This is a genomic window from Maribacter forsetii DSM 18668 (assembly GCF_000744105.1).
Lineage (GTDB): Bacteria > Bacteroidota > Bacteroidia > Flavobacteriales > Flavobacteriaceae > Maribacter > Maribacter forsetii.
This window is the reverse complement of the sequence record NZ_JQLH01000001.1, coordinates 519,045-576,715: the sequence shown is the minus strand read 5'-3', so window position 1 is coordinate 576,715 and position 57,671 is coordinate 519,045. Positions and strand designations below refer to the sequence as shown.

52 protein-coding genes (2 of these 52 cut by a window edge) are annotated in these 57,671 nt (G+C 35.0%); 32 read left to right on the top strand and 20 right to left on the bottom strand.

Translation table 11 applies throughout. The features are described 5' to 3' along the window. From P177_RS02440 to P177_RS02425, 4 genes are all read left to right on the top strand, one after another. Positions 1 to 30: the end of a hypothetical protein gene (locus tag P177_RS02440; RefSeq protein ID WP_036151467.1), read on the top strand. Its footprint begins 462 nt before the window's first position; only the last 30 of its 492 coding nucleotides appear in the window; its start codon lies off the left edge, out of view; the stop codon is at positions 28 to 30. Between the two features lie 43 nt (positions 31 to 73). Next, positions 74 to 775 carry a hypothetical protein gene (locus P177_RS02435; RefSeq protein ID WP_036151466.1) on the top strand — a complete coding sequence of 234 codons (702 nt, stop codon included), beginning with the start codon at positions 74 to 76 and terminating at the stop codon, positions 773 to 775. A 130-nt stretch (positions 776 to 905) separates the two neighbouring features. Beyond that, positions 906 to 2,225 (top strand): autotransporter outer membrane beta-barrel domain-containing protein, encoded by a 1,320-nt coding sequence (locus P177_RS02430; RefSeq protein ID WP_157486428.1) that lies wholly within the window; start codon positions 906 to 908, stop codon positions 2,223 to 2,225. A 1-nt stretch (position 2,226) separates the two neighbouring features. Next, on the top strand, positions 2,227 to 3,369 hold the full coding sequence (locus P177_RS02425) for a gliding motility-associated C-terminal domain-containing protein (protein WP_036151464.1): 1,143 nt from the start codon (positions 2,227 to 2,229) through the stop codon (positions 3,367 to 3,369). A 32-nt stretch (positions 3,370 to 3,401) separates the two neighbouring features. Here the strand turns inward: P177_RS02425 and recQ are convergent, their stop codons facing one another. The 3 genes from recQ to P177_RS02410 form a co-directional block, all read right to left on the bottom strand. Beyond that, positions 3,402 to 5,486 (bottom strand): DNA helicase RecQ, encoded by a 2,085-nt coding sequence (recQ, locus tag P177_RS02420; RefSeq protein WP_036151463.1) that lies wholly within the window; start codon positions 5,484 to 5,486, stop codon positions 3,402 to 3,404. 140 nt (positions 5,487 to 5,626) lie between these two features. After that, a complete protein-coding gene (locus P177_RS02415) occupies positions 5,627 to 5,959 on the bottom strand; it encodes a single-stranded DNA-binding protein (RefSeq protein ID WP_036151462.1) in 333 nt (110 codons plus the stop codon). 260 nt (positions 5,960 to 6,219) lie between these two features. Then, positions 6,220 to 6,909 (bottom strand): GNAT family N-acetyltransferase, encoded by a 690-nt coding sequence (locus P177_RS02410; RefSeq protein ID WP_036151459.1) that lies wholly within the window; start codon positions 6,907 to 6,909, stop codon positions 6,220 to 6,222. A 283-nt stretch (positions 6,910 to 7,192) separates the two neighbouring features. Between P177_RS02410 and P177_RS02405 the strand changes: the two genes are divergently transcribed. Then, on the top strand, positions 7,193 to 8,692 hold the full coding sequence (locus tag P177_RS02405) for a sensor histidine kinase (RefSeq protein WP_036151457.1): 1,500 nt from the start codon (positions 7,193 to 7,195) through the stop codon (positions 8,690 to 8,692). Positions 8,693 to 8,714: 22 nt separating this feature from the next. On the opposite strand, the gene P177_RS02400 is transcribed toward P177_RS02405, so the two are convergent. Continuing rightward, positions 8,715 to 9,350: a chloramphenicol acetyltransferase gene (locus P177_RS02400; protein ID WP_036151455.1), complete on the bottom strand. Its 636-nt coding sequence runs from the start codon at positions 9,348 to 9,350 to the stop codon at positions 8,715 to 8,717. Positions 9,351 to 9,503: 153 nt separating this feature from the next. Here P177_RS02400 and P177_RS02395 point away from each other — a divergent pair, with 153 nt between their 5' ends. The 4 genes from P177_RS02395 (at position 9,504) to P177_RS02380 (ending at position 13,167) form a co-directional block, all read left to right on the top strand. Next, entirely contained in the window at positions 9,504 to 9,707 is a 204-nt protein-coding gene (locus P177_RS02395) for a CDGSH iron-sulfur domain-containing protein (protein ID WP_051941682.1), read from the top strand. A 109-nt stretch (positions 9,708 to 9,816) separates the two neighbouring features. Beyond that, a complete protein-coding gene (locus tag P177_RS02390) occupies positions 9,817 to 11,109 on the top strand; it encodes a Zn-dependent hydrolase (protein WP_036151453.1) in 1,293 nt (430 codons plus the stop codon). A 6-nt stretch (positions 11,110 to 11,115) separates the two neighbouring features. Continuing rightward, complete coding sequence (locus P177_RS02385) at positions 11,116 to 11,559, top strand: SRPBCC family protein (RefSeq protein WP_036151451.1); 444 nt, start codon at positions 11,116 to 11,118, stop codon at positions 11,557 to 11,559. A 57-nt stretch (positions 11,560 to 11,616) separates the two neighbouring features. After that, positions 11,617 to 13,167: a M20/M25/M40 family metallo-hydrolase gene (locus P177_RS02380; RefSeq protein ID WP_036151449.1), complete on the top strand. Its 1,551-nt coding sequence runs from the start codon at positions 11,617 to 11,619 to the stop codon at positions 13,165 to 13,167. A gap of 5 nt (positions 13,168 to 13,172) precedes the next feature. Here the strand turns inward: P177_RS02380 and P177_RS02375 are convergent, their stop codons facing one another. Further along, positions 13,173 to 15,761, bottom strand: a complete 2,589-nt coding sequence (locus tag P177_RS02375; protein ID WP_036151447.1) for a cyclic nucleotide-binding domain-containing protein — start codon at positions 15,759 to 15,761, stop codon at positions 13,173 to 13,175. Positions 15,762 to 15,964: 203 nt separating this feature from the next. Between P177_RS02375 and P177_RS02370 the strand changes: the two genes are divergently transcribed. Beyond that, positions 15,965 to 19,120, top strand: a complete 3,156-nt coding sequence (locus P177_RS02370) for a WD40/YVTN/BNR-like repeat-containing protein (protein ID WP_036151445.1) — start codon at positions 15,965 to 15,967, stop codon at positions 19,118 to 19,120. Between the two features lie 7 nt (positions 19,121 to 19,127). Continuing rightward, entirely contained in the window at positions 19,128 to 19,700 is a 573-nt protein-coding gene (locus tag P177_RS02365) for a pentapeptide repeat-containing protein (RefSeq protein WP_051941681.1), read from the top strand. A gap of 64 nt (positions 19,701 to 19,764) precedes the next feature. Here the strand turns inward: P177_RS02365 and P177_RS02360 are convergent, their stop codons facing one another. After that, positions 19,765 to 21,039: a PQQ-dependent sugar dehydrogenase gene (locus P177_RS02360; RefSeq protein ID WP_036151439.1), complete on the bottom strand. Its 1,275-nt coding sequence runs from the start codon at positions 21,037 to 21,039 to the stop codon at positions 19,765 to 19,767. Positions 21,040 to 21,272: 233 nt separating this feature from the next. Here P177_RS02360 and P177_RS02355 point away from each other — a divergent pair, with 233 nt between their 5' ends. From P177_RS02355 to P177_RS02335, 5 genes are all read left to right on the top strand, one after another. Next, positions 21,273 to 21,491 carry a DUF6500 family protein gene (locus P177_RS02355; protein ID WP_036151436.1) on the top strand — a complete coding sequence of 73 codons (219 nt, stop codon included), beginning with the start codon at positions 21,273 to 21,275 and terminating at the stop codon, positions 21,489 to 21,491. Positions 21,492 to 21,498: 7 nt separating this feature from the next. Continuing rightward, the gene (locus tag P177_RS02350; RefSeq protein ID WP_036151433.1) at positions 21,499 to 22,056 is read left to right on the top strand and encodes a hypothetical protein; all 558 of its coding nucleotides are present in this window, start codon (positions 21,499 to 21,501) and stop codon (positions 22,054 to 22,056) included. Between the two features lie 289 nt (positions 22,057 to 22,345). Continuing rightward, a complete protein-coding gene (gene gloA2, locus P177_RS02345; RefSeq protein WP_036157632.1) occupies positions 22,346 to 22,726 on the top strand; it encodes an SMU1112c/YaeR family gloxylase I-like metalloprotein in 381 nt (126 codons plus the stop codon). A gap of 51 nt (positions 22,727 to 22,777) precedes the next feature. After that, positions 22,778 to 23,269 carry a DUF6265 family protein gene (locus P177_RS02340; RefSeq protein ID WP_036151431.1) on the top strand — a complete coding sequence of 164 codons (492 nt, stop codon included), beginning with the start codon at positions 22,778 to 22,780 and terminating at the stop codon, positions 23,267 to 23,269. Beyond that, positions 23,270 to 23,620 carry a hypothetical protein gene (locus tag P177_RS02335; RefSeq protein ID WP_036151430.1) on the top strand — a complete coding sequence of 117 codons (351 nt, stop codon included), beginning with the start codon at positions 23,270 to 23,272 and terminating at the stop codon, positions 23,618 to 23,620. It begins immediately after the preceding gene. Positions 23,621 to 23,905: 285 nt separating this feature from the next. On the opposite strand, the gene P177_RS02330 is transcribed toward P177_RS02335, so the two are convergent. After that, complete coding sequence (locus P177_RS02330; protein WP_036151428.1) at positions 23,906 to 24,370, bottom strand: CBS domain-containing protein; 465 nt, start codon at positions 24,368 to 24,370, stop codon at positions 23,906 to 23,908. A gap of 120 nt (positions 24,371 to 24,490) precedes the next feature. Here P177_RS02330 and P177_RS02325 point away from each other — a divergent pair, with 120 nt between their 5' ends. The 4 genes from P177_RS02325 to P177_RS02310 all read left to right on the top strand — a co-directional run bounded on the left by P177_RS02325 (position 24,491) and on the right by P177_RS02310 (position 28,913). Beyond that, a complete protein-coding gene (locus tag P177_RS02325; RefSeq protein ID WP_036151425.1) occupies positions 24,491 to 26,773 on the top strand; it encodes a M28 family peptidase in 2,283 nt (760 codons plus the stop codon). Further along, entirely contained in the window at positions 26,766 to 27,572 is an 807-nt protein-coding gene (locus P177_RS02320; RefSeq protein WP_036151423.1) for an SDR family oxidoreductase, read from the top strand. Before P177_RS02325 ends, P177_RS02320 begins: the two co-directional genes overlap by 8 nt. 125 nt (positions 27,573 to 27,697) lie before the next feature. Further along, on the top strand, positions 27,698 to 28,072 hold the full coding sequence (locus P177_RS02315; RefSeq protein ID WP_036151420.1) for a hypothetical protein: 375 nt from the start codon (positions 27,698 to 27,700) through the stop codon (positions 28,070 to 28,072). Positions 28,073 to 28,208: 136 nt separating this feature from the next. Beyond that, positions 28,209 to 28,913 carry a tetratricopeptide repeat protein gene (locus P177_RS02310; protein WP_036151418.1) on the top strand — a complete coding sequence of 235 codons (705 nt, stop codon included), beginning with the start codon at positions 28,209 to 28,211 and terminating at the stop codon, positions 28,911 to 28,913. A gap of 139 nt (positions 28,914 to 29,052) precedes the next feature. On the opposite strand, the gene P177_RS02305 is transcribed toward P177_RS02310, so the two are convergent. Continuing rightward, the gene (locus tag P177_RS02305) at positions 29,053 to 29,553 is read right to left on the bottom strand and encodes a hypothetical protein (protein WP_036151416.1); all 501 of its coding nucleotides are present in this window, start codon (positions 29,551 to 29,553) and stop codon (positions 29,053 to 29,055) included. A gap of 63 nt (positions 29,554 to 29,616) precedes the next feature. Between P177_RS02305 and P177_RS02300 the strand changes: the two genes are divergently transcribed. Then, positions 29,617 to 30,564, top strand: a complete 948-nt coding sequence (locus P177_RS02300) for an NAD-dependent epimerase/dehydratase family protein (protein ID WP_036151414.1) — start codon at positions 29,617 to 29,619, stop codon at positions 30,562 to 30,564. Between the two features lie 18 nt (positions 30,565 to 30,582). On the opposite strand, the gene rimK is transcribed toward P177_RS02300, so the two are convergent. From rimK to P177_RS02270, 6 genes are all read right to left on the bottom strand, one after another. Continuing rightward, positions 30,583 to 31,953 (bottom strand): 30S ribosomal protein S6--L-glutamate ligase, encoded by a 1,371-nt coding sequence (gene rimK, locus P177_RS02295; protein ID WP_036151413.1) that lies wholly within the window; start codon positions 31,951 to 31,953, stop codon positions 30,583 to 30,585. 37 nt (positions 31,954 to 31,990) lie between these two features. Next, a complete protein-coding gene (locus tag P177_RS02290) occupies positions 31,991 to 33,517 on the bottom strand; it encodes a bifunctional GNAT family N-acetyltransferase/carbon-nitrogen hydrolase family protein (protein ID WP_036151411.1) in 1,527 nt (508 codons plus the stop codon). Positions 33,518 to 33,629: 112 nt separating this feature from the next. Next, complete coding sequence (locus tag P177_RS02285) at positions 33,630 to 33,953, bottom strand: hypothetical protein (RefSeq protein ID WP_036151408.1); 324 nt, start codon at positions 33,951 to 33,953, stop codon at positions 33,630 to 33,632. A 2-nt stretch (positions 33,954 to 33,955) separates the two neighbouring features. Continuing rightward, positions 33,956 to 34,933 (bottom strand): deoxyhypusine synthase family protein, encoded by a 978-nt coding sequence (locus P177_RS02280; protein WP_036151406.1) that lies wholly within the window; start codon positions 34,931 to 34,933, stop codon positions 33,956 to 33,958. Then, on the bottom strand, positions 34,920 to 35,858 hold the full coding sequence (gene speB, locus P177_RS02275) for an agmatinase (RefSeq protein WP_036151404.1): 939 nt from the start codon (positions 35,856 to 35,858) through the stop codon (positions 34,920 to 34,922). The genes P177_RS02280 and speB overlap by 14 nt, the downstream gene beginning before the upstream one ends. 57 nt (positions 35,859 to 35,915) lie before the next feature. Then, a complete protein-coding gene (locus P177_RS02270) occupies positions 35,916 to 37,328 on the bottom strand; it encodes a type III PLP-dependent enzyme domain-containing protein (RefSeq protein WP_036151403.1) in 1,413 nt (470 codons plus the stop codon). A 483-nt stretch (positions 37,329 to 37,811) separates the two neighbouring features. Here P177_RS02270 and P177_RS02265 point away from each other — a divergent pair, with 483 nt between their 5' ends. The 9 genes from P177_RS02265 to P177_RS02225 all read left to right on the top strand — a co-directional run bounded on the left by P177_RS02265 (position 37,812) and on the right by P177_RS02225 (position 49,536). Then, positions 37,812 to 38,561, top strand: coding sequence for a hypothetical protein (locus P177_RS02265; RefSeq protein WP_245232992.1), 750 nt, complete (start codon positions 37,812 to 37,814; stop codon positions 38,559 to 38,561). Between the two features lie 716 nt (positions 38,562 to 39,277). After that, positions 39,278 to 40,096 (top strand): DUF4412 domain-containing protein, encoded by an 819-nt coding sequence (locus tag P177_RS02260; protein WP_036151401.1) that lies wholly within the window; start codon positions 39,278 to 39,280, stop codon positions 40,094 to 40,096. Between the two features lie 10 nt (positions 40,097 to 40,106). After that, on the top strand, positions 40,107 to 40,727 hold the full coding sequence (locus tag P177_RS02255; protein ID WP_157486425.1) for a hypothetical protein: 621 nt from the start codon (positions 40,107 to 40,109) through the stop codon (positions 40,725 to 40,727). Between the two features lie 7 nt (positions 40,728 to 40,734). Then, the gene (locus tag P177_RS02250) at positions 40,735 to 42,783 is read left to right on the top strand and encodes a hypothetical protein (RefSeq protein WP_036151397.1); all 2,049 of its coding nucleotides are present in this window, start codon (positions 40,735 to 40,737) and stop codon (positions 42,781 to 42,783) included. 2 nt (positions 42,784 to 42,785) lie between these two features. Continuing rightward, positions 42,786 to 44,567, top strand: a complete 1,782-nt coding sequence (locus tag P177_RS19280; RefSeq protein WP_051941680.1) for an OmpA family protein — start codon at positions 42,786 to 42,788, stop codon at positions 44,565 to 44,567. 13 nt (positions 44,568 to 44,580) lie between these two features. Beyond that, positions 44,581 to 45,021: a hypothetical protein gene (locus P177_RS02240; protein WP_036151396.1), complete on the top strand. Its 441-nt coding sequence runs from the start codon at positions 44,581 to 44,583 to the stop codon at positions 45,019 to 45,021. 12 nt (positions 45,022 to 45,033) lie between these two features. Next, the gene (locus tag P177_RS02235) at positions 45,034 to 45,744 is read left to right on the top strand and encodes a hypothetical protein (protein ID WP_036151395.1); all 711 of its coding nucleotides are present in this window, start codon (positions 45,034 to 45,036) and stop codon (positions 45,742 to 45,744) included. A gap of 355 nt (positions 45,745 to 46,099) precedes the next feature. Next, positions 46,100 to 46,705 (top strand): hypothetical protein, encoded by a 606-nt coding sequence (locus P177_RS02230; RefSeq protein ID WP_036151394.1) that lies wholly within the window; start codon positions 46,100 to 46,102, stop codon positions 46,703 to 46,705. A gap of 53 nt (positions 46,706 to 46,758) precedes the next feature. Then, positions 46,759 to 49,536: a CHAT domain-containing protein gene (locus P177_RS02225; protein WP_036151393.1), complete on the top strand. Its 2,778-nt coding sequence runs from the start codon at positions 46,759 to 46,761 to the stop codon at positions 49,534 to 49,536. Here the strand turns inward: P177_RS02225 and P177_RS02220 are convergent. Together P177_RS02220 and P177_RS02215 are read right to left on the bottom strand one after the other, a co-directional pair. Then, positions 49,516 to 50,253: a tol-pal system YbgF family protein gene (locus tag P177_RS02220; protein WP_051941679.1), complete on the bottom strand. Its 738-nt coding sequence runs from the start codon at positions 50,251 to 50,253 to the stop codon at positions 49,516 to 49,518. The two genes, P177_RS02225 and P177_RS02220, sit on opposite strands and share 21 nt — an antisense overlap. Next, entirely contained in the window at positions 50,250 to 50,822 is a 573-nt protein-coding gene (locus P177_RS02215) for an RNA polymerase sigma factor (RefSeq protein WP_036151391.1), read from the bottom strand. The genes P177_RS02220 and P177_RS02215 overlap by 4 nt, the downstream gene beginning before the upstream one ends. A 109-nt stretch (positions 50,823 to 50,931) precedes the next feature. Here P177_RS02215 and P177_RS02210 point away from each other — a divergent pair, with 109 nt between their 5' ends. Then, entirely contained in the window at positions 50,932 to 51,528 is a 597-nt protein-coding gene (locus tag P177_RS02210) for a hypothetical protein (RefSeq protein ID WP_157486423.1), read from the top strand. A 95-nt stretch (positions 51,529 to 51,623) separates the two neighbouring features. Here the strand turns inward: P177_RS02210 and P177_RS02205 are convergent, their stop codons facing one another. Beyond that, a complete protein-coding gene (locus P177_RS02205) occupies positions 51,624 to 52,193 on the bottom strand; it encodes a RidA family protein (RefSeq protein WP_036151387.1) in 570 nt (189 codons plus the stop codon). Between the two features lie 237 nt (positions 52,194 to 52,430). Between P177_RS02205 and P177_RS02200 the strand changes: the two genes are divergently transcribed. Further along, positions 52,431 to 53,675: an MFS transporter gene (locus tag P177_RS02200; RefSeq protein ID WP_036151386.1), complete on the top strand. Its 1,245-nt coding sequence runs from the start codon at positions 52,431 to 52,433 to the stop codon at positions 53,673 to 53,675. Between the two features lie 75 nt (positions 53,676 to 53,750). Here P177_RS02200 and scpA read toward each other — a convergent pair whose 3' ends face one another. From scpA to P177_RS02185, 3 genes are all read right to left on the bottom strand, one after another. Next, positions 53,751 to 55,913 (bottom strand): methylmalonyl-CoA mutase, encoded by a 2,163-nt coding sequence (gene scpA, locus P177_RS02195; RefSeq protein WP_036151383.1) that lies wholly within the window; start codon positions 55,911 to 55,913, stop codon positions 53,751 to 53,753. Continuing rightward, positions 55,906 to 57,279, bottom strand: a complete 1,374-nt coding sequence (locus P177_RS02190; RefSeq protein WP_036151380.1) for a methylmalonyl-CoA mutase subunit beta — start codon at positions 57,277 to 57,279, stop codon at positions 55,906 to 55,908. Before P177_RS02190 ends, scpA begins: the two co-directional genes overlap by 8 nt. A gap of 109 nt (positions 57,280 to 57,388) precedes the next feature. Then, positions 57,389 to 57,671: the end of a DUF6503 family protein gene (locus tag P177_RS02185; protein WP_157486422.1), read on the bottom strand. 575 nt of this gene lie beyond the right edge of the window; only the last 283 of its 858 coding nucleotides appear in the window; the start codon falls outside the window, past its right edge; the stop codon is at positions 57,389 to 57,391.

Genomic DNA, 57,671 nt, shown 5'->3' with positions numbered 1-57,671 from the left:
GATACGATAAGAATCGTACAAATATTCTAATAATTCAATATAAATAAATTAGCTAAATTTTAAATTAAATATTATGAACTCAAAAAAAAATTATCAGAACTATAGAAAAATACTTGTAGTCTTTACATTGTTATTAGGCATAACACTTAGTGCTCAACAGACCACGGGAGACGTTACCAAACAAAGCGATATTAATCCGGGTACTACAACCACTGCAGGAGCAGTTAGAGTAGTAGATAATAAAGGAACCATTAAATATCTACAATCGCAAAATGGTATTACCATGCTTTCGAACACAACCGATAATGTAACTACTACAACTTGGCAACTAGGTGGCGTACTAACTGACTCTACGTTTATTGATATAGATGGAAAATTATTTGGATTAAACGGTCTAGAATTAATAGATAACACAACTGAAAATGCATCTGTAGACGCTACTACGGAATCTGATGCAGGTACAGGAACCGGTTATACCATATTAGTTAGAGATGAAGCTACAGGTGCAACCAAAAAATTGTTGGCTACGGATTTAATACAAAGTGGACAAGAGGCTTTTACGGCAACTGCTAGTCAAACTACCTATGCCCTTACAGGCTCACCTGTATTACCGGTATTTAGCCAAGTATGGGTGTATAGAAATGGAGCAAAATTAATTGCAAATTTAGATTATACTATTGCTGCCTCAACAGTTACTTTGGTTCCAAATACCACTGTACCAAATGATTGGTCCGTGTATGCAGGAGATGTTATTGAGGTTCAATACGTAAAATAATTTTCATATGGACTCATACATAAACATTAAAACATAGAGCCCATAATTACTATGTTAAACTTTACATTTCATCTAAACTTACTTGACCATTATAACTATAAATACCAAATATTGTCTAACAAGCTTTTTAATGACTTTTATTCTACAGATGAGCATATTTGCTCAAGTAGAAGAGGTTATTGATTTAAAGGGTACGCGTGTAAAAGTCAGAAACACGATTGTAACAACTGCGGCAAATGCACCTGGCACTCCTTTACAGAACGATATCTGGTTTGACACTAGTACAGAACTTACTAAGATTTATGATGGTAGTAATTGGTTAACGATAAACCTAGATGCACTTTCCAATAAAGAAGATAGCGCAAATAAATCTACGGATACCAGTTTAGCAGATGCGACAAACACAAAATTTCCAACAGAGCTTGCCGTTAAAACTTATGTAGACAACCAATTGACTATCGCAAGCGATGATGATATTACAGATGTTAGTTTTAACGGTACAGATTTGACAGTAGAAGAAGGCTCAACAAATTTTTCTGCCGATCTTTCAGATTTAGAAGAATCTGACGATATAGCCGCAAATACAATCTTAATTAACAACCATATAACCGCAGATGAAGATTTAAGTTCCACAAATGAAATACAGGACGCCGAAGAAGTGAATATCGATGATACCGGTAGTAATTTCACGGCTACAAACGTAGAAGGCGCATTAACTGAACTAGCCAATCGTAATGATCTTAATCTATACTCAGATGACGGTACTTTAAGTGACAACAGGGCAATTACACAAAATAATTTTGACCTTAATTTTGATACCAATACCCTAGTCATAAGTGGAGACGACAATAGGGTAGGAATTGGAACGGATAGTCCTGATTCCAATTTAGATGTAAATGGAAATGTCAAAATAAGAACCCTTGCCACAGGTGCAAATACTGATAATATTGTGACTGCCGACACTGATGGAAATTTAAGGGAGCTACCTATTACCAGCCTAGAAACTAAAACTACAATTTCACAAAATACGACTACAGGCGCAATTACACATCATAGTGAAGATGGAAGTATGCAAACCGTAAATGTAGTAAGTACAAATGCAAACAACAGTATCACAACTGGTACTGATGGTGGAGCATATTTTAATAATCCAATAAAAGCATACGGTACATTAATTCCTTCATCTAACTCCTACACGGCCATTGGCATTAGTAATGCTGTTAAAAATGGTACTGGCAGATATACATTTACCATGACATCTACAAGATCAACTACCACCTACCCTATACAATTAAGTGTATTAGAGTCTAGCCAAGGAAACATTAATATTTATGTTACATCACAAACCTTAACCACATTCAGTATTGCTATTATAGAAGAATTTGGTGGTACAATACCTTTAGACAATTACGTTGACCGAACATGTTATTTTACCATACTAGACTTCTAAAATGAATAAACAATTTATATTTATTATAATTCTTAGCATTACATATGTACCAACGATACAAGCTCAAAATATTAGAAATTTTGGTGACCTAAAAATACATGAATCTGGCAAATTAGGTTTTTTCTCCTCTCTTGTTAATGATGGGACCTTTAATAACACTGTCGGACTAGCAGGTTTTTATGGTGATGTTCAAAACTCTATTTCTGGTTCTATTCAACCTAATTTTTATGATTTAGAAATAAACAATGATAAAGGCATTTTTCTTCAACGAACTATCGAGGTCAGTAATAATACCAATCTCATATTCGGTAATTTTATAACCGAAAAATATAGCCACAACTCGTATTTGAATTTTAGGGCTACCTCATTTTATAATGGAGAATCTGATTTTTCAAAAGTAGACGGATTCGCAGCAATTTCAGATGTTCAAAGCTTTATATTCCCAATAGGTGATGAAACGTATTTAAGACCTCTTGGTATAAGTACCGTAGTGACACTATCAAATTTTAAAAGTGCATATCTCTTTAAAGATGCTACTTCAGACTATAACAATATAATATCAAAAGACTCTAAATTATCCAGAATTAGTGATTTAGAATATTGGGTCTTAGAAGGAGAATCACCTACAGAGGTAACTATAGGGTGGAACGACAGAAGTGCACTACACAGTATGATTACTGATATTGATTCTGTAACCGTAGTAGGCTTCGACAAAGAATTGAGAGAGTGGACAAATTTAGGTGCTATTGATATTACCGGAAATCTAGAAGAAGGATTTATTACTTCAATGACATTTATACCCAATCTATACAGTGCCCTGACCTTTGGCGTTCTAGAGGATAAATCTCCTGTTTCCCACAAAGGGTATCATTATTTAGTGACGCCAAACGGTGATGGTATAAATGATTTCTTATTAATACCAGAACTTAGTGATTATGATTATAATCGAATGTTAATTTTCGACAGAAATGGAGTTAAGGTTTTTGAACAAGAAAACTATACAAATGAATTTAATGGTGAAGTAAGTTCCAACATCCAAGCAATTAACAGAAAAACAGGATTAGCCGAAGGCATTTATTTCTATCAAATTGAATTAGGCAAAGAAAATTTAAATCTTCAAGGTTTTCTTTATTTAGATAGGTAACTCATCTTTATAAAAACACTTAATTAAGCATATTATATATCTAACATATACAAAGCAAACTTAATTTTCCAATACGGCATTTTCTCCTCAAAGAATTCAAAATAGTCTTTTAGACCTGTAGCTTCTGTTAGTTCGGATTTTGCTTTTTCTATTTCTGCTATTTCCTTTGCGTCTACAAACTGATTTAAATCGAGGTCTTCACCTTCAGCGTGCTTTTTCATTAAATGTCCGTATATCGTATTCTCGGACAAATTTCTTGACGTAGCTATTTCAGAAACGGTTAACCCTTGACTGAACAATTCAAAAGTCTGATCGTGAGTTGCTTTTTTTGATTTCTTAGCTGGAGCATTTTTAGTTATTTCAGCAATAAACACATCTGCATACTTTTCTAATTTCGCCTGACCTACTCCAGAGACTTGCATAAACTCTCCCCTATTTTTTGGGAGTTTAGCCTCCATATCTTTTAAACTTGCATCGCCAAAAACAACATAAGCAGGTACATTCTGTTCTGTTGCAATTTGTTGTCTAAGTAAACGAAGCTTTTCGAATAGATTAGTTTTCTTGGTTCGTGATTTTGCAACAGCCTTTGTCTTTTCTGTTTCCTTTTGCAATACTGCTAACTGAACTTTTTTACCTGAAAACAAAATCTCTTTCGCCTGATCAGTTAACCCGAGTCTTGCTCCTTCCCTAAAATTAATATCTAGTACCCCTTGGTTCAATAACTGAATAACATATTGTTGCAGGTCTAACCAAGAGACATCTTTTACAGCACCATATGTTTTAATATTCTGGTAGCCTTTTTCTAGAACTTGAGCATTCTGTGCACCTCTTAAAACATCGATAACCATACCCATGGGTTCGCGTTCTTTTAAACGAGCAACACCAGAGCAAACTTTTTGCGCCAACAGTGTAGCGTCAAAATAAGCAGGTGGAGCATTACAGATATCACAATTGCCACAACCTTCTGTTACCTGTTCTCCAAAATAATTTAGTAGAGCGATTCTACGACAACTTAATGCCTCTGCAAATTGCTGCATACGCTCTAACTTAGCATATTCAACATCTGCATTTTCACTTTGTGTAATAAACCTACGTAACTGAGCGACATCGGCAAAACTGTAAAATAATAAGGCGTGAGCTGGTAATCCGTCACGACCGCCACGACCAATTTCTTGGTAATACCCTTCTATGTTCTTTGGCAGGTTATAATGAATGACCCAACGCACATTACTTTTATCGATACCCATACCAAAAGCAATGGTTGCGGCTATAATAGGTACCTTGTCGGTAATGAATTCCTCTTGAACAGTAGAACGTTCATCTGAAGACATACCCGCATGATATGCCTTTGCATTAAAACCCGCATTGCGCAATTTCTCCGCAATAGACTCCGTACTTTTTCGACTAAGGCAATAGATGATTCCGCTTTCGTTAGGTCTGTCATCCAAGAAATCGAGAATATGCTTAATTCTATCTTGAGCAGGTTTTACATCCAAATATAAATTAGGTCTATTAAAAGAAGCCAAGTGACGTTCGGCGTTACCAATTTGCAATTGCTCTGCAATATCATCTTGAGTAGTTTTATCGGCAGTAGCCGTAAGAGCCATTACTGGAATATTCGGAAACCTTCTTTTTAATCCACCCAACTGAGTATATGCAGGTCTAAAATCATGACCCCATGAGGAAATACAATGCGCTTCATCAACCGCAAATAGACTTATTTTTAGATTCCCAAGAATGTTATTAAAAAAGCCCAAACTTTCTGGAGCTACATAAAATAATTTTAATTCCCCTCTTTCCAGTTTCCCAAGAATTTCTTGTTGTGTTTCTACTGATTGAGAACTGTTATAATACTCAGCCGCAATTCCGTTAGCCTTCAGCACATCTACTTGATCCTTCATTAAGGCTATTAGCGGAGAAATCACAATTGCAGTTCCCTCTAAAGCTAATGCCGTCAGCTGATAACAAAGAGACTTCCCACCACCAGTTGGCATAATCGCCAACACATCTTTTTTACTAAGTGCATCTTCAATTATTGATAATTGATTTGGCTTAAATGAATCGTAACCAAAATGCTTTTTTAATAATGGAATTAAGTCTTTTTCTGTTGCAGTCATGTTTTGCAAAAATAGTGTTTGAAAATGTCTTTAGCAGGTCTTTTCACAGGATTAGATTTTTATGAGGCACGAAGCAATCTGTAAAATTCGTTTGCCCAACTTACAGATTACTTCGTCGTACTTCCTCGTGAAGATTTCATCTACTTCGCCAACATCAACAATTCATTACATCTAACTTCTGTGATGTATCTTTTCTCACCTTCTTTTGTTTCATAGGAACGATGGGTAAGTTTACCTTCCACGGCAACTTGTTTTCCTTTGGTTAAATAATTCTCTACAATCTCAGCTGTTTTCCCCCAGGCTACAATATTATGCCACTGGGTATCATCTACTTTTTCACCTTTCGCGTTTTTGTAACTATCGGTTGTGGCTATAGAAAACTTTGCCAATTTAGTACCACCTTCTAAGTTTACGATTTCTGGGTCTTGCCCTAAATTTCCAATCAACTGTACTTTGTTTTTTAATGCGTTCATCTTACTAATTTTTATGGTTTAACAGTTCATACAATCAAGCCCTTTTGACTCGACACTGCAAAACTAGAACAGCATTGAAAGTTTAATCGGTATGTAAACACTTACTATCGTTTGTTATCGTTTACAGTCGTTTATAAACTTTTATAATGCTTATATACAGGTATTTAAAAATTATTTAAAATGAAATATATAGGAATTAAATTATTGAATCATAATAGAATGTAGAATAAAACCAAAAATATTAAACGTAAAAAGTGGGATTAATCAATTCTACGATACGTCCACCAATTCATATCTCTGGTTAATTTGTATCCTAATTTCTGATAAAGAGGTATAGCCAGGTTTCCTTTATTGGTATGTAGAATAGGTGTTTTATTTACTTTTAAAATCTCTTTTGTAGTATGAGCGATAAGTTGTTTTGCTAATCCTTTTCTGGTATAATCTGGATGTGTTACAACCGCACTTACTTCTATAAAAAGATTCGTTTGCATTCGCTGACCAGTTATTGAAACTAATTTCCCGTCTTTAAAAATTCCGTAATAATTACCCATTTCAAAAGTCCTTCTACGATAATAACCAGGCATTACTAACCAGATTAAGTTATACACTTCATCAATATGCTCATCGGTCAGTAAGACAATATTTTCTGTTATTGAAACTTGTGGCAGTTGATTTAATACCATTTGGCAACCATCAATTTTCTTCTCTAAAGCAATTTTAGTTTCATCTATTAACGGAGTCTGATTCTCTGAAACGAAGAAGAAACTATCTGTCGTTTTTATATATTGACTAGAAGCTTTTTCGGTTTTAGATTCATCGAAAAAAGACCCAAAAGTGCATACCTCTTGATCATAAAATTGCACTCCTTCAAATTCAACCACAAACTTTTTATGTGTTTCACTTAATGAATACCAAACGGGGTTTTTAAGTTGCTCTTCTAAGTTTGCCATAGTATAAATATAATCTGTAAAATGTAAAGTTGAATATCATCTAAAATACATTTTCATCATATCACAAATAGAACTTTTAAAAATTTTAAACAATCTATTATTCCCATATCTAGTTAAATGGACTTTTTTTTCTATCTTAAAAACAGAAAATTAGGCTCTTACATATCCCGTTTCAATTATATTAATCTATAATCTGATTTATCCATGACATAGTTATGGTCTAGTATTGAAAAAAGTCATCTTAATGACTGCTTGAAAATCAATTAATATACCGTTTGTAATTATGAATATTATCGATTATAAATATCTAGAAACTTTTATTTTTACGGCAATATTCGGTTTTTTCGCTATTTATCACCTATTACTTTTTCTGGTTCTTAGATTCAAAGTTATACTGTATTACTGCATTATATTAGTTGGTTTAACCGCGCATTTCACACTTTACATATTATTATTCGATGCAGATGATAACTTTTCTCAGCTGATTCAGAACACTTCGTTGATCACAGCTATGATAACTACTTTCGGGTTTTTAATCTTTACTAAAAATTACCTCAATATAACTGAGAACAACAAACCTCAATTACACAAAGCTTATAAAATACTAATGTACATTACCATTACATTACCTATAATACACGTTCTTTATTTAATTCTTATTGGGAACAATTCTTTCAGTAAAATATTAGAATTAATAGCCGCAATTACTTCTTTAACCACCATGGTCTTAAATATCATTTCTGGAATTAAATTATTTCATGCAGAAAAATTCAATAAATATTATCTCTATTCCTACACGCCTTATCTTTTAGCCTCTATTTTATATATAGGAACTTGGTTGTTAGGTTATTTTTTTAATATCAAAACAGACAATATATTATTGATAACATCAACTCTTATAACCTTACAGATACTTCTTTTCTCCATTTTGATCGGGTTTAAGTTTAAATCAATTGAAGATGATAATAAAAGAATACAGCTTGATGCCAACAATAGACTAGCATATGAAGTTGATCGCCAGACCAAACAATTACAGCTGGCAAAAAATGAACTTGAGTTTCAAAACAAGGAACTGGAAACAGTTAACGAACTAAAAAACAAAATCTTCTCGCTACTAACGCATGATGTCAGAGGACCTTTAAATAATGTTAGTGTATTAATTGGATTAATAGAAAACGAACTGGTTGACACCCCTTTAAAACAAATTACCGCAAAATTGAAAAGCGATGTAAACGATAGAGTATCTATGGTAAATACTTTGTTAGATTGGTCATATAAACAAATGGAAGGAGTTAAGGTCAATAAAGAGCAATGCGATTTAAATGATATATTCAATACGGTAATCAAAGAATTTGAGTGGGCAGTAAAAGATAAAAATATTACTGTAGAACAAGAGATTCTGTGCCAAAGTATATTCATTGATCCGAACATGTTAAAGGTTATTTTACGAAACCTATTATCAAATGCCATTAAATTCAGTGAAAATGGTAAAAGAATAATTCTATCATCTCAATGCACCCCAACTATAGTAGAAATTAGAGTAAAAGATTTTGGATTAGGTATGAATACCGACTGGCAAAACAGTACGGAAAATAATAGCGGTCCTACCGTTAGAAAAGGAACAATTGGTGAAAAAGGAACCGGATTCGGTTTAATGATAACAAAAGATTTTGTAGAAATGAACGGTGGAGAAATCATTTGTAAGAGTGAAATTAATAAGGGTACCGAGTTTATTTTAAGCTTTAAAAACTCAACAAATGAACCAGTAAAACCTCACATCTAATTTACTAACATGCTATTTAAATCTAAACATCACCGGCGATAGACATTAATCGTTGAAATTCGGCAACGAACAAACCAACTTCATACCCATCCATCAACGCATGGTGCACATGTATTGATATTGGCATAGACCTATGTTCACCCTCACCCGTCATTTTACCAAATGAAATCTTGGGGCAGCTATCTGCAAATTCAAAATGTCGTGCATGAGAAACCGAAGTAAAATCGAGCCACGGCATGCTAGAGCAATGTAATACGTTAATACCGCATTCTGGCAATTCTAATCCTGTTGATTTTTTCACCTCTTCGATTACCTTATTGGCAGCGTCTCTAAATTCATTGAACGACTCCTTATATTCAATATAAGAAAAACCGAATGTACCATTATCTCTACCAATGGTTGGGGATGCATGCACATGATCATACTCGAACACCTTACCATCTTCAATTCGGTATTTAAATGGAGTTATGGCATTAGCCGCCTTTAATGTTCTATGTAAATAAACCAAGAAAAATGAGTTACCAGATTGTTTTGCATAATCATAAGCTTTAGAACAATTTACTTTTACGGTTACCCCATGAAAAGGCTCACTGAACTGTGAAAAAAATTTGAAATGACCTGCCCTATTCCAATCCGCTATATTTAATTCTTTTTTCATCTATTTATTGACCTTGATTTTAGCTTAAAATCAGTTTTATTCAGCAATAAATATACAACCTCAAATTTCAATTTAAAATTGTGATAACTTGTACTTTTCAAATAAAGGGTGTTATTTCACTTCTTATAAATCATTATAATACATTAAAAAACTATGGAAGAAAACAAAGACCAATGCACTACAGATATTATCGTTGCTAATAACGGACCGCTAAAGATAAAAGGGAATCTAAAAATTCAATTAGCATCGGGCGAAATTGTCACAAAAGAAGGAACTACGGGTTTTTGCCGTTGCGGAGTTTCAGAAAACAAACCATTTTGCGATGGATCGCACAGAAAAATAGAATGGATAGGATAACTAATCAAAATTCTAATACATAAATTATTAGGTGTATACTACATCTCAATGGTATACACCATTTTTGAAATATTGATAGAGAGATATAAACGCTTTACCATAAAGGATCATGAAAAAATATAAGAATATATTTACTTTACTTTTAATTATTAGTCCTTTATTAGGTATTGCTCAAATCTCGGTGAATCAAGACCGATTAGAAAAGCGTATTCTAGATCTTGCTCAGTTTGGCATTCAAGAAAATGGCGAAACCGAACGTGTTGCTTTTAGTGATGCCGATGTTGCTGCCCAGCAATGGGTTATTGAGCAATTAAAAGCTATGGGCATTCAAACCCATATCGATTTTGCTGGCAACGTAATTGGGATACGAAAAGGGACAAAACCAAATATGAAACCTATTTCATTTGGTTCACATATAGACCGTGTTCCGCATGGTGGTAATTATGATGGCTGTGTTGGCAGTATGGCTTCTTTGGAAGTTCTTAAAGTGCTTGATGAAAATAAGGTCAAAACCAAACATCCTTTAGAAATTATCATATTTTCTAATGAAGAAGGTGGTGTTGTAGGTAGCAGAGCAATCGCCGGGCATTTGAACAAAAGTGCTTTTGGGGTTATAAATTCAACAGGGTACACCATTGGCGAAGGTATGATGAGATTAGGTGGAGACACCACTAGGCTTGCAGAAGTGGCTCGTAAAAAAGGAGACGTTGCTGCCTTTATAGAACTACACATTGAACAAGGTGGTACTCTTGAAAAAGAAAATTTAGAGATTGGTATCGTAAAAGGTATTGTGGGGTTAAAATGGTGGGATGTTGAATTCAACGGTTTTGCCAATCATGCAGGTACAACACCAATGAATGCCAGAAAAGATGCATTATTAGCAGCCTCAAAATTCATTATAGCAGTCAATGAAGTTGCCACAAGTTTTGATGGTTCACAAGTTGCAACTGTTGGTAGAATAAAGTCAGAACCAGGAGCACCTAATGTAATTCCAGGTCATGTAGTTACGAGTCTTGAAATTAGAGATTTATCTTCTGAGGTTATTGAAAAGGTATATACTGCTATCGAAAAAAGAGCAGAAGAAATTAGTACTGAATCGGGAGTGGAAATTTCCTTTAAAAAATTAGATACCACAGCAGACCCAGCCATCATGGATTCAACCATACAATCTGAAATTAAAAAAAGTGTTCAATCTCTTGAATTGAGTTACAAATCAATGCCAAGTGGCGCGGGTCATGATGCCCAAGACATGGCACTTATTGCACCCACCGGAATGATATTCGTACCGAGTAAAAACGGAATAAGTCATTCTCCAAAAGAATTTACTTCAGCGGTTGACATGGCAAATGGTGCTAATGTACTATTGCAAACTATTTTGGCTTTGGACGATAAGCTTAAATAACATTTTATGAGAGACCATCAATCCATACATATAGAACAACTTCTAAATGCATCAATTGAGCAGGTATGGAAAGCATTGACCAATGTGGATGATATGCGGCAATGGTATTTTAATGCTATTCCTGATTTTAAGCCAGAGATGTCTTTTAAAACTAGCTTTTTAATTACGAATGATGGTCGAAACTTCACTCATAATTGGATTGTAACGACCGCTATTCCAAAATCTAGAATAAGTTACACTTGGACCTTCAATGAATACCCAGGAGAAAGCATCTCTACATTTAAGCTATATGAGAAGGAGCATCAAACACTTCTTACGGTCACAAGCGAAATCACAAAAGATTTTCCAACACATATTCCGGAATTTAAAAGAGAAAGCGGCGAGGCAGGATGGTCGTATTTAATTAAGGAAAGCTTACCTCTCTTCCTTCAAAAATCAGACAAATTTTAACAGCAATCTTCTACCCTTAAATTAGTACCTTAGTTCAACTAACAAACTATCTTGAACATGAAAAAAGGACTACTCATTTGTGCATACTTTCTATGCACTACCATCGCAATTTCGCAAACTACAGAAGACATTGTCAATGCCATTGAAAAAGAAGGCGTTGAAAACTCGCAATTAGAGCAATTAGCTTACGAATTAATGGACCTCAACGGACCACGTTTGGTTGGAACACCAGAAATGAAAACCGCACATGACTGGGCAATAAATACCTATAAAAAATGGGGTATTGCTGCCGAAAACCAACAATGGGGAACTTGGAAAGGTTGGCAGAGAGGCATCACGCACGTAGATTTGGTATCGCCACGTGTAGCTTCGCTTCATGCCACACAATTGGCATGGAACCCAGGCACAAGCGCTAAAGGTGTTACCGCATCTTTAATTACATTACCTAGTTTCAAAGACTCCTTATCTTTTGTAAAATGGCTTCCTAATGTGAAAGGAAAAATAGTTATGGTGAGCATGCTACAACCTACAGGTAGACCAGATGAAAACTGGGAAGAATACGCAACAAAAGCATCCTTCGAGAAAATGAAAACGGAGCGCGATTCTATCGAAAAAATATGGAGACAGAATATTAACAATACAGGCTACACGAGTAGAAATATCAATGCTGCATTTGAAAAAGCAGGCGCAGTTGGTATTGCACAATCCAGATGGTCTGAAGGTTTTGGCGCTAACAAAATATTTAGTGCAGGTACTGATAAAATTCCTGCAGTGGATATTTCTTTAGAGGATTATGGAATGCTGTACAGAATGGTTGAACATGGTGCCGATACTAAGATTAAAATAGTAGCCGAATCTAAAGACCTAGGCGTGGTACCAACATTCAATACCATAGCCACCATACCTGGCACTGAATTCCCAGAGGAATATGTAATTCTTTCTGCCCATTTCGATTCTTGGGATGGTGGAACGGGAGCAACTGATAACGGTACTGGCACAATTACCATGTTAGAAGCTGCTCGAATTCTTAAAAAAGTATATCCGAATCCAAAAAGAACGATATTGATTGGACATTGGGGTAGTGAAGAACAAGGTTTAAACGGTTCTCGTTCATTTGTTGAAGACCACCCGGAAATTGTAGCTGGCGTACAAGCTGTTTTCAATCAAGATAATGGTACCGGTCGTGTTGTTCGTTTATCGGGACAAGGTTTTCTACATGCCTATGACTATTTAGGGCGTTGGTTAGAAGCCGTACCAGAAACGTATAAAAATGAAATAGAAACTACCTTCCCGGGTTCACCTGGTCGTGGTGGTTCTGACTACGCTTCTTTTGTTGCTGCTGGTGCACCTGCTTTTTCTTTAAGCTCTCTTAGTTGGGATTATTGGAATTACACATGGCACACCAATCTAGATACGTATGACAAGATAGTATTCGACGACGTACGTAACAATGCTATTCTAACGGCTATTCTTACGTATATGGCTTGTGAAGATCCAGAGAAAACATCACGTGAAAAAGCAGTGTTAGGTATTAACCCTAGATCTGGTGAAAAAGGAGAATGGCCAACACCAAGATCACCACAACGCAAAGGTGGACAAGACGAATAATTAATCTATAATTGATTTTCAAGCTCAAGGCTATCCGCTGCTTGTAGTGCTTTCTTAATTGCAGTACTCCACAGTGCATAGCCTTGTTTGTTTAAATGCAATCCGTCAGAAAGGTATAATTCCGGTATCGGTCTATTATCGGTAGTAATCATTTGCGCGAATACATTGATGTATTGTGCATTTAGTTCAGTAATAAAATACTTGGACAGCATTAAATTAGTTTCCATAATTAACGGAATTAAAGCTTCACGCTCTACACTAGGTTTAAGACTGATCAATGCCAATTCTACATCAGGATATTTATCTTGAATCAATCCTACTAATTCCATACAACCAGAAAGTACCTCTTGCGGAGTTTTACCGCTATTTAAATCATTCTCTCCTGCATACAGTACTATTTTAGACGGATTAGCTTCTGTAAATATCTCATCAAAATAATGAATACACCAAGCGAATGTAGATCCTCCAAAACCAAGATTCACCACATTGAATGGACTAAGGTCTCGCTTCATATTTACCCATAAACGTACCGAAGAACTTCCGTAGAAAGCTATCAGATTCTCTTGGGTCGGTAATTTAGCAACTCGTCTTTTAAGTCGTTTTATTTCATTGCACCAAATAGCAGGTGGCTCCTCCAAATTGTCCGCACCCGAACTAGATACGTTCAACTGTTCAGCTCTTTCGATCGCTTCTTGTACATAGCCTTGATATTCCGCTTGGTATTGCTCCATAAAAGCATATAAATCTTCATTGCTTTTAGAAGGTACTTTTTCACTCAGTAAAAATGGTTCCTTAATGGCACAGTAGTATAAAGATTTACCAATTCTATGGTCAAAATTTACCATGACTACAGGTATTATATACGGCTCTGGCTCAGTGTGCAATGCCAATTTAAAAGCGCCCATTTTAAAAGGACCGGGAGATTCGTCTGTTCTGTAAGAGGTGCCTTCAGGGCTTATAATTAAATTGTATTTCTGTTTTAAATGTTTAGATGCTTCACTGTAAAATATACTTCTTGCCTCTTCTTTTCTATTATTAGAAGTTTCATCAGATTCTTTGGTATACACATTTATATAACCAAGGTTGTCGTAGTAATTCTGATGACCATATTCTTGTCCCTGCCCTATTCTAACTGTTCTAATACCAGGTTCCTCGTATTTTTTATACAAAACCATGGCACTTAGAAAATGAGAATCTAGGGTAATCTGAAAATTATTATTTAGTGTATAATGTGGGTCATTGATTAAGTGGTTATAAATAAAAATATTACCGGTATCATTAGGCAAATTATCCCATCCTTCAATAATATAGGGTACGTTTTTAAACACCTTCATGGTCAACTCAGCGCAAACCTTTCTATTTTGCTCAGCATCTTTACTGTTCTTTTCTGCTACATTCTCATAAATCTGCTGTAAACCACTTATAAACTCATGCTCTTTTTGATCTTCACCCAGCAGTTCTAAACTTAATGAGGCAATATGGCGTTCTAGTGCAGTACCATTTTTAACCAAACCTGTTAAGGCATCATAGGCAAACTGCTTGGTGGTATTACTTTTTAATAGATGTGGCACTTGGTGCAATGGTGATGATAATAATAGTCGCGATTTATTATTCTTTATCAATTGATACACGGCCTGCAGATTGTGCTTGCCCAACAAGCCAACATAACGTACAAAAGCAGCATTTAGCTGATTGCCCATAAGCCACAATAATCGCTGATAAAATTGACCTTCGAAAGCATCATCAATTTGAAACAATTTCATTAAATCTCCTTCAGGAATAAAATAAGCAGAGGTCTTCGTGTTTGTAATAGCAGAGCAAATATCTTTCTCCTTCAATAGGCATGACCATCCAAATACAAATCCTGAGTTCTTAATAGATCGCTGCTTAATTTCAATTGTATTCTCTATTCGCTTAATGGTAACTTCTCCGTGAATGAGAATAAACAGCCCATTACTAGAACCGTCTTGAACATATAAAACTTCATCTGGCTCATATTCCCTACGTTCTGCCAATGCCGCTAAAGCCATTAAATTTTTCTCTTCAAAATAATCTAGAAATGGTGATCGTCGCATTAAAGAAACAATCTCTTCTTGCTCAGAAACGGGAGAGACAAAAAACTGTCGGTCTTCAACAAAAGGCTGAAACCTTACGGGACTCAATAATTCGGTTTGCTTCGTTAGGGCAGTATGCAATACACGGTACAATTTTGAACCAATATTTTTCAATAAAATATTCTGATGTCCTTTTTTTAAATACGTGTCTAGCTCGTGAAATGGAATTTCAAAAAAAGATGCTTTTGGTGATGCAACCGTAGCTTTATAGGTAAATCTTTTGGGTGTATTGAATCCGTTTAAACCAATAGTAGAAAAAGGTTCTGAGTTTTGACAAACTAGAATATCACTTTCAGGATTATCAAGTGAAATGTAATAGTTGACACTACCTTCTATAAGCCATCTAAACGTTCTTACTTTTTTATGAATATAACTGATAGCATATCCTTTGGCGTATGTTTTTAACGCTCCGTTCGGGAAATATTCTTTTAATTTTTCAGTAGTTATTTCTTGCTTTAAAACTCTATTTTGGTGTATCATACTCCTCCTAACTTAACCAGATAAAAGCGAAAAAAAAAGCACTGCCAACATTAAAACCAATTTGTCATTTTAACAAATTGATATTGGTTAAAACCATAAAATTCACCCCCTTAAACTTAGAATAACCAAATTCAATTTATAGACTATCATTTTACACAGCCTTTTATTATCTTCCCTATTCAACAACTAATACAGACCACACCATGAAAATCATCAGACTTTTGCTCGTGCTCGTCATTATGGCACCGTTAGCATTACAATCTCAACGAAGAAAAAGTAAAATCACCCAACCCACCGTTAAACTAGAAGACTCTCTTTTTACAGGATTAAAATGGCGGAATATTGGTCCGTTTAGAGGTGGTAGAAGTGTAGCTTCAACCGGTGTCTTAGGTCAGCCCATGATTTATTACATGGGAACTGTTGGTGGCGGAATCTGGAAAACCACGGATGACGGAATTACATGGAAGAATATTTCTGACGGATTCTTAAAAACCGCTACTGTAGGTGCAATCTCCGTTTCTGAAAGTAACCCAAATATCGTAATCGCAGGGATGGGCGAACATGCAGCCCGTGGTGTAATGACCTCAATGGGCGACGGCGTATACAAATCTACCGATGCCGGTAAAACCTGGAAACATATGGGACTTGATGAAACTAGACATATATCTGATATTATTATAGACCCTACCAACCCCGATATCATTTTTGTATCCGCACAAGGTGCCCAATACGGACCTTCTTCTCAACGAGGCATTTATAAGTCTACAGATGGCGGTGATACTTGGAAAAATGTACTGTTCGTTGATACCATAACCGGGGCTTCTGCTTTATCTATGGATATGAACAACCCAACCATTTTATATGCAGCTATGTGGCAGCACAGACGTTTTCCTTGGACGATGGAATCTGGCGGTAAGAACTCAGGTATTTACAAATCGACCGATAGTGGAGAAACATGGGAACAATTAAAAGAAGGCTTACCTAAAGAAATGGGTAAAGCAGGTATTTCTGTTTCTAGAGCCAACCCAGAGCGTGTATTTGCTGTAATAGAAGCGGAGGGAGAAAAAGGCGGCGTATACCGCTCTGATAATGCCGGTAAAAAATGGACTCTAATAAACAAAGACCGTATCAATATTACACGCTCTTGGTATTACATGGAGATTTTTGCCGACACCCAAAACGAAGATATTGTTTACGTATTAAATGCACCCGTAACCAAGTCAATAGATGGTGGTAAAACATTTTCGCCATTACCAACACCACATGGCGATAATCATGATTTATGGATAGACCCTTTGAACAACAAACGTATGATCAACTCTAATGATGGAGGATCGAATGTTTCTAATAACGGTGGAAAAAGTTGGAGCACACAAGAGAACCAAAATACAGCACAATTCTACAGGGTTATTACAGATAATCTAGTACCCTATAATGTATACGGTGGTCAACAAGATAATTCTACCGTAGCGATAGCCTCTAGAACAAATGATCGTGGTATCGACTGGAAAGATTGGTATGCCGTTGCTGGTGGAGAAAGTGCATTTTTAGCTTTTGATCCAGATAATCCTGAATTGATATATGGTGGAACTTACCAGGGGAATATTGATAAGTGGGATGCAAATACTAAAGAATCTAAACCTATTAAAGAATACCCTGAATTAGGCTTGAGTATATCACCAGAAAATGCAAAGTACCGTTACAATTGGAATGCCCCGATTATCACCTCGCCCCATGACAGAAAAACCATTTATCATGGTGGTAACGTTGTTTTCAAATCTACGGATGAAGGTCAAAGTTGGTCGGTTATAAGTCCCGATCTAACGAGAGACGAAAAAGACAAACACGGTCTTGGCGGTGGTCCATTTACCAATGAAGCTGCTGGTGGTGAAATATACAACACCCTAACTTACTTGACAGAATCTCCACATGAAGAGGGTGTAATTTGGTCTGGTAGTGATGATGGACTAGTTCATGTAACCAAAGACGGTGGTGCCAATTGGGCAAATGTTACTCCCGCAGGTGCAAAGGAAGGTATCATAAACAGTATTGAAGTGTCTCCTCATGACCCAGCGACAGCTTACATTGTTTTGATGCGTTATAAGTCAATGGATTTTGCCAACTACATCTACAAAACAACAGATTACGGAACCACTTGGACAAAAATTACCAATGGTATAACAGGCGATAATACATTCACTAGAGTTGTACGTGCAGATAAAAAAGTAAAAGGATTGCTTTACGCAGGTACAGAAACTGGCTTATATATTTCCATAGATGATGGTTTACACTGGCAGCCATTGCAATTAAATTTACCCTTAACTCCTATTAATGATTTAGTTATTCAAGACAATGATTTGGTTGCTGCAACTGCTGGTCGTGCATTTTGGATTTTAGATGACTTAGCAGCTATACAGAATAGTATTACCCCAAAACAAGAGCTACATATTTTTAAACCAAAAGACACGTATTTGTTCACTGGAGGTTCTAGTGAAAAACCAGTTCCTGGTTTGGGCAGCAATCCAAAAAGCGGAGTAACTTTCGATTATTATTTAAGCGAAGCACAAGACAGTACCGAATTAAAATTAGAAGTACTGAAAGACGGTGAGGTAATTAGAACCATAACCAACCAAAAAGACAAAAAATTTAAATCTTGGCCAGGCGGACCATCAAAGCCAGCTATTCTAGCTTCTAAAAAAGGATATAACCGTTTTACTTGGGATTTTAAAAGAGAGCCTTTACCTGCAGTGGATAAGGTTTTTGTTCTTGGCGGATTAAACGGGTCTACTGTTGGTCCTGGTGATTATAAGTTAAAATTGACCTTAGGAGAGCAAACAGCAGAAACAACCGTAACCATTTTACCTCACCCAAAAGTAAAAGCAAGCATGGCAGACTATGCAGAACAACAAAAAATGATGAAAACCATTGAAGCTACCGTAGTAGAAATGCACAATGCGGTAAACGATATGCAGTCGGCAAAATCGCAATTAAAACAATATGGTAAATTACTTGCAGATAATGAAAAAGCAGAAGCGTTATTAACACAGGGCGACTCCTTAACAAAACGCATTACTGCTTGGGAAGAAAACCTGATTCAGCCAAACCAAAAAACCTTTCAAGATGTGATTAATTTTGAAAACAAACTGAATTCACAATTATTGAATTTAAGAGGTTATATTGATGCTGCCGAGCCAAAAGTTACTGCAGGCGCTAAAGAAAGATTACAAGATTTATTGGTAACATGGAACACTTTCAAGACAGAGCATAATGCGATTATCAATACGGAAATGAAAGCGTATAACACGATGTTTCAGAGCTTAGAAATACCAGCAATCATTTTACCACAGGCACAAAACTAAAATAGAATTGGAAAAATTAATACTAGATCAAACTTTCAAAGGTCAAAACTATACAGCCACCCGACTACCCAGAGCGGAGTATGAGAATTGCATTTTTGAAAGTTGCAATTTTTCTAAGGGATATGTAGACAACCAAACCTTCTTAGAGTGTGAGTTTATAGATTGTAATTTGAGCAATGCAAATGTTGTAAATACCACGTTCAAAGATGTGAAATTTTCGCACTGTAAACTTATGGGGTTAGCTTTTAATACCTGCAATACTTTTTTAATGGACTTTTCCTTTTTTGACTGCAATTTGAGTTTCGCCCTTTTTACAGATTTAAAACTGGTGAGTCAGGTTTTTGTCTCTTGTAAAATGGAAGAAGTAGATTTTGGAGATTGCGATTTAAGCAAATCAAAATTTGATGAATGCCATCTAGAACGTGCTATTTTCTCAAGAACCAATCTTGAAAAAGCGGATTTTAGTTCGGCAGTAAATTTCAGTATCGACCCTGATAATAATTCTATGTCAGGAGCCATATTCTCTAAAGATAATTTAGCGGGGTTGTTACAAAAACACAAATTGAAGATTTTAAAATAAAAAGGTAATACCGGCAGAATAATATCTACCGGTATTATCTTTTTACAAACAATGGGTTTTAAAACTATTTAATCGCAGAAACTCTCCAAATTACGCCACCATCATCATCATTTACTAACAAAGACCCATCTGGTGCCACGGTTACACCAACTGGGCGACCGTAAACTTCGCCTGCTTCTTCATCTGCGATAAAATCGGTTAAAAAATCAACGGGTTTTTGGGGCTTCCCGTCTTGGAAAGGAACGAACACAACTTTATATCCTGAAAAAACAGCTCGGTTCCATGATCCATGTTGACCTACAAAAGCACCATTTTTATATTCCTCTGGAAATTGAGAATCGGTATAAAAAGTTAGACCAAGAGATGCAGTATGGCTCCCTAAAGGAACATCGGGAATAATGGTCATATCAACAAGATTCTGATGAGGATCATCTTCCCACCTTGGATCATTTATACTTCCATAATAGCTATAAGGCCATCCGTACCAACCACCTTTTTTAACACTGGTCAGGTAATCTGGCACTAAATTATTTCCAATCTTGTCACGTTCATTAACCGCTGTCCACAACTCACCAGTAACCGGGTTCCAGTCCATACCCACCGGATTTCGAATTCCGCTTGCGTAAATAACCTCACCCGACCCATCTACATTTACCTCTAAAATAGCTGCCCGTCTTTTTTCTTTCTCCATACCTTGCTCACCAACATTACTTGCAGATCCCACCGATATATATAGTTTATTTTCTTCTTTATTCGTAATCACATTACGCGTCCAATGATTATTATAACCACTTGCAGACAATGCTACGATTTTTTCACCTTCTCCTTCTAAGGTAGTTTGACCTTCCTCATAGGCATAACGATAAAGACCATCTGTATTGGCTATATAAAAGAAATCGTTTAATACCAGCATACCTAAGTTTTGGTTGAGTCCCTCTTTGAACACATGCCGCTCATCTACTTCACCATCCATATCAGTATCTCTTAACAAAGTAATTCTATTGGCACTATTTTTAGTGTTAGATTCCGCTACAAAAATATCATTGTTAGGTGCTACGTATGTCCACCTAGGGTGCTCTAATCTTTCAGCAAATCGCTGTACTTCAAATCCCTCTGGAGCCTTAGGTAGTTTATTAGACGGCCAAGAAATCACCTTGCTGTTTTTCGTAACAGATTCAGAAGAATAAGGAGCTACCAATTCTAAAGGACCAATTGCAGTTTCAACAATCGATGAGCCCGTATTGCGCCATTTTTCTTTAGAATTTTCAGATACACTTTTTTTGCTTTTACAACTAACAAACAAAGTGGTTGACACAAGTAGATATAGTATTGTTTTCATAGTAAAGCTTTATCTCAAAGTTATACTATCAAGCAACAAAAAATTATCACAACATACTGTTTATAAATACTTTAACAGAATTATAAATTGAATTGAAAAAATAGGACTTTTTATACCTAAACAGATAAAATTCAAATTTTTATGATTAATCAAACTAGATTAAAATGAGTATAAAATGAACCAAATTTGTATCTAGATTTTAAATAAGTACCTTCATTTTTTAACTCAGTTTGATGGAAAAAGCAATTAAAGCAAAAATCATTGAAGTCTGTAATGCTAAAATCGCAGCTAAAGGAGAAAATGTAGGACTATCTTTCTATGCATTTTTTAAGAACAAAAACGACAATCCTGAGCTTTTGATGGAAGTGGCTCAATGGTGGATTTTAGAACACAAATTAGACCATTTTGAAAAAGCGGTGAAGATCAAAGAGATGGTAGAATCGTTAAACTAAAGAAATAATGAAAAACACATTTCTTGTGCTATTCGTAATAGGATTATTGTTCGGTTGCGGCAATAAGGAGTTAAGTCGTAAAGAAACTGTTACTACATATTATAAAGCTTTTGATTCTGGCGATTTCGAAAAGCTAAAAACAGTAATTCATGATAGTATTACATTAATCCCCGGTGATTTTGTTATGCCATTTGACAAGAATAGTTTTAATGAGTTTTATAAATGGGATTCCATTTTTAATCCGTCATATGAAATACTTGAAACTGAAGAAAAGAACAATGACGTTATAGCCACTATTACTCAGAATAATACTCGTAATGCTTTTTTAAAAAACAATCCGCTTAAGCTGAAAGTCAAAGTATCCTTTACATCTGGAAGAATTTCTAAGATTGAAGAACTAGAGTATTTTGATGTGAATTGGGATACATGGTCGCAACGTCGAGATTCCTTAATAAATTGGATACAATTGAATCATAACGAATTAGATGGTTTTGTGAATGACATGACATTGGAGGGAGCTCAAAATTATTTGAAATCGATGAAGTTATATGAAGCTCAGGAATAGCTGAAAGTTAGGAGTTAGGAGTTAGGAGTTAGGAGTTAGGAGTTAGGAGTTAGGAGTTAGGAGTTAGGAGTTAGGAGTTAGGAGTTAGGAGTTAGGAAAAATAAAATTTTATGAATTAAATTTTAAAATTATCAGAAGAATGACAAACAATTCTCACTAAAAATGCATGATTTCTTTGGATTTACTAAAAGCAAAAACAATCTTAGATATTATTATAAAATTTGTTTTGCTGATTTTATATGGCGTCCACAATACAATTTACATTCTAATAAAACTACCACACAAACTAATGAACAAAGTACACCATACCGCAATCATTTGCTCTAATTATGAAATTTCTAAACAATTCTATATAGATGTTTTAGGTTTAGAAATTATACGTGAAGTCTATCGTGAAGAACGACAGTCGTACAAGTTAGATTTAGCTTTGAATGGGGAGTATATTATTGAACTTTTCTCATTTCCAAATCCGCCACAACGCCCTTCTAGACCAGAAGCATGTGGTTTACGACATGTTGCCTTTGAAGTTGATGATTTAGAACTGATCATTGCCCATTGTAAAAACAACAATGTAATAGCAGAACCTATAAGAGTAGATGAGTTTACTAATAAACGTTTTACATTCATTTCCGATCCGGATGATTTACCCATTGAATTTTACGAAAAGTAGGTGCAATCGTTTGTAAACGTTTAAATTGTATCTTGTTACAAATATTAACTTATGAAACTTATACTTCTCTTTTTTCTTTCTGCATCATGTTTAACACAAGCGCAAAACACCATATCTTTTGAAGAAGGTATGATGAGTCCTCCTGCAACGCTAAGCGATATAACATGGCTTTCGGGACATTGGAAGGGAGAAGCCTTTGGCGGAATAGCCGAGGAAATATGGAGTCCCGCTACAAGTAAATCCATGATGTTCTCTTTTCGCCTCATAGACAAAGGCGAAATCAGCTTTTATGAATTTGGTCATCTTATAGAAGTTGACGGAACATTATTACTTCAATTAAAACATTTTGATGGCAACCTAAGTGGATGGGAAGAAAAAGATGAAAACATAGATTTTAAACTTGTAAAAGTCGAAGGGGACAAATTTTACTTTGACGATTTCACCATAGAAAAAGTGTCTGACAACGAAGTTAATATGTATGTAGAGGTTAGTGAAGAAGAAGGAAAATCAAATGAAGTGACATTTAATTACCACAGACAATAGATGGAAAGAGCATGTTTAGAATGTGGGAATAAGGTTATGGGACGTATAGACAAAAAGTTCTGTAATGATCAGTGTCGTAATGCTTATAACAACAAAGTAAATCCTGCCAGTAAAAACCTTATTAGAAATATAAATAATAAGCTTCGCAAAAACTACCGTATTCTTGATAGTTATAAATTAAAAGACGGCAAAACGAAAACCACACGTATGCGGTTAATAGATAAAGGTTTCGATTTCGACTTTATTACCAACCTATACACCACAAAAAAAGGTACTACATATTATTTTCTATATGATTTAGGCTACCTACCATTAGACAATGATTTTTATATGATCGTGAAAAGAGAGTAGTTCGTTGTTGGTTGTTGGTTGTTGGTTGTTGGTTGTTGGTTGTTGGTTGTTGGTTGTTGGTTGTTGGTTGTTGGTTGTTGGTTGAGAATATTATATAAAAAAGTCTCCTTTTAGGAGACTTTTTTATAAGTTTACTTCTTACTTCTTACTTCTTACTTCTTACTTCTTACTTCTTACTTCTTACTTCTTACTTCTTACTTCTTACTTCTTACTTCTTACTTCTTACTTCTTACTTCTTACTTTTTACTTTTTACTTTGTACTTTAAACTCTGTACTTAATAAATCCTATTTCCAATTATGCCCACTTAATTTAAGTGCGGCCACAACGATATCTTTTCTACTTATTTGCCCTACCAATATTCCATTTTTCATTACTGGCAGTCTTCTTCTATTGTGTTGGGCAAAAATACCTGCTGCATCAAAAATTGAAATATCATGAGGAATTGTTTCAACTGACTTGGTCATAAAATTTTCTACACTCTTATCTAAAATAGGTTGATTAAAGTAGCGACTTTCAGAAATCTGCTTCATACAATCGGCTTCAGAAATGATACCGACAAGAAATCCGTTATTATCTAAAACAGGTCCACCAGATATATGATGCTTGGCAAATTTCTCCATTACCGCTAAAATTGAATCATCTGGCGAAAAAGTGATTAACTTAGTAGTCATATAATCAGCGACCAATATTGGGGCTTCAAATTCTTTTTTAAATACTTTTCTAACGCCTTGAAAGCTTTTGATTCCCATGATAGTTTGTTTAAAGGTTGATTACTAAAGATAATAAATTAAATGAGAATTACTAATAATATTCGATATAAACCAATTAATACTCAGTATTTTAGGACTTTTTAAAAGAATATCATAATTATGAAAAAAACACCAACCCTACTGACATTACTTCTTGTTATTCTAGCAACATACTGGAGCTTTAGAGTACTACTACCCCAATATACCGCCAATGAAGTAGTCGCAGAAACTGAATTTTCTACTGACAGAGCATTAGAACATGTTAAAGAAATGTCTAAGGAACCACATGGTGTTGGGTTTCCTGCACATACGACTGTCCGTAATTATATTACTGCAGAACTTCAAAAATTAGGTTTGGAAACTTCTTTACAAGAAGGGTATACCGCCGGTGATTGGGGTAATTTAAGTAAAGCAGAAAATGTATTGGCTAGAATTAAAGGAAGCGAATCTGGTAAGGCCTTATTACTGCTAAGTCATTATGATAGTAATCCGCATTCTTCATTAGGCGCTAGTGATGCAGGTAGTGGTGTTGCTACAATTCTAGAGGGCGTAAGGACTTTTTTAAAAACAAATACTACACCTAAAAACGATATCATCATTCTCATATCCGATGCTGAAGAATTAGGTCTTAACGGTGCCGATCTATTTGTAGATAGACATGAATGGCTGAAAGATGTTGGCTTGGTTTTAAATTTTGAAGCTCGTGGTAGTGGTGGACCTAGTTATATGTTAATGGAGACCAATAGAGGAAACAGTAAATTGATTACTGAATTTATAGCTGCAAATCCTGAGTTTCCAGTAGCAAATTCACTTGCCTATAGTATTTATAAGATGTTACCCAATGATACAGATTTAACCGTATTTAGAGAAGATGGTGATATAGAGGGTTACAATTTTGCGTTTATTGATGATCACTTCGATTACCATACCCAAATAGACAATTATGAAAGATTAGATAGAAACACGCTGGCTCACCAAGGTAGTTATCTAATGCCATTATTAACCTATTTCAGTAATGCTGACATCAGCAACTTAAAAAGCCTTGATGATAACGTATATTTCAATGTACCTTTCTTTAAAATGGTTTCTTATCCGTTTAGTTGGATTATGCCCATGCTAGTCATTGCCATTCTCTTTTTCATCCTATTATTAGTATCTGGGTTTCGAAAAAAAGTCCTAAATGGAAAAGATATTTTAAAAGGGTTTATTCCCGTACTCTTTACCTTAATAGTTAACGGAGTTGTAGGGTACTTCAGTTGGCAGTTTTTAAAATGGCTATACCCAAGCTATAAAGATATTCTACATGGTTTCACTTATAACGGCCATGCTTATATCTTTGCGTTTACCCTATTTTCATTAGGCACTTGTTTTTATGCATACTATAAATTCAAGGTAATTAAAACCGCAAATTTATTGGTAGCCCCGTTCATGATTTGGATTATCATTTGTGGACTAGTAGCTGTGTATTTACAAGGAGCCGCATTTTTCATTATACCTTTATATAGCTTTTTAGTTGCCTTTTACGTGCATATAAATCAAAAGAATCCGAATCCGTTTTTACTGGTATTTCTCGGTATTCCGGCATTATTCATATTCGCACCCTTCGTAAAAATGTTTCCGGTTGGCTTAGGTCTTAAAATGTTGGTAGCTACTACCCTATTGACGACATTAATCTTCTTTTTATTACTTCCTTTGGTTACCAAATACAGAAAAAAAGGTGCATTGGCATTTCTAAGTTTCTTGTTGTTTGCAGGCTTTATGGCATCTGCGCATATGAACTCTGGCTTTACCAATGATAGACCGAAACCGACTAGCTTATTATATGTTTTAGATACCGATGAAAATAAAGCAAAGTGGGCAACTTATGAGCACCGACCATCTGACTGGACTTCAAAATACATCACTAAAAAAGTTGCAGATACCCTTCTTTCAAAAAAGACTATAAGTAGCAAATACGGCTCTAATTTTACATTTACAAATGAAGCTCCATTAAAAAATGTACCAAAACCAACTATTGAGGTACAACAGGATACTATAGTAAATAATATGCGCACAGTTCGTATATGCATTACTCCGAATAGACCTATAAACCGTTTGGAAGTTTTTACCAATGCTGTTGATATATTAAAGGCAGATGTAAATGGAATAGAATTGTCCGAGCATTTTCTTAAAAATAGATATGGAGGTAGACTGATTACCCATTACATCAGTGATAAAAATTACACCGACATTATGCTAAAAGTACCAGTGGAACAAGAATTGGAACTTACCATATATGAAGCTTCTAATGATTTACTTACAAATGGATTATTCACGATACCAAAGCGAAAAGAAAATGAAATACCTATGCCTTTTGTATTGAACGACGCCATATTAACTATACAAAAAGTGAAATTTGAATAAGAAAATAGGCGTAATTGGTTGTGGATGGATGGGTTTACCATTGGCTGAAAGTTTAATAGCAAGTGGTTATAAAGTCAATGGAACTTCTACATCTGATGAGAAAATATCGATCTTAAAAGAAAAGGGCATTACACCGTTTAAAATAGCTTTATCCGAGAATGATATCAAAGGCGATATTGATTCATTTCTTGATTCGGTATCAGTGCTTGTAATAAATATTCCGCCCAAGTTAAGAGGAAAAGGTCCTAAAGAAAGTTACATTGCAAAGATTACATTATTGCATCAGGCTATTAAAAAATCAACAGTAAAGAATATCATATTTGCTAGTAGCACGGCAGTTTATGGTGATACAGAAGGTATAGTTACCGAGAAAACGGCACCTAACCCCACTACGGTATCTGGCATACAATTGGTACAATGCGAAAACCTTTTAAAAAACGATAATGATTTAAATACAACCATTATCCGTTTTGGAGGATTAATTGGTCCGAACAGACATCCAGTAACTATGTTATCGGGCAGAGAAAACCTTAAAGGTGGTGATGCTCCCGTTAACCTAATTCATTTGAATGATTGTATCGGAATTATAAAAAGAATTATTGAATGCGACCATTACAATGATGTGATGAATGCCGTTTATCCTGAGCATCCAACGAAAAAAGAATATTATACCAAACAAGCTGCTAAAAGAAGTATACCAGCACCACAATACGATGTTACTGGCAAAAATCAAAAAATAGTATCATTTTGTAGTATTTTTCTTATTAATAACTATATCTTTCTTACACCCATAAACTAACCCTACACAACACTTAGCTTCCCTTTCACAACAAATACGCAAAAACAGCGTTAATATATTGTTGGTTTTCAGCTACTTATCGACGTATGACATACCTTTATATAACAATATAAAACCATAATATTATGAAGAAAGATAAATTACGGGAGAGGGTTTTAGTTGAATTAGAGAAGCTCATCTCCCTAAGTTGCAAGAACCCAAACGGTTCTAAAAAGTACGAAGAATTACATATTGCGTTATTGAAAAAATACTATAATGCAACAAGCGTAACTATAGACTATCATCGCCATAGAATTAAAATGGAAGTAATAGAAGACGATAGCCTTTATGATCCTAAAACGGTAAATACTTATTTACCAACATTTTACACGAACTTACTATTTAACAACTTATGTAAGTTTCTAATTTCATGTGTTGAAAAAGACAACAAGAGTATTGGCTTTTATACACAGCTTTTAAATTCTTTTAAAAAATCTAATAATAGATTGGAATTAGCTTAAGAAGCTAAAAACTATTGAAGTTTAAAAAAGGTGATCTGTAGGTCACCTTTTTTCATTTCTAACATTTAAACCTTTCCTTAACAAGATCATACAGATTATTTTAATAGTTTAGCGCACTTTAAAAAGAACAAGAAAGATGAAAAAATCAGTTTTAATAGTTGTAGCTGCCGTATTATTCTCAGGTAGTTATGGATATTCACAGACCAAATCAGAATTACTAAAACATTACGAAGCATTTTACGACCAAATGCGATTACAAGGCGATGTTGATGGCGTCATCAATGCCTTAACGCATTTAAATATATTATCCCCTTCTCAGCAACGTAATGATACCCTTGCTTATATTTATGCAAATGACAATCAACACTTACAAGCTTTAAACATTATAGGAATTGAGAAAGTAGATTCTGATTCTAATTTAGCCATTCAAGTAAAAGCGGTTTCTTTAAAAGCTTTAAACCAGCCAAAAAGAGCTTTAGAACAATTTGAAGCTTTGTATGCCAGAGAACCAAATGCATACCTTGCCTATGAACTAGCAGATCTTAAAGTACAAACAGGTGATAACGTTGGTGCAATGAAACATGTTGAATATGGTATTACAAACGCTACAGATGATATGAAATATGCTTTTTATGAACGTCAGCAACCTTACGAGGTTCCTTTAAAAGCGGCTTTTATTCACGTAAAGGCTCTTATTCAGTATAACATGGATAAAGGTAATATTGACCAAGCAATAGCTACTTTAGACGAAGCCTTGGCTATTGACCCTAATTTTAACTTGGCAAGTTTGAGCAAGCAAGCATTAACATCAAGAAAAGATGCTCCTGAGGAGAAGAAATAATAGCGAAATGTTATTGAAAATAGAAAAGGCGAATCATATGATTCGCCTTTCTTATTTCTTTATTTTAAATTCCTTATATCAGGTTTATCTTCGTAGTTCACTTGTTCACTAGTAAAGAGTTTAATAATATATAAATACCCTAATTATCTTCATTTTTTATTAATTCATCTGGTAAGGTATTATTCACTACCACATTAAATTGATTTCTTAAATCATTGTAAGCGGTAATCATTTGAAGGATGGATTCCCTAGGGTTTTGTTGGTATTCCAAATCTCCCTTAGTTTTTAAAATATAGGTCTTAAATAGCTTTTGACGTCCTTTTACTTGTGGGATATTGAATTTTTCTGGATAAGTACCTTCTTCCATTTTTTTCTGATTCTCTATCAACTCATCTACTAAGAATTGAAAATCCTCTATATGTTCTGAAGTGTAAATTTTATCAAAACTCTTATCTAAAGCATTGTATTCCAGCCAATCATTTAAAATGGTTTGCGCCTTGGCATCGACACGAGATTTCTGTGGCAAGCTATCCGTGGTTTCTTCCCAACGAATTTCACGAATACTGGATTTATCTTGGGCCGCATCTTTACAAGAAACAGCCAACACAACTATTGATAAAAAAAAGATAATTTTGGACATAAGCGAATGTACAAATTTTAAGAAAAGGTATCTTTATCTCAAATTCATTTAACGCAAATTTTAATGCCAAAATATATATTGATTATTGGAGCCTGTGGCCAAATAGGAACGGAATTGACCTTAACTCTAAGGGAAAAACACGGTGGTGACCACATTATTGCCAGTGATATTAGAGAAGGTAATGATGAATTAATGGCCTCTGGACCTTTTGAAATTTTAGATGCTACCAATTATGATGCCTTAGAAGAAGTTATTGCATACTACGAAATTTCTGAGGTGTATTTAATGGCGGCCATGTTAAGTGCTACGGCAGAAAAATTCCCCATGCGTGCTTGGAATTTGAACATGAACACGCTTTTCAATGTATTGAATTTGGCAAAAGAGAAAAAAATAGATAAAATTTTCTGGCCATCCAGTATTGCAGTTTTTGGACCGAATACACCCAAAGACGATACACCACAAAATACCATTATGGAACCAAGTACGGTTTACGGCATAAGCAAACAAAGTGGAGAACGCTGGTGCGAATATTATTTCAATAAATTTAATGTGGATGTGCGCAGCATTCGTTACCCAGGACTAATCAGCTGGAAAACCATGCCAGGTGGCGGGACTACGGACTATGCAGTGGAAATCTACCATAAAGCACTTTCTGAAGGTTCATATACTTGCTTTCTAGAAGAAGACACAAACTTGCCTATGATGTTCATGGACGATGCCATACATGCCACTTTACAGATCATGGAAGCACCTGAAGAGAACATTAAAGAACGTTCTGCCTACAATTTAGCTGCTATGAGTTTTACACCAAAGGAAATGGCGAAAAGTATTAAAGCTGTAATTCCTGAATTCAATATAGCCTACGAGCCAGACTTTAGACAAGAGATCGCTAACTCATGGCCAAGCAGTATTGATGATAGCAATGCGCAACAAGATTGGAATTGGAAAGCAGAATTTGACTTAGAAAAAACAACAAAAGCAATGTTAGAAAATTTGAAGAACAGGGTTTAGCCTGTTCTTCAAATTTTTTTACCCTACAAACTTCAATCGTTTTTCAATTGCCATGATCATAGCATTGGCGATATCTTTACCTGTAGCATTTTCTATACCTTCTAAACCTGGTGAAGAGTTTACCTCTAACAATAAAGGTCCTTTATTGGAACGTATAATATCTACACCTGCCACGGCAAGGTTTAATACCTTGGCTGCCTTCAAAGCCAGTTTCTTTTCGTCTGCAGTGATTTTAATGATAGACGCTTTGCCACCTTGGTGAATATTAGCCCTAAACTCTCCTTTTTGAGCTTGGCGCTGCATGCTTGCCACTACTCTACCATTTACTACGAAACAACGAATATCCTGTCCGTTTGCTTCTTTAATAAACTCTTGTACCAAAATGTTGGTATTAACACTTTTAAAAGCGTTAATAACACTTTCTGCTGCCTTATTGGTTTCTGCTAGAACAACACCTTTACCTTGCGTACTTTCCAGAAGTTTAATAATTAATGGTGCACCGTTCACCATTTTGATCAGGTCTTTGGTATCCATCGGTGATTTTGCAAATCCGGTTATGGGTATATGAATATCATGATTAGAAAATAACTGAGAGGCGAACAATTTATCTCTTGACTGTGTAATTGCCTCTGCCGAGTTCTGGCAGTAAACTCCCAAATTATTAAACTGACGAATTAACGCACAACCATAAAACGTAACGGACGGCTTAATTCTAGGAATAACGGCATCATAATCTTTCAAAATAATACCACCACGATATCTAATTTCAGGCGAATGAGCATCGAGCTTCATATAGGCTTGCTCTACATTTAAAAAATGTATTTCGTGTCCTCTTGCCTCTGCAGCTTCTACTATTCTTTTATTACTGTATAAGTTTGGATTACTTGCTAAGAGTGCAATTTTTAAACCTGTTTTCTCCTTGAAATAGGGAGCATATAGTTTATTGACTTCGCTGTCTTCAAATTCTTGTAGTTGATAATTTACGGCAGGGTTTACAACAAAGCGCTCGTTTAAAGCTTCTCTACCCAACAGCATACGAAACTCCATTGTATCTCTATTCGCCAGCGTTAGTTCAATATCAAAAGTATCTTCACCAATAGTCACCGGTGTTTTAATGACCAATCGCTCTTCAGAAATACCCGATGAACTTTTTACCATACGTCGCGCAACTAATCGTGCTTGGCATTCAATGGCAATACTGCGATTTTCTTGTAGCGGACTCACCTCAAACTTTACCCATTCTTGTCCGTTTCTAGTAACAATCTTTAAATTGGTAGCTTGTATGGAAGATGTTTTTGCTCCGGAATCAACCCTAGCCTTAATGGCTGGGATACCCAAATCATTAAACACACACCACTCTTCACTACCTACTATCTTTAAATTATCCAATTTTGTTTGTTTTTGACCCCTAAATATAGGAGCTTTCTTATTTCTTTTTTAACTCAAATAAATCTGTTCTTCTATCGCGAAGATTACGTACTGCCCCAAACTGATTCAATTCTCGAAGCAAACTAATATCAACATCGGCAATTAAAATCATTTCGGTATTTGGTGTTGCCTCTGCTTTAATTCCGTTGGTCGGAAAAGAGAAATCACACGGAGTAAAGACCATGGATTGTGCAAACTGAATATCCATATTTTGCACATTGGGCAAGTTACCAACACTACCGGCAATAGCCACATAACATTCATTTTCAATTGCACGAGCCTGAGCGCAATTACGCACTCTAGAATAACCATTTTGTGTATCGGTCAAGAACGGAACGAACAAGATATCCATACCTTCATCTGCCAATAATCGGCTTAACTCCGGAAATTCTGAATCATAGCAAACCAACACGCCTATTTTACCACAATCGGTATCAAAAGCCTTTAATTGATTACCACCTTGCATACCCCAGACCTTAGCCTCATCTGGTGTTACATGCAGTTTCTCATAACGCTCCATACTACCATCTCGTCTACACAAATACCCCACATTATACAATCGACCATCAATCATTTCTGGCATACTGCCTGTTATAATATTGATGTTATACGATATGGAAAACTCAGAGAATTTCTGAGCGATTGCCTGTGTATGTTTTGCCAGCTCTCTAATAGCATCTGGCGTAGACATATGATTGTTCACCGCCATTAAGGGCGCATTAAAAAACTCTGGAAACAGCGCAAAATCGGAACGATAGCCAGAAACCGCATCTATAAAATATTCTGCCTGCTCTAAAAGCTCATCCAAATCTTTATAAGGTCTCATTTGCCACTGAATCAACCCTAAACGAATTACGGTTTTCTTAGTTGCAGCTTTCTTAGAGGGTTTTTGGTAATAAATATTATCCCACTCCATCAAAATAGCGAAATCTTGAGAAGCCTTATCCCCATCTAAATAGCCTTTCATCACTTTTGCAGGATGAAAATCATTACTAATCTGAAAATTAAGCACAGGATCTTGAATCTCTTTTCTACGCACCTTATCTATATATTCCTTTGGTGACAATTCTGATGCATGTGAATGATAATTAGGCATACGACCACCAAATACAATACTCTTTAAGTTCAACTTCTCACAAAGTTCTTTTCGGTAATCATACAAACGACGACCTAAGCGAAGACCTCTAAAGCTCGGTTTTATAAACACTTCAATACCGTAAAGCACATCGCCTTCATCATTATGAGTATCAAAACTGTACTTACCGGTAATTTGTTCGTATGTGTGGGTATCATCAAAAGCATCATAATCTACCACAATGGACAAGGCTACACCTGCCAATTGCCCATTGATCTTGATAACGACCTGACCTTCTGGAAATTTATCGATCAAAGATTTTATATGTTCCTCTTTCCAATATGAACCAGGCATGTTGGTGTAAGCAGAAATCATAGCGGTTTTCAGTTCTTGATAATCATCAAAATCTAAAAACTTTAATTCAATATTTTCAATTTCGTCGATTTTCATTTATCTGTTGTAAGTACAACGATATTATTTTAATTTTTATGTGATTCATTTTCCGGTTTACAAGAAGCAAACCGGTATTTTAAAATGTACTATTTATTAGAAACTAGGTAAACTAGTCTTCATCCTCACCATCAACCATATCCTCAGGGTCTGGTTCAACTACTGCTGTTGGATCATCATCATCAAAATCCTCATAATCATCCTCATCATAATTCTCCATCGTATACTCAAGTTTGGCACTGATTTTCACTAAGTACTTAGTGTCTTCGGTCAATACCTCAACAGCTTCTATACGTTCTCCCTGTCCGTTTCTGAAAGAGATAATGTTACGGTCATCATACCCATCTGGGTATCTTTCTACCAAAAGTTTTAATACCTCGGGCGTCAACTTTTTAAAGTCCACGATTACTCTTTTTAAATGTGCGTTCTTATCCATAATTACATATCTAATAGGTAAGCAAAAATTAAGGGCGCAACAATTGTCGCATCACTTTCAATAATATATTTAGGTGTATTAATATCTAATTTTCCCCATGTAATTTTTTCATTGGGCACTGCACCTGAATACGAACCATAACTGGTTGTACTATCACTAATTTGACAGAAATAGCTCCAGAAAGGCGTATCTGTACGCTCCATATCTTGGTAAAGCATTGGCACCACACAGATAGGGAAATCACCAGCGATACCACCACCGATTTGAAAGAATCCGATTCCGTTTTCTGAATTTTGAGTATACCAATCTGCCAAGAAGGTCATGTACTCGATACCAGATTTCATGGTACTCGCTTTCAATTCGCCCTTCATTACATAGGATGCAAAAATGTTCCCCATTGTACTATCTTCCCAACCTGGGCAAATGATAGGCAGGTTTTTTTCTGCAGCGGCATACATCCAAGAATCTTTAAGGTCTATTTCATAATATTTCTCTAGCACTCCAGAAAGCAACATTTTGTACATGAATTCATGAGGTAGAAAACGTTCTCCCTTATCATCGGCATCTTTCCAAATTTTGAAAATATGTTCTTGTAATCTTCTAAAAGCTTCTTCTTCTGGAATACAAGTATCCGTAACTCTGTTCAAGCCTTTTTCCAATAGATCCCACTCGTCTTGCGGAGTCAAATCTCTGTAATTTGGAACACGCTTGTAATGCGAATGTGCTACCAAGTTCATGATATCTTCTTCTAGGTTTGCACCTGTACAAGAAATGATCTGCACCTTATCTTGGCGTATAACCTCTGCAAAGATTTTACCTAATTCTGCAGTAGACATAGCACCTGCCAATGAAACCAACATTTTGGCACCATTTTCCAACTGCTCTTCGTAGCCTTTTGCAGCATCTACCAAAGCAGCTGCATTAAAATGTAAATAGTATTTTTCTATAAAATTGGTGATCGCACCTTTAGTCTTCGTCATCTTCGAATCTTGAATTTGTGTTAGCTTTATAATCAACATCAAAAGTATTGTCATACTCTTGATCAATATCTTGCCCTGCAAACTTATAGCTGAGCATTTTGTAATATAATTTAGCCGCCAAAAAGTCTGACGATTTATCATTTTTGTTAGGACATAGTTCTACGATGTCAAAACCTACTACGTTCTTATCTTCAAAAACCTGTTTTAAGAATTCTAATGTCTCGTACCATAGCAATCCGCCTGGCTCTGGAGTTCCTGTAGATGGCATAATAGAAGGATCAAAAGCATCTAGATCTAATGTGATAAATACATTTTCAGTCATTGCTTCGATTACCTTATCCGACCAATATTCATCCGTTACCATTTCGTGAGCGAAGAATGTTTTTTCTTCATCCATTACGGTTTTTTCAATAACATCCATAGAACGAATACCAACTTGCACCAAATTGGTGGTCTGGCTAGCTTCATAAACGGCACAGGCATGATTATACTTTGTACCTTCATAAGACTCCCTAAGATCTGCATGTGCATCTATTTGCAACACGGTTAAGTTGTCAAAACATTCATTAAAGGCTCGAATAGAACCTATGGAAATAGAATGTTCCCCTCCAAATAAGGTTACGAACTTATTACGCTTAATAAAGTCTTTGGTTATAGCATGTACTTCATTGACCATTGCCTCTGGCGAACTGTTTTCGGATATAGGCTCGGTTAAATGAATACCTTGTTTGTAAACCTCAGAATCGGTTTCAATGTCATACAATTCCATGTTTTCAGAAGCTTCCAAGAAAGCTTCCGGGCCTTTGTCCGCTCCTTTACCCCAAGTACTTGTTCCGTCATAGGGAACAGGTATCAAGATAATTTTGGACTTCTCTAGTTGTGCGAATTCATCGGAAATACCGGCATAATTCTTAGATGTACTCATGATATATTAGCTATTATAAAGTGGTTTTTTGTATAAGTCTTTGTAATCAAATTAATTTTATTCAGTATCAGAAGCTACATCATAGCCCAAAATACCCAATAAATCTTCTGCTTTTTGTTGGGCTCTAAATTGCTTATAAGTGAAATTACCGTTCTCGTCTTTATCGATCAATATATGTTTTGGCTGCGGAATTAAACAGTGCTGCAAACCGCCATAGCCACCAATTGATTCTTGATAAGCACCGGTATTAAAAAAGCCGATATACAATGGCTTTTCTCGCTTATATTTTGGTAAATAAATAGCGTTCATATTCTGCTCGCTATTATAGTAATCATCACTATCACAAGTCAATCCGCCTAACAGCACACGCTCGTACTCATCACTCCAACGGTTAATTGGTAACATGATAAATCTTTTATTGATTGCCCATGTATCTGGTAACGTGGTAATGAAAGACGAATCTATCATATTCCATTTCTCACGATCGTTCTGTTGTTTTTGATATAAAATTTCATAAATAGCACCGCCACTTTCGCCTACCGTAAAGCTGCCAAATTCGGTAAAAATATGTGGTACGGGAACATCTGCTTCTGAACACGTAATATTGATCTGGTTTAAAATCTCATTGATCATGTATTGGTAATCATAGTCGAATGCCAATGTGTTTTTTATAGGGAAGCCACCACCAATATTTAAACTATCTAATGAAGGGCACATTTTCTTTAAACGCACGTATACCTTTAAACACTTTACAAGCTCGTTCCAGTAGTACGCATTGTCACGAATACCAGTGTTAATAAAGAAGTGAAGCATTTTAAGTTCTACCTTATCATTATCCTTTATTTGGTTCTCATAAAACGGAACAATATTCTTGTAACCAATGCCTAAACGAGAAGTATAGAACTCAAATTTTGGTTCTTCTTCAGATGCTATACGAATACCCACTTTAAAAGTATCATTGATGGCATCTGAAAGTAAATCTATCTCCTCATAATTATCGATAATGGGCACGCAGTTTTGGTGACCGTTATTGATTAACCGAGCAATATTATCAATGTATTTCTCACGTTTGAATCCGTTACAGATAACATACGTTTGATCCGTTAATTTACCATCTGCTTTTAGTTTTTCAATAATATTAATATCAAAAGCAGAAGAGGTTTCCATATGAATCTCATTCTTAAGAGCTTCATGCATTACATGTTGAAAATGCGAACTCTTTGTACAATAACAATAATGGTATTTACCTTTATAGTTATTCTTTTCTATAGCATTTGCGAACCAGTTTTTGGCTCTCAAAATATTCTCTGATATTTTGGGTAGGTATGTAAATTTCAACGGACTACCATATTGCTGAACTAAATCGTTCAACGGAATGCCGTGAAATTGTAAGTGCTCACCATCTAAATTAAACTCTTCTTGAGGGAAATAGTAAGTTTGATCAATAAGATCAATGTATTTGGTATTCATGAAATTGAATATTAAATAATAATGAAATATGATTATGATAAATGTAGTAACTAGCCTATAGACTTAAAGTTAAGAAAACGTAACTATTTTAAGTAGGGCATCACACCAGAATTTGCTTCTGAGTAGTAGGAATAAAGAAGTAATCATGCTGACTTTGCATGATAGTAGAATATAAGTTGGAAGTTTGCTTAACTAATCGGCAACCTATCTTATAAGCCATTTGAGAAAAATACTTCCAATTTCCCTCAAACCCGAACATAGAATAACGATACATAATGTTCAGCTAAAAGCCTGAAATATCCAACATACAAAGTTGTATCTTAGGACAGGACAAATGAAATCAAAAAAAATGAAAAAACAAGCATTTTTATTTTTTTTACGATAATTAACATTTTTTAAGAAAATCAACCCTAAAATAGTATAAAATAAAATATAAATAACTTATTTTCAATTAATTATAAAATTCACTAGCAACTCATAAAAATGAAAAAATCTTACTTAAAACTTCTACAATCGTCTCTATTTTTATTTTTCGGCGTTAGTTTAGTTTCATACGGTCAAATACCGTCCGGAGTCTATGTAGATACCATTCAAAATAATGGTTCAAAAACGGTGCATCAGGTAAAGGTAAACGATGATTATTTCATCTATAATGCATATGAAATTGAACCCGCAAAATTCATAAAAACCGTTGGCGGATTTTTTCAAGTTGAAAATACGGCTTCGAACACCCAATTGGTTATATTGTTAGAATTCAATTCTAATTTTAAGAATGATACTTTAAGACAATTATCTATCCCCGTAGAAATGGACGGTGAAAATCTAAAAATGAATTGGAATCAAAAACTGACATTAACACCACTTGATGCTACAACACAAGATTTAGAAGGTGCTTGGCTTTTTGCAACTAGAGGACCGGATACCGGGCAAGAAAGAAGAGGTGAAGAAAATTCAAGAAAAACAATGAAGCTTTTAATGGATAATACATTTCAATGGATAGCCTATGACACCGAATCTTTTCGATTTTCAGGAACTGGCGGCGGCACCTACTCATCCGTAAATGGCATCTATAAAGAAGACATAGCATTTTTCTCTAAAGACAATACTAGAGTTGGAGCACAATTAGAATTTAATTATAAGCTAGAAGGAGATGACTGGCATCATACAGGTAAAAACAGCAAAGGAGAACCTATGCATGAAATTTGGAGTAAAAGAATAATGACTGGATTATAAAATGGACACCGTTTATCGAAAATAACTTTAGATAAAGGTAGCCCTGCCATTCTTTTTATAGATTAGCTGAAAATTCCTACTTATGTCTAACTACATTAATCTTTTCGGTTTTTTTGCAATATGTTTAGTAGTTGCCTTTTTATTGGTATTCTTTTTTAGTGAAAACAAAAACTAAATCAGTCAAAAAACTAAGTATTTAAAGTCCTTGGTTATCATTACATAACAAAAGAAAAGCCGATTATAAAAACCGGCTTTATCAAACTAACTCAAACTATGAACGTATCCTCTTTAGAGGCACCGCAAAATTATAGTTCTAAGTCTGCTAAAAAGTAATGTAAACATCAACCCTTAGTTATTAAATTGATGTTACTATATACAAAAGCAAAATAATTCATTTTTATTCTTGGTATAATGTTATAACGAAGTTTGTCATTATACATTCTCAGAATTCATTTCTTCGTTCAAATCCATCCTATAATAAACTATTACAAAACATATAGTTACACAACTAATTGTTCACTATTTGTACACGTCTTCATTTCGTAATTAATCATACTCAAGTATTTCTAAACTCAACGTCAATCTGACCACAATGGTCATAAAGGCTCAATGGACGATTTCAAGTAAAAGCATTAAAAAATATTGTTCAGAAAAAGATTGATGTTAACCTTTTTTAAATCGTGTCATTAAAAGGCAAACGACTAAAAAGGAACATTATGAAAACCATTAAACTAATAGCAGTCTTATTTGTATTCATTGGCACCACTAATGTAAATGCACAATTTTTCAAGAAACTAACAGAACGTGCGCAAGAAGCTGCAGCACAAACTATAGAGAGAAAGGTCGCTGAAAAAACAGAACGTGAAACAGAAAAATCTTTCGACACTGTCTTTAACAATAAAGGTAGAATGTTTAAAAACAAAAAAGCCGAAAAGCTAGAGCTTTATTCATTTAGCCACGAGTATGTAATGGAAATTGAGAGTGATGGAAGCACGACCGACATCACCTACTATTTAACCAATGATGATGAATATATAGGCAGCTCTTTTAATATGAAAGATGCTTCTGAATTCGTAACAGTAATGGATTTACCCAATGAGGCTATACACACCTTTATGAACATGGGCGGACAGCGAACAACAAATTCGGTACAGTTAGATTTAGAAGATGCGCCTGAATTGGACATGGATAGCGATGATTATTCGGTATCGAACACAGGCCAAACCAAAGATATTTTAGGATATGAGTGTGAGGAATACCAAGTAACCGGTCCGCAATTATCTGGGTCTGTTTGGATAACACAAGATGCAGATATTTCATTTCATACCGCATATTCAAGTTTACGAATAAAGAAATTTAAAAACATTAAAAAGGGAATTGACCCATCGTGGTTAAGCATTATAGACGGTTTGGTACTTGAAATGGATATGATAGATTATTCGCAGAAAAATGCGAAACCGGTTCATATGATATGCACACAACTTAAAGAGAAAGACTTTAGCATTAACACTTTAGATTATGAAAAATCATTTTAAAACATTCAGCATGAGACACACATTAGCCCTTTTTTTTATTTCACTTTTGATAGCCTGTAACGATTCCCCTAAAAAACAAGATACAAGCGAACCTGATTCTAAACAGGTTTTATCAGAAAAAGTAGAAAGTAGTTCAAATACTTCAGGCGATTACAGTTCTCTATATAATAATGACGATTGTGATATGAGCATTGCTGAATTGGCAGAAGTCCTCAAAGTACCGGAATCTAACCTTGAAATGCTTGACAAAATCGGTGAAAACAAATGTTCTTTTGATTTGAAAGGGTTTGGTACAAATACTTTAGATGGAGACTCAAGAATTTCATGGAGGTCTACCCCTAGTTCAAAAAAACAGAACAAAAAAGAAATTGCCAGCTATTTGGAACGAAAAGAAGCTGGGCTAAAGATAATGGGAATGGATATAGAGTTAGCTGAAACCGGCGATTGTTATATAGCCCAACAACCCGCTCATGGAAGAATAATCATTTACAATGAAAATTATGACCAAGCATTATTAATGCACTACGGAATTAAAAGCGCAAATACAGATCGAACCAAAGAGCAGCATGAAGAATTACGGCTTAAAATGACTGATTTGGCGAACTATTTATTGCAAAAACATAGAAAATAATAAGGTTATGAAAAAACTACTACTCCATATTATTCTATTATTCAGTTTTGTTGCATTCGCACAAGATGAAATAAAAATGCCCGAACTAGATACGGGCAACCAAGTCTATACCTTAGAGTTTAGTCCAGATTCACAGAATAAAGAAGTGATTTCAGCTTACATGCAAGGTGAAACTGAAAAAGACTCACTACGTTTTTGGGCAGAAGGTACTACGCTATTACAAAAAGTAATGGTTACGGTAATTACCGATAAAAATTCTGATATTAAAGTAGATATCGTTAAAGATAACTGGACAGACAGTAAAATCAATGGGCTGACCAACAACGGTATATTTCAGGAAGCTTTTGAAACAGCAGGCAAATTTGGAATTGTAGTAACCGGTCCAAAACTTAATGTTCCATTTCAACTAGCCGTTTGGACTACAGGAGAAAAGATACCTTTCATGGGTAATTTGTATTATCCTGCCAATGAAGCAGCTGCTGAGAGAAGTGGTCAAGTACTTAATACCTCAAACCCTAATTCTCCTGCACAAAATAGTATAGTACCAAATAGCACGAATACAATACTTTACGTTGTAATAGGGTTTTTCAGCATTATCACTATTTTATTGGTACTACTATTGGTTAAAAAGAAATCTGCAAAAACGCTTCTCATTTTAATTTGCTTTGTTCTAGGTCAACAAATTAGTTCTGCTGGTGCTCGACCATCCCTTTCTGAAGTATTTACTGGAGCATTGAAATTTGTTCATGAAAATCATGACGGAATTCAAGATTTTTTTGAAGGAGCAAATAATGTTGCGAACGAAATCATGAGACGGTTAAGTGCCGACGACGACGACGCTCAAGCAAACGCAGATCCTAGAGGAGGCCCAAGGTTACCCTCTTCATGTATACCACCGCAATTTGGAACTAACAGAAATGGTGACGACAACACTTCTGACCCAGGTATGAGAGGCTCTAGTAACTCATCAAGCTCAGATTCATCTTATGAACCTCTTACTACATCATCAAATTCCAATTCTGATGGTAGTGATAATATTAACTATGATGAATATAACTCTTCAGGACTTCCAGTATATGACAGCAACAACGAACGGATAGATTACCCTATAACCACGGATGCAGGTCGCCCAAAATATGACATTAACGGTAATCCCATACAGTATCGTGAACCAGTTCATAATGATGAAGTTGGTCCTTATGGAAGACCCGTTTATGACAGAAACAACAAACCTATAGAGTACCCTGTTTTTGGCGACGATAAGCGTCCTAAATATGATATTAATGGCGACCCCATCCAATATGCAGAAGGTGAAACAGAGTCTAGACCAGCTTTAGATGCAAATAAGAAGCCTATTCAATATGATAATTATGACCGCCCTAAATATGACAACAATGGCAATCCTATAGACTATCATAAAGATGATATTTCAAATCCTCCAAAACAAAATAAGGATAGTGGTTTCCCTGTTGATGAGAATGATAATCCGGAAAAACCTAAAATTAAAACCAATAAATCTAATGATATGCCTTTCGTTTTGTCAAAAAGTATCAACCTCATTGACGCTATTGATGGTAACCCTAATTCTTTAAAATTAAAGAATGCTGACTACGAAGTTATGTATGCAGAAGCCAATATTATAGGTGCATTTTCAACATTCATTCCAAATGAAAACGACAATGAAGCAGGTTGTGCTTGTTTAGAAAAAGAATATGCCAATTTAAATAACAGACGATTGAACTTAGAACGACTGCGTGTAATATACTCCCATGCCATGAAAAAAATAAATGCGGGTATAGCATTTGGCGATAACGTATCTGGTGTTCATGGCGTATCTGGCTTAGCTTGGCAAAGTCAAAAAATGATTATACTAACAGAATCCATTCCTACACTGAACAAAGCCTACGATGACAAATATGCTGAAATGATTCATGCTTTAGAAGAAAATTTAAGGGCAATTGAGAGTTGTGAATCTATGTTGGGTTATGACAATTGGTACAACCACGCAGGCTTCATCTACTTTCAATTTATGGCGGATAAATACAAAAGACAATAATCATGAGGAATTATTTAATATATCTGACATCGTTCGTACTTATACTATCATGCGGTGAGACCAAAAAAGATAGAGAAATTTCTGAAGAACAGTTAGAACTACAAGCAGACCGCGATGTAGAAGCCAATATATCATCTGATGATTTAGAAAAATCAATGGAGCAATTGGGCGGTCTGTTTAATATGGGCGGTGATGAAGATATTACAGATGAAGATTCACCAGAAACAAATGCTTTAAAGAAGCTATTAGAAATGAGCGGGACAGATAGTCAAGGCTCAGAAGACCTAGGTTCTTTTGGTGATATGCTAAAATCAGATGCTATACTTGATTTGTTAGAAGCAAGCGGAGTGTCTAGAGAAGAAATGCAAAAACTGATAAACAACCCCGATAGTCTAAAGATTCTAGCTCAAGAAGCAATGAAGAATAGAGCGTTAGAGCTTAAAAACGAACCAGAATTAAAAGGTAAGCTATCAAAAGAACAGTTGACTTCTAAAAACACCCCTACTGGAGTTTCACTTGAAGAAGCCATTTTAATTGTACAAGCTGAATCGGGGCCAGAGGCAACAATGGCAAAACTTAAAACAATCGATTCGTTGGCGGGCACCAATGTCATGGAAAAATTGGACTTGAACGAAGCGGGCTATGTCATGAGAGATATAGAGCGAAAACACGAAACTCCGCCCACTGCGAAGGAAGAAAAAGAAATGGAGTTGCTTAACAAGCTATCAGGGCAACTACATAGTGACAAAGAAGCGAAACAATTACTGGTAGATCTTAAAAAAACCGAAAGTGATATTGCTTCCGGCCGCCTTAAAGCAAGTCCAGCATATAAGCGGACCATAGAAGGCAAAGCAAAAATCGTTCGGATATATAAAAATGATCTAGAAAGAAAGGCTAAAGCCGCAAAGCTCAAATTTCAAAAACTGAACCCAGACCTTTATTTTGGGGAGGAGTCGGAAGCAACTTATGTGGGCCATAGGAGAAAGGCGGTATATCTGCCCTTGGGCAAACTCTCGTTTGCAGATGCCGTTGTAAAAGCAAATCATCCCTTGTTAAAAACACAAGAAGTGAAAAATGTACTGGGCGAACCAGATGTATGGCAAGGTTTTGACATGGAAGATATTACAGGAATTCATAGTCTTGGACTGGGTGGTACCATTACTGTACAATTTACAGATAATGCATTGACCGATGTCAATGGACCTGACCTTTATATTTTTGAAATAGGACAAATAGAACCAACAGATTTGGAAATATCAAAAGATGGAAAAAATTGGATTCATGTAGGTAAAATCGATGGTGGTGTTGCCGAAGTAGATATTTCACCATTTGTAAAACAGGGCGAACTATTTTACTATGTACGCCTAACCGATTTAAAAATGAAAAGTGGCTTACCAGGTGCAGATGTAGATGCTATAGCTGCAATTGGCGCTGCAATGCGCTTAAATCTTGATAGTAAAGTATTATTTGAAACAGGAAAATCAAATTTAAAACCAGAAGGAATAGTTGCTCTAAAAGAGCTTGCCGAAAATATCGTCGTACTTAAAAAAGGTAATGTAATAGTAGAAGGTCATACCGATGATGTAGGAAGCGCAGAAACCAACCAAAAACTATCATTAGCTAGAGCCAAAAGTGTCTCTAATGAACTAAAAAAAATGATTTCAGGTAGTAGTTTTCAATGGAAAGAAAAAGGAATGGGGGAATCAAATCCTTTAGTTGAAAATGACACCGATGAAAATAGGGCTAAAAATAGACGTGTGGAAGTTTTAGTACTCCCAAATTAAAAAATCATTTTCGATGAAAAAAACTATACTAGCTTCCTACCTACTTATTAGCCTTTGTTTTTTAAACAACATATTATCACAATCAACGCCAGACAGTTTATTTGGTGGATGGAAACTTATTAGGATAAATGGGGGAATTGCAGGATATGGTCATTCTAATTATAATCACGATGCCATTGTATTATCATCGGATTGCAAGTTCAGGGCCTATTTAAAAGACTCCTTAAAATCTTTTTCAAATTTTCATATTAGGAAATCTAAATCGGTTTATAGTAGTACAGATAGTGTGTACAATATCCATATAGAAGATAAATTCCCTTTATGGGGTTCATTTACTGTTAGCAACAAAAAATTATATATAAGAGATAACATGATTGATGGTTTCACTCATGTATACCAAAGAATATATACTAAACAGCAAATTGATGACCATTTTAAAAATACTACGTATTAAACTTAGAAAATCATGAAAACACGAAATATAGTGGCATACCTAATCTCATTATTAATGACAACCGTAAGTTACAGTCAAACAATGACACAAAATGAAGTTCTAGATCTTGTTGAAATTTTAAATAATGAGGTGACAAACAACATTCAAGTGACTTTTACAGATAATAAGGCCGAACTAAAATGGCACCAAGAAACTACTGTACTTTTTATTAAAAATAAGCTAGATATTTCACCAGAAATTGACTCTACCACAATAAAAAAACCAATACAACAAACGAAAAATAGACAAGCTGGTCCAATATACTTCAAATACAATTTTGAGCCTACCACAAGTATTGAAACTAATTTTAGAGCTAATAAATACGGTAATGTTTTTTTAACTTTAAAATTTAGTACGCAAGACACTATAAATATTAGAAGTCAACTAAATGATTACTCATGTGTTCACAGAACTTCAGATTCCGCACCACATATAGTACAATGGTCTGGAGACACCTATATCAGTTTTTTACTCAACCCTATAAAAATTGCCGATTATATTCAATTTAAGGTACAGGGTATAACCATAAGTGGAAAATTTGCAAGAAAAGACCAAATACCGATTCACAAAGAGTACTCCAAAAACTTAAGAAAAGATCTAAGACAAGCGTTTGAAAATTTTTTCAGTCAAGCCTCTTTTAAACTAAAAGATAATAATAGTCTTGTCCTCGAAAAAACAATGTAGCGTCAACAGGCTCCTGATTTTTTTCTGAACATTGTTAACCTTTTTCACCTATCTGCATTAATTGTAAATAACAATTAAAACAAAGAAGATGAAAACAATTTTACGCACAATTCAGATTACCATAATGGTATTTCAGTTACAGCTAAAACAAAAAAGGCTAACAGTACTTTTTCTTGATGCTGAAAAAACTTAAACAATATCAACCATACCGTAAAACATACCAGTGTTACATTCCAAACGGCACTTGTTACATGTTTTATAGGTTTTAACTGGTAAATCACATATTTTTAAGTGTAACCAACTGATTTTTAAACTATAACTAAATCTATTTATTAAAATTTAAAATTACTACATCATGAAATCTAAACTATTATTAATTGTAATGTGCAGTGTGGTTATATGCGCCTGTGATAAAGATTTTACCGGAACCCTTACAAACAAAGAGAAAATAGAAATCACTAGTGAGAATTATCTTTATGAAGGAGATTTATATAGAGAATATCTTACTGTTGAAATTCAAAATAATAATAACATTATTAAGGCATTAGAAAAACTTTCTTTAACTAGGCAGCTAGATGAAAAAGAAAAAGCTGAATTAAACAAGGCCAAGAATAATATTCTTACACTAAAAGATGATTTTGACAATATATTAGATATTGTAGGGCTAAGAATACCAAAGCCAAAACCTCCATGCCCTAATCCTACGAATTGTGATTATTTCAATTTTCAACAATTATTTACTACTGATAATATAAAGAAGATAAATTTTGAGGCTTATAACACTTCTGGAAAATTAGTACCTATAGAAATTGGCGAGTTCACTCCCTATCCAGATTCAGGTATTCCTGTTCAGATAAGTAGTTTCAAAATTGAATCCTATAAGCAAACAGGTCTATTAATTAAAGTTAACGTTATAAATACAGATGGTACGGAACGTAGTTATTTTGTGGAAGGCAGATAATTTGATCTAAATATTTTTAAATTGTCCTTCAGAATACTGAAGGTCTTTCCATTATGCGCCATGTAAAAATTATCATATTCTTTTTCATAATTAACAACATAGCGTATACCCAAGAAGTTTCTTATGAAAAAGAACTAGAAAGTCTTTACAACAAAGCATATGAGCATTTATATGTTCACAGAGATTCTTGTTACTACTATTTTAGTCAGATTGAAAAAATTGCAACACAAAAAAAAGACTGGGTAAATGTTCTTGAGGCGCTTATAAGTTCTAATCGAAATGCAGGCGAGTTTTATGACCTCAATACGATGAAAAGTAATCTTGCAATATTAGATTCATTATTTAAAACCAAAAAATATTACATAGATAGTTTGCCTGATAAACGATTGATTGTCAATTCATATCTATATGATAAAGGCAACTACCATTTTAAATCCAATGATTTTGAAAATGCCCGTGTTGCATTTAACACTATTAAAGATTCGCTTGAAATATTACCTATTACTAATATGAATAGTGATTTAGTGGATTTGCTTTCTGCAGCTTATAGCTTTCTGGCAAAAATGAATACTGAAGAAGGACAGTACGATTTAGCAAAACAATTCTATGAAAAAAATATTCGTTTTCTACAAAAAGAAAGTCCAGATGATTTAGGAACTTTAAATACAAACTATGGTTTATTAGCAGAAGTTTATGGCAAAGAACAACAGTATCAAAAATCAATTGTATTATTCAAAAAAGCCTTAGAAAAATATTTAATACATAATACAAGTATCAATGGCATTATTTCTACCTCCCATAGTATTGCAGCAAATTACATAACACTTTCCAAAATTGATAGCGCACAGAAATACACTAAACTTGCTGAAAATTATTTGGGCAAAGCACCGCATTTCTGGTCACAGCATCATAGAATAAAAGCTAAATTATTTGCTACTAAATTAGAAATGAACGAAGCCCTCAATGAGTTGAATTCAGCTCTTATTCTAGACCAAATTAAACGTAATCATAAACAGAATAGTAGTACCGCAATTATTTACAATGAAATAGGAAACTTAAATAGTGACTTTGAGAATTATGCAAATGCTTTGGAAAATTATGAATTAGGTCTTACGCAACTACAAGATAATAGTACAAATGGCTCGCTTCGCCTTAAAATATTAAAAAACAAATCAATTGCTTTGAATAAAGTCGAGACCTTAGATTACTATGTTTTGTCTTTAGAAACTGTTGACACAGGTTTAGCTGTATTAGATAAGTTAAAACCGTCAATTAGTAGCATAAGAGACAAACTTGAAACTTTTGAAGATGCCTTTCCACTTTTTGAATCAGGAATGCAAGCAACCTATAATTTATTTACAACTTCTGAAAATGACCATTATATTGATGAAGCGTTTCGGATTGCTGAAAAAAGCAAATCTGTTCTTCTTTTAGAAGCTATCCTTACTTCAAAAGCAACGAAATTCGGAAATATTCCTAAAGATATTTTGGAACGTGAAAACAATTTAAAATCAGAAATCACATACTTAGAAAAACAAATTGCCGTTTCAGAAAATTTAGAAGAAGGTATAGAAGATCAGCTATTTAGCCTAAAACAAGAACTTCGTAATTTGGTAGTTGATATAGAAACCAACTACCCTGCTTACTATGACTTAAAGTACAACAATAAAATACAGACATTACCAGAAGTACAAAGTAAACTAACAGAAAATGAACTCTTCATTTCCTACTTCTACGGTAACCAAAATATTTATACGATTGCTATTTCTAAGGATGATAAGTTCTTTCATAGTATTAAAATAACCGATGAACTTGAAAATCATATTAGTGAACTTCATGCTATGCTCTCGAATTCTAAATCGAACATAGATTCACTTACCAAACTGAGTCATCAACTGTATAAAAAACTATTAGGTTCGATTTTAGAATTACATCCGCAAGAAAAAATTATACTTGCCCCAGATGGCTTGTTAAACTATATTCCTTTTGGTAGTCTGGTTTCTAATGAGACAGAGCGTCGATACTTGATAGAAGATAGAACCATCAGTTATGTGAACTCAGCTACATTATGGTCTCAATTAAATAACAAAGAGCAAAACAGTGCTAACCTACTAGCATTTGCGCCTAGTTTCGATACTAATATACCTTCAGACGGCACTCGTTCTCAAGTATTGGGCAATTTACCTCACAACAGAAATGAAGTTCAGCAGATATTGACATCTTTTACCGGTAAGTCCTTTATCAATGACCAAGCTACGCTTCAAAATTTTACTGCTACATTGCCTGATTATTCAGTCTTACATTTGGCAACACATGCCGTTTTTGATGATAAAAATCCCGAATATTCTTATTTAGCTTTTACTCCAAAATCAGAATCTGACGACTTGCTTTTTGTAAAAGACCTATATAACTTAACCTTAAATGCCAGTCTCGTTACCTTAAGTGGGTGCGAAAGTGGCATTGGTGAACTTAAACGTGGCGAAGGCTTTTTAAGCCTTGCCAGAGGTTTTTTCTATAGTGGCGCAGCAAGTATATCAAGTACATTATGGAAAGTGAACGACAATTCATCTTCTGAGCTTATGGGCGAGTTTTATGAGAATTTAGCTAATGGAAAACCAAAAGATGCATCTTTAAGGGACGCTAAACTATCCTTCTTACAAAAGAACAAAGAGAACGGACTTGCACACCCATACTATTGGTCAGGTTATATCATTCAAGGAAACACCGAGCCCTTAATTACCTCTTCGCATTGGCAATGGTATGCGTTTGCTGTAATCGCGGTTCTTCTTATTTTCTTGAGCAGAAAAAGACTAGTTCAACTTTTCAAGTAATGCTGTTGCTTCATTCTTCTTATATGTTCCCATTTTTATAAGTTGCTCCAATAATTTTTCAGCTTCTTCTTCCTGTTCTAATTTTAGGTTTGCAAGCGCTGAATACCAATAACCTTCATCTTTAAACTCGCTATTTATTGATATAATTTCTTGAAATTTATCTGTCGCTTTTAAGTAATCTCCATTAGCAAGATAAGCTTGACCTAAATAAAAATCTACATAATCTAATCTAGTCCTTTCCTTTAACTCAGTGAGGTAAGCAATAGCAGTTTCAAAATCATCAGTTTCATAAGCTTCAAAAGCTAAACGCTCCAATGACTCATCAGTTGCATCGCCACGTGTAATTGTATATACCGTATTAGGGTATTTCTCATAATTGGAAGCATACAATTCTTCTGTTCCATTAAACACATCAGAATTAAATGCAAACCAGCTTACACCTATTAATAAGGCAATACTAGCAGCTATACTTAATGGTTTCCAGAAATTTTGTTTCTTCTGACTAGGTGCACCACTTAATTCAGATTCAAAACCTTGTAACTTTTTCTTAAGACTGTTATTTTCAGTTTTGCGTACAACAGTTTTTACATCCTTTTCAAATTCAAACTGCGCTTTAAATTCTGCATCACTTTCTAAAAACTGGTTAAAATTGACCTTCTCATCTGGGGTCAATGAACCATCAAAATATTTTAATAATAATTGTTCTTTATCCATCATAATTGGGGGGCATTTTTAATGGCTTCCTTTAATGTTTTTAAACATCTGGATTTCTGACTTTTTACCACATTTTCACTGTTATAATTTCCATCTGCCATAATTTCCTTAATGTTATACTGTTGGTAATAGAATAGCTTTAATATTTTTTGACATTTTTCTCCTAAAGTATCAAAGTACTTTTTCAATAATTTTTGTTCAGTTGATAAAGCATCGTTATCAATATCAAACGCTTCGATCTCGTCATCTATTTCCTCTACATTGTTCAACAACAATTCATTGTTCGTATGCTTATTTCTCTTTCGTAATCGCTCCATAATCTTATACTTACCTATACTAATTAGATACGTACTTAAGGTGCTTTTTAACGTTGTTAATTTTCCATTTTGGATATTCTCATACAGTGCCACATAAGCATCTTGATAAGCATCTAACACCTCTTCATCTGCCAGGGAATACCTTCTTGCAAAATTCAAGAATAGCTCACGATTCTCTTCATATACCTTTTTAAAAGCAGATTCAGAACCTTCTTTAAGTGCTTGAAATAAAGTTTCATCTGAATGATTTTCCATTTAATGCATTTACGGATAAATAGTTAACACTTAAAAGTAAAAAATTAAAGTGAATGTTAACCTTTTCTTTCAATAAGCATCAATAGTTGCAACCAAAAACCAAAACAAAATGAAAATAGCGATCCTTCTATTTATATGTACGGCATCAGTTGCCATGAATGCCCAACTAGTACTTGATGATTTTACTACTGGTGAAATCAGCCATTTGACATTTACCGATATGAATGAAAATAGAAAACTACAAACAGGCAATCACATCATAGGTCAGCACCGGCAGGTTTTTGCAAAGCTCAATCAAAACCCTTTTGAACACAACATGCAATTAAGTATAAAAAAAGGGCTACTCGTTATGAGCTACGGTTATGATACTAGGGGAACAACTTATTTAAACTACGGAGTCAATAAAAATGGAAATGCGCCATTAAATATAGATGCCAGCAAATACAAGTCTTTAAAAGTAGAATTTGAGGCTAAAAGTACGGTAAACGGCATCAACTTGAATCTTTTTACAAATACAACTTATGCCGCATACGGCAAACATGTGCCGGCTCGTGAAGGTAAGTTCGTCTTTACCATTCCGTTTTCAGAAATAAAGCCGACCGGCGATGATTTTACATTTTCTGATATTGATTTTATAAGGTTACAATTCGACTCTAGAAGTAAAACCGGTTGTAACATGGCAATATCAAAAATTTGGTTCGAATAAATATTTAATAACCTAAAAACAGACGTTATGAAAATTTACAGGAGAACATATTTAACACATCTATATTCTGTAATAAAATCAATGTCCAATTAAACTTACTCATAAACCTCAACAACCATTTCTACCTCTACAGCCATGTTTCCTGGCAAAGAACCCATACCAACAGCAGCTCGCGCATGCTTTCCATTATCACCAAAGACTTCTACCATAAGGTCTGAATAACCATTAATAACTTTTGAATGATCTTTGAAATCTGGCGAAGCGTTCACCATACCATGCACACTTACTATCCTTTTTACTTTATTAAGATTGCCTAATTCAGCTTTTAACACTGATAACTGGTTAATACCTACTTCGCGTGCAGCTTGGTAACCTTGTTCTACTGTTAAACTATCGCCCAACTTACCAACAATATTTTCTCCATTCGCTTGTTTTGGACCTTTGCCTGCCAAGAATAACAAATTTCCCGTTCTTGCCGCATGTACGTAATTTGCAACAGGAGTTCCTTGATCCCTAAGCTTTATATCTAAACTATCCAGTATAGCCTCAGGGTTATAATCTTCATTGGCAATTACAATAGAGCTTTTTTCATTTTCAGTTCTTGTATTTACATCGGCACAACTTGTGAAAATAAAAGCAAAAAGAACATAAATAGCGTATTTCATAATTTATAATTAAAGGTGGTTATTTAGACTACAAGTTAGCTAATAGTTCATAATCAACACTATACTGTTCAAATCTATATACAGCTCATTGCATAAAAAACATTAAAAATTATATAAATACTATTTTTTGTGCTTTATGTCGTAGATAAGGTATCATTTTACTAAAAAAGCATTGATATTATTTCATTTTTATTAGTTTAGCAAATTATGCAAAACAACAACTAAATCAATTTAAATATGGACAGTTCTAACTCAACTTCTAGAGTAAATGCGAATAGGCTTTTTTATGCCAGCTGTTTCGCTTTAATTACCACGGCATTCTCTTTTGCCATTGCGGCAGGTATATTAGATCAATTAAAAACAGAATTAGAATTAAGCGCTAGTCAAGCGGGACTTATAACCTCCATGTGGTTTTTAGGTTTTCCAATTGCTATGGTCATTGGTGGTTTGATCTATCATAAAGTAGGTGGCAAAGTCATTATGCAATTTGCATTTTTTGCACATGCCATTGGTATTTTACTTTTAATTTTTTCAGGAAGTTATATGGGTCTTTTGGTTGCCAACCTCTTAATTGGACTTGGTAACGGCTGTACCGAAGCTGCTTGTAACCCTATGATCGCAGATGCTTACAAGGGTAATAGAATGAGTACGATGCTAAATAGGTTTCATATGTGGTTCCCAGGAGGTATTGCTGTAGGAAGCTTATTATCTGGTTTTATGACAGATATGGGAATCATTGGTCAGAGCCAAGTATGGTTATTACTAATACCAGCGGTTATTTATGCGTTTTTATTCTTTGGTCAAACATGGCCTAAAGCTAAAATTGAAGAAGCTGCAACCATTAGCGGAAACTTAAAAGGTATGTTTACTCCGTTATTTTTGTTCATTGCAATATGTATGGCACTAACAGCAATTTCTGAATTTGGACCTAACCAATGGGTTGGACTTATTCTTTCTAAAAGTGGAGCTGAACCAACTTTAATTTTAGCACTGACGGCAGGCTTAATGGCTGTAGCACGTTTCTTTGGAGGCAGCATGGTAGCGAAATTCAACCAAACGGGAGTGTTATTAGGATCTGCAATTCTAGCAACTTTAGGTATTTATTTATTTAGCACGCAAACAGGGGCAATGGCTTATGTTGCCGCTGTAATATTTGCATTGGGTGTTGCTTACTTCTGGCCAAACATGATTGGTTTGGCTGCCACTAAGACACCAAAAACAGGTGCCTTAGGCATGTCTATTATTGGAGCTATAGGGATGTTCTCATCTTCAATTTTTCAACCTATTATTGGTGGTTGGATCGATGCTGACAGAGCAGCTGCAGAAGCACAAGGATTCACAGGTGATGAATTAGAATTAGTCTCAGGTCAAGAAACTTTAGGTACTATGGTACTTTTCCCTGCTATACTTATAGTACTATTTACCATTCTATATTTCTGGTTAAAGAATAAAGAGAGTAATGTAGAAGTTGCCGCTGCGTAACTTCTTTTAATGATAAACTAAAAATGCCCGAGCAATTTCATTGCTTGGGCATTTTTAGTTTATCGTATTACCAATTTATTCCAAAAGTATTTCCAACAACTGAATCGCCGCATCACTGATCTTGGTTCCAGGCCCAAAAACTGCAGTTGCACCAGCTTCCTTAAGAAAACCATAATCTTGTTTCGGTATTACTCCGCCAACAATGACCATAATATCTTCACGACCGTAGCTTTTAAGTTCTTTAACTACTTCCGGCACCAAGGTTTTATGTCCGCCAGCAAGTGATGATATTCCTAAAATATGGACGTCATTCTCTACTGCCTGCTTAGCTGTTTCCTTTGGAGTTTGAAAAAGCGGACCTATATCCACATCGAACCCTAAATCGGCATAGCCTGTAGCAACAACCTTAGCTCCACGATCATGACCATCTTGCCCCATTTTGGCAACCATAATACGAGGTCTACGACCATCTTGCTCTGCAAATTGATCTGCGAGTTCCTGTGCTTTCTTAAAACTACTATCTTCTTTAATTTCTCTTGAATACACGCCTGTAAATGAATTTATAATTGCTTTATGCCTGCCAAATGCTTCTTCTAAAGCACTACTAATTTCTCCTAAAGTTGCTCTCTCTCTTGCCGCGTCTACTGCTAAAGCTAGTAAATTTTCTTCCGAATCGCTATCGCTCAATTTATTTTTAGCAGCAATAGTAAGTTCTTTCAGTTTTTGGACAACTACAGCTGTATTTCTATTTGCTTTTACTTCTTTTAGTCGTTCTAATTGCTGCCTGCGCACTTCTTTATTATCGACCTCTAAAATCTGAAGTTCATCTTCTTCACTCAATTGATATTTATTGACGCCTACAATTACATCTTGTTGACTATCTATTCTTGCCTGTTTTCTAGCGGCAGCTTCTTCAATTCTAGTTTTAGGAATACCTGTTTCAATTGCCTTTGTCATTCCGCCAAGATTCTCCACCTCTTGCATCAACTCCCAAGCTTTATGCACCAAATCATGCGTTAGTTTCTCTACATAATAACTACCTGCCCATGGGTCTACAGTTTTGGTCATGTTGGTTTCTTGTTGCAGGTATATCTGTGTTTCCCTAGCAATACGTGCGGAAAAGTCTGTAGGCAGCGCTATTGCCTCATCTAATGCATTGGTATGTAAACTCTGTGTACCGCCAAATACGGCGGCAGCAGCCTCTATAGTAGTTCTTGCCACATTATTAAACGGATCCTGTTCCGTAAGGCTCCAACCGCTAGTTTGGCAATGCGTTCTCAACATTAACGATTTCTCGTTCTGTGGATTAAATTCTTTCACCACTTTTGCCCATAACATTCTTGCAGCACGCATTTTAGCGATTTCCATGAAGTGATTCATCCCTATGCCCCAGAAAAAGGAAAGTCGCGGTGCAAAATCATCAATTTGTAATCCCGCTTTTATTCCCGTTTTAATATATTCCAAGCCATCAGATAACGTATACGCCAATTCTAAATGTGCAGGCGCACCGGCTTCATGCATGTGATATCCTGAAATACTTATACTATTGAACTTAGGCATATGTTTACTCGTGTACTCAAAAATATCCGCTACCAGTTGCATAGAAGGTTTTGGCGGATAGATATAGGTATTACGCACCATAAATTCCTTTAGAATATCATTCTGTATGGTTCCTGATAACTTATCTAACGGTACACCTTGTTCTTCTGCCGCAACTATATAAAATGCCATGATAGGAAGTACTGCACCGTTCATGGTCATAGAAACCGACATTTCGTTAAGCGGAATACCATCAAAGAGCACTTTCATATCTTCAACGGTATCAATGGCTACACCTGCTTTACCTACATCACCTACCACACGTTCATGATCACTATCATAACCTCTGTGCGTAGGTAGATCAAAAGCTACCGACAAACCTTTCTGCCCTGCTTTTAAATTCTTTCTATAAAATTCGTTGCTTTCTTTAGCAGTCGAAAACCCTGCATACTGTCTAATAGTCCATGGTCTCAACACATACATTGTTGAATAAGGACCGCGTAGAAACGGTGGTATACCTGCTGCAAAATTTAGATGCTCAATATCATTGATATCCTCTTTTGTATAGCTTTTTTTCAACGGAATAGATTCCGCAGTAATAAACGGAGCGTCGTCAGATTCTCTATTACTATTTTTTTGCTCTTTGCTAAGCGATACCGAATTAGCTAATTGAATATGTTGTAAGTCTCTTCTACTCATGTGACAAACGGTTTTGCTCAAGTTCTTCTGCCAATCGTTTTTCTATAATAGGAGTAATCAGTGTTTTTCTTGGATTCTTTTTTACGAACGGATATAATTCCAACTCCTGATTCATTTTATCCTCTTCATTTTGAAATGCATTCGTACCTACTAAAACAATCTTCTTTTCATTAAACTTCTCTTGTTGTTTACGTGCACCATCAGCAATTCTATTCTGAATGGTATGATTCTTTAATTGTTTTAAGAATCCGCCATCTTTTTCTATCGACTTGAATAAGATTAATGCTTTTTCTGCCAATTGACTGGTTATGGTTTCAATGTAGTAACTGCCCGCAGAAGGGTTTTCTACCTTATCAAAATAACTTTCTTCTTTCAACAGTATAAGCTGGTTTAAAGCTATACGATCGGCAAACTCATTATCCTTTTTATAAACGGCATTATAATTTAAATTGAACACCGTATCCGCCCCACCTAAAACTGCAGACATACATTCTGTAGTGGTTCTCAACATATTTACGTTATAATCATAAATAGTCTTATTACGCTTGCTTGGCTCCGTAGTAATATGGCACGGAATGGAAACTTCATACGCATTAGCCAAAATTTCCCAAAGGTTACGTAATGCTTTAAGCTTTGCAATTTCAAAAAAGTAATTACCCCCAACCGCTACCTTAAAATCTATATTTTTTAATTTATAAAGGGAATCTTTCTCATCTATTATATTTAAGTATTCATTGGCATGAGACATGGCATATGCTAATTCTTGAACCATATCAGCTCCAGCATTTTCATAAAGCGAAACATCAACGCAAAATAAATTTTCAATATCCTTGGAAATTAAACCCCCAACCAAATCGATATCTGCGGACATTGTATCGTACCAATTACCTGACCTAGCCAAATTACCTATTGGGTCTATTTGAAGATGCACGTTTTTTGATCGGGAAACCTTAACAAGTATTTTGTCTATATATTCTTTAGACAAAAATTGCATGTTCAGATATACTTTTACAATATCTAAATCAATATTGTTCAAAATTACGGCAATATCAATAGTTGTATCCGGAATTAGAAACCTTATAGCTTCAGCACCTTTTTGAATACTTTTAAGCGCTTTTTCATTCGCCATTATGGCATTACCCGCATAAATAGACTTACCAATACTCCATGATGAGATTTGAGAAGTCTTCACCTTTACATGCTCTAAGTCATCCGCATGATAAAAAGGTTTTACCTTTATTCCTTCAGGAGAATTCCAAACAACTTCTTCATTATAATCTTTTCCCTTTAAATCATACTGAATTTTCTGTTTCCATTCTTTTTCAGAAATGGTCTTAAAATTTTCAAACAAGTTTTCACCCTTCATATAAGACAGAGTTTAATTGAATATTGAGTTCTTTTGATTTCATCATTAAAACTAAATTTAACGCAATCTCTCAAAGATACAATAAGTAAACTGTGTTCTAGAATGAAGGCTATTCTATCAAATCAGTCGTGTTAAGATTACGCACATTCTCCGTTTCAATTCTAGAAAGTTCTTTCAGCTCGTTCATTTCATACATAGTAGGTAAATCTTTTAATGGAGTACCAACCGGAGCTGCCCAGTTGATGTAATCTTGAAAACGAATACCATCAATAGTTCTTGGTTTATATGCATTTCTAAAACGAACACCGCCATTATTGGTACTATAACTGTATGCTAAATATTCAATAAAGTGAGATTGTTTATGTACCCAATACATAAAAATATCATCATGG

What these genes read in the sequence shown, in the direction of transcription:
- P177_RS02435 (WP_036151466.1), top strand. Translation starts at nt 74, where the DNA reads ATGAACTCAAAAAAAAATTATCAGAACTATAGAAAAATACTTGTAGTC.
- P177_RS02430 (WP_157486428.1), top strand. Translation starts at nt 906, where the DNA reads ATGACTTTTATTCTACAGATGAGCATATTTGCTCAAGTAGAAGAGGTT.
- P177_RS02425 (WP_036151464.1), top strand. Translation starts at nt 2,227, where the DNA reads ATGAATAAACAATTTATATTTATTATAATTCTTAGCATTACATATGTA.
- recQ (WP_036151463.1), bottom strand. Translation starts at nt 5,486, where the DNA reads ATGACTGCAACAGAAAAAGACTTAATTCCATTATTAAAAAAGCATTTT.
- P177_RS02415 (WP_036151462.1), bottom strand. Translation starts at nt 5,959, where the DNA reads ATGAACGCATTAAAAAACAAAGTACAGTTGATTGGAAATTTAGGGCAA.
- P177_RS02410 (WP_036151459.1), bottom strand. Translation starts at nt 6,909, where the DNA reads ATGGCAAACTTAGAAGAGCAACTTAAAAACCCCGTTTGGTATTCATTA.
- P177_RS02405 (WP_036151457.1), top strand. Translation starts at nt 7,193, where the DNA reads ATGAATATTATCGATTATAAATATCTAGAAACTTTTATTTTTACGGCA.
- P177_RS02400 (WP_036151455.1), bottom strand. Translation starts at nt 9,350, where the DNA reads ATGAAAAAAGAATTAAATATAGCGGATTGGAATAGGGCAGGTCATTTC.
- P177_RS02395 (WP_051941682.1), top strand. Translation starts at nt 9,504, where the DNA reads ATGGAAGAAAACAAAGACCAATGCACTACAGATATTATCGTTGCTAAT.
- P177_RS02390 (WP_036151453.1), top strand. Translation starts at nt 9,817, where the DNA reads ATGAAAAAATATAAGAATATATTTACTTTACTTTTAATTATTAGTCCT.
- P177_RS02385 (WP_036151451.1), top strand. Translation starts at nt 11,116, where the DNA reads ATGAGAGACCATCAATCCATACATATAGAACAACTTCTAAATGCATCA.
- P177_RS02380 (WP_036151449.1), top strand. Translation starts at nt 11,617, where the DNA reads ATGAAAAAAGGACTACTCATTTGTGCATACTTTCTATGCACTACCATC.
- P177_RS02375 (WP_036151447.1), bottom strand. Translation starts at nt 15,761, where the DNA reads ATGATACACCAAAATAGAGTTTTAAAGCAAGAAATAACTACTGAAAAA.
- P177_RS02370 (WP_036151445.1), top strand. Translation starts at nt 15,965, where the DNA reads ATGAAAATCATCAGACTTTTGCTCGTGCTCGTCATTATGGCACCGTTA.
- P177_RS02360 (WP_036151439.1), bottom strand. Translation starts at nt 21,039, where the DNA reads ATGAAAACAATACTATATCTACTTGTGTCAACCACTTTGTTTGTTAGT.
- P177_RS02355 (WP_036151436.1), top strand. Translation starts at nt 21,273, where the DNA reads ATGGAAAAAGCAATTAAAGCAAAAATCATTGAAGTCTGTAATGCTAAA.
- P177_RS02350 (WP_036151433.1), top strand. Translation starts at nt 21,499, where the DNA reads ATGAAAAACACATTTCTTGTGCTATTCGTAATAGGATTATTGTTCGGT.
- gloA2 (WP_036157632.1), top strand. Translation starts at nt 22,346, where the DNA reads ATGAACAAAGTACACCATACCGCAATCATTTGCTCTAATTATGAAATT.
- P177_RS02340 (WP_036151431.1), top strand. Translation starts at nt 22,778, where the DNA reads ATGAAACTTATACTTCTCTTTTTTCTTTCTGCATCATGTTTAACACAA.
- P177_RS02335 (WP_036151430.1), top strand. Translation starts at nt 23,270, where the DNA reads ATGGAAAGAGCATGTTTAGAATGTGGGAATAAGGTTATGGGACGTATA.
- P177_RS02330 (WP_036151428.1), bottom strand. Translation starts at nt 24,370, where the DNA reads ATGGGAATCAAAAGCTTTCAAGGCGTTAGAAAAGTATTTAAAAAAGAA.
- P177_RS02325 (WP_036151425.1), top strand. Translation starts at nt 24,491, where the DNA reads ATGAAAAAAACACCAACCCTACTGACATTACTTCTTGTTATTCTAGCA.
- P177_RS02315 (WP_036151420.1), top strand. Translation starts at nt 27,698, where the DNA reads ATGAAGAAAGATAAATTACGGGAGAGGGTTTTAGTTGAATTAGAGAAG.
- P177_RS02310 (WP_036151418.1), top strand. Translation starts at nt 28,209, where the DNA reads ATGAAAAAATCAGTTTTAATAGTTGTAGCTGCCGTATTATTCTCAGGT.
- P177_RS02305 (WP_036151416.1), bottom strand. Translation starts at nt 29,553, where the DNA reads ATGTCCAAAATTATCTTTTTTTTATCAATAGTTGTGTTGGCTGTTTCT.
- P177_RS02300 (WP_036151414.1), top strand. Translation starts at nt 29,617, where the DNA reads ATGCCAAAATATATATTGATTATTGGAGCCTGTGGCCAAATAGGAACG.
- P177_RS02290 (WP_036151411.1), bottom strand. Translation starts at nt 33,517, where the DNA reads ATGAAAATCGACGAAATTGAAAATATTGAATTAAAGTTTTTAGATTTT.
- P177_RS02285 (WP_036151408.1), bottom strand. Translation starts at nt 33,953, where the DNA reads ATGGATAAGAACGCACATTTAAAAAGAGTAATCGTGGACTTTAAAAAG.
- P177_RS02280 (WP_036151406.1), bottom strand. Translation starts at nt 34,933, where the DNA reads ATGACGAAGACTAAAGGTGCGATCACCAATTTTATAGAAAAATACTAT.
- speB (WP_036151404.1), bottom strand. Translation starts at nt 35,858, where the DNA reads ATGAGTACATCTAAGAATTATGCCGGTATTTCCGATGAATTCGCACAA.
- P177_RS02270 (WP_036151403.1), bottom strand. Translation starts at nt 37,328, where the DNA reads ATGAATACCAAATACATTGATCTTATTGATCAAACTTACTATTTCCCT.
- P177_RS02265 (WP_245232992.1), top strand. Translation starts at nt 37,812, where the DNA reads ATGAAAAAATCTTACTTAAAACTTCTACAATCGTCTCTATTTTTATTT.
- P177_RS02260 (WP_036151401.1), top strand. Translation starts at nt 39,278, where the DNA reads ATGAAAACCATTAAACTAATAGCAGTCTTATTTGTATTCATTGGCACC.
- P177_RS02255 (WP_157486425.1), top strand. Translation starts at nt 40,107, where the DNA reads ATGAGACACACATTAGCCCTTTTTTTTATTTCACTTTTGATAGCCTGT.
- P177_RS02250 (WP_036151397.1), top strand. Translation starts at nt 40,735, where the DNA reads ATGAAAAAACTACTACTCCATATTATTCTATTATTCAGTTTTGTTGCA.
- P177_RS19280 (WP_051941680.1), top strand. Translation starts at nt 42,786, where the DNA reads ATGAGGAATTATTTAATATATCTGACATCGTTCGTACTTATACTATCA.
- P177_RS02240 (WP_036151396.1), top strand. Translation starts at nt 44,581, where the DNA reads ATGAAAAAAACTATACTAGCTTCCTACCTACTTATTAGCCTTTGTTTT.
- P177_RS02235 (WP_036151395.1), top strand. Translation starts at nt 45,034, where the DNA reads ATGAAAACACGAAATATAGTGGCATACCTAATCTCATTATTAATGACA.
- P177_RS02230 (WP_036151394.1), top strand. Translation starts at nt 46,100, where the DNA reads ATGAAATCTAAACTATTATTAATTGTAATGTGCAGTGTGGTTATATGC.
- P177_RS02225 (WP_036151393.1), top strand. Translation starts at nt 46,759, where the DNA reads ATGCGCCATGTAAAAATTATCATATTCTTTTTCATAATTAACAACATA.
- P177_RS02220 (WP_051941679.1), bottom strand. Translation starts at nt 50,253, where the DNA reads ATGATGGATAAAGAACAATTATTATTAAAATATTTTGATGGTTCATTG.
- P177_RS02215 (WP_036151391.1), bottom strand. Translation starts at nt 50,822, where the DNA reads ATGGAAAATCATTCAGATGAAACTTTATTTCAAGCACTTAAAGAAGGT.
- P177_RS02210 (WP_157486423.1), top strand. Translation starts at nt 50,932, where the DNA reads ATGAAAATAGCGATCCTTCTATTTATATGTACGGCATCAGTTGCCATG.
- P177_RS02205 (WP_036151387.1), bottom strand. Translation starts at nt 52,193, where the DNA reads ATGAAATACGCTATTTATGTTCTTTTTGCTTTTATTTTCACAAGTTGT.
- P177_RS02200 (WP_036151386.1), top strand. Translation starts at nt 52,431, where the DNA reads ATGGACAGTTCTAACTCAACTTCTAGAGTAAATGCGAATAGGCTTTTT.
- scpA (WP_036151383.1), bottom strand. Translation starts at nt 55,913, where the DNA reads ATGAGTAGAAGAGACTTACAACATATTCAATTAGCTAATTCGGTATCG.
- P177_RS02190 (WP_036151380.1), bottom strand. Translation starts at nt 57,279, where the DNA reads ATGAAGGGTGAAAACTTGTTTGAAAATTTTAAGACCATTTCTGAAAAA.